Raw genomic sequence first — 55,695 nt, 5'->3', positions numbered from 1 at the left:
GCGCGTCGGCCGCGGGGCAGCACGAGTCGTTCCTCGCGGTCCAGGGTCCCGACGCCGTCGCGCACGCCGTGCGCACCTGCTGGGCCTCGCTGCACTCGCCGCGGGCGACCGCCTACCGCCGAGGCAGCGCGCAGGACGCGTCGGACGACGGCGCATCCATGGCAGTCCTGGTCCAGCGCCTCGTGGACGCCGACGCCTCCGGGGTCCTGTTCGCCCCCGCCGCGCCGGGCGGCACGACCGAGATCGAGGCCTCGTGGGGACTCGGGCCCAGCGTCGTCGAGGGCAGGGTCACCCCGGACTCCTACCGGGTCCGGGGTGACGGTGCCGTCGAGCTCACCGTCGGCCGCAAGGGGACCCGGCTCGACCGGAGGGGCCCGGGGGTCGTCGCGACCCCGGTGGGCGCGGACGACCGGGACCGCCCCGTGCTCGACGATGCGACCACCCGACGGCTAACCCACCTGGGGCAGCGCGTCGTCGAGGCGCTCGGCGGGGCCCAGGACGTCGAGTGGGCCCTGGCCGGGGAGACTCTCTGGATCCTGCAGGCCCGGCCCGTCACTGCGGACCTCCCTTCGTGGTCACCGGCGCCCGCTCCGCCGGATCAGGACCCGGGGAACGGGGTCCTGACCGGCATCCCGGGAAGTCGTGGCGCGGCGACCGGGCCCGCGCGGATCGTCCGCGACGCGTCCGACTTCTCGCGGGTGCGTCCGGGCGACGTCCTGGTCTGCCCGTTCACCGACCCCGCGTGGACTCCCCTGCTCCACGTCGCCGCGGGAGTCGTCACCGAGACCGGGGGCGTGCTGTCGCACGCGGCGATCGTGGCCCGCGAGCGCCGCATCCCCGCGGTCCTGGGCGTCCCCGGAGCGACCACGTCGATCCCCGACGGCGGCATCGTCACGGTCGACGGTTCGAGCGGCACGGTCACGACGGGGTCGAGCACGTCGACGTCTCCTGCACCTCCCGCGAACACCTGACCCCTGAGAGGACCGTCCGTGGGAGCACGACATCTCTACCTCGTCCGGCACGGCGCGGCCGACGCGTTCGGCGAGCTCACCGCCGTCGGTCGCCGGCAGTCGCGGCTGGTGGGCGAGCGCCTCGCCCGGGTGCCCGTGACGGCCGTCTGGCATTCCCCTCTCCCCCGCGCCGCCGCGAGCGCGCGCGAGCTGGCCAGGTATCTGCCGCAGGCGCGCACGAGCGAGGCGGCAGAGCTCGTCGACCACGTCCCCTACGTCCCGCCGCCCGACGAGATGCCCCGGTCCTGGGCCGGGTTCTTCGACGGCTGGGACGAGGCCGAGGCGAGCGCGGGGCGCCGGACCGCCGACGCGCTGGTCGCACGCTTCGCGTCGGCGCCCGACCCGGCGGTCCACGGCAGCGACGACGTCCACGAGGTGCTCGTCACGCACGACTACCCGATCGCGTGGCTCGTGCGGCACGCCCTGGACGCGCCGCCCGCGCGCTGGCTCGGCCTGAGCAGCGCCAACGCCGCGCTCACGCTCGTCGAGTACCGGGCCGGGCTGCCCCCCACCCTCGCGGTGCTCAACGACATGGCCCACCTGCCGACCGATCTGCGCTGGACGGGGTTCCCCGGCCCGGCGCGACCGTGACGGCACGGGGACAGGCCCGCCCGGTCAGCCCAGGTCCAGGCCGTCGAGCGACGAGCGGGGCGTCTGGTCCGGCAGGCGCAGCATGCGGAACGAGTTGGCCAGCCCCAGCAGCCCGGCGAGGAGCGGGACAAGCAGGGCCACCTGCAGCGACCGGTTGCGGGCGCGGTCGTTGATGGCCAGCACCTCGGCCTCGACCTCGGGGGGCTGCCCCGTGATCTGCTCGGCGAGCCGGGCCGTGCTCATGACCTCCGCGTCCTCCTCGAGCGTGGCGGCGATCTGCTGCTGCTCGGCGGCCGGGATGACCTCGCTGCTCTGCGTCATCTGCGTGAACCCCAGCGAGAGCGCGGCGAGCATGATGCCCCCGGCCATGGCGAGACCGAACGACAGACCGAACGACCCCGCGGCCGAGTTGACGCCTGCCGCCTCGCTGACACGCTCCTCCTCGACGGGCGCGAGCGTGTAATTGTTGAGCTGCGACACCAGCAGGCCCAGTCCGCAGCCGGTGATCGCGAGCGGGAGGACGAGGTACCACCCGCTGTCCACGCGGGGGACGAACGGGATGACGAGCCCGATCCCGATGCTCGCCAGGAGGAAGCCCGTGCGGATGATCGCCGCGGGACGACGAGCTCCCGAACGCCTGCCCGCCACGACCGCTGCCGCGAACATCGTCAGGGACAGGGGGGCGAGGGACAGTCCGGCCTGGAGCGCGTCGTACTCGAGGGTCATCTGGAAGAAGAGCGGAAGCGCGATCATCGCGCCGCCCAGCGTGATCTGCTGCAGCATCTGCCCCGTGACGCCCGTCGTGAAGTGCGGGTGGCGGAACAGGTCCGGGTCGAGGAGCGGGACCCGGTGCGCACGCTTGCGGCGTTGCAGCCATCGCGCGAGCAGCACGAGCGCGACGACCCCGACGGCCATGAGCACGCCCACGAGCTCGCCGCCCTCCTGCCAGACGAGGATCCCGAGCACCACACCACCCATGCCGATCACGGACAGCACCGCGCCCACGACGTCGACCTGTCGGGAGCCCGTGAACGGGACGTCCCGGACCAGGCCGATCTGGCTCAGGACGACCGCGATGATGACCACCTCGAGCGCGAACCCGACCCGCCACGACAGGTAGGTCGTGACGAACCCGCCGAGGAGCGGGCCGACCGCTGCGGCGATCGCGGCCGACGCCCCGACCAGCGCGTACGGCTTCTTCTGGTCCGTGCCCGAGAAGTTGCCGTGGATCAGCGACTGCATCGCGGGCAGCAGCAACGACGCGCCCAGCCCACCCACGATCGCCCAGAACACGACGATCGCCATGAGGCTCTGCGCGAGCGTCATGGCCAGCGCACCGGTCGCGTACGCGAGCAGGCCCAGGACGTAGGCCCGCTTGCGGCCGATCAGGTCGCCCACCTTGCTGTTGATGAGGATGAACGCCGCCGAGACCAGCGCCTCGAGGGCGATCGCGGACTGCACCCCGCTCGCGGTGGTGCCCAGGTCGTCGACGACCGCCGAGATCGACACGTTCATGAGCGACGTGTCGACGACCAGGACGAACATCGCCGCCGCGAGCAGCAGCATGAGCCGGCGGCTCCCCGTGGACTCGGGAGCGGCGCCCTCCGGTGTGGTGCTCATGTGCCCGCCTCGGTTCCGGGTGCCTCGCCCGCTCGAGCGGGCGGCGTCCGGGTGACGGTCGAGGGCGCCCTGGGCCCAGCCTAGGGACCCCGAGGAGGTCGTGCGCGGCGGGTCAGCCCGCGGTCGCTGCCAGGCGCGCGACCTGGGCGGCCAGGTGCCGCTGCTCGGGAAGGCTCGTCGCGCGGGCCGCCGCCCGACGGTAGTGCTCGAGCGCCGCCGTCGGGCGCCCGGCGCGTTCCAGGAGGTGCGCGCGGACGACGTCGACCCGGTGCGGGTCGCCCGGGACCGGGCCGAGCCCGTCGAGGACCACGAGCCCCGCGACCGGTCCCTCGACCATGGCGACCGCGACCGCGCGGTTGAGCGTGACCACGGGGCTGCCCGTCATGCGCTCGAGCAGCCCGTAGAGGCCGACGATCTGCGGCCAGTCGGTGTCCTCCGCCCGGTGCGCCCGGTCGTGCGCCGCGGCGATCGCGGCCTGGAGCTGGTACTCGCCGACGTCACCGCGCGCGAGCGCCCGGTCGAGCAGCGCCAGGCCCTCGGTGAGCAGGGTGGCGTCCCAGCGCGCGCGGTCCTGCTGGGCGAGCGGCACGACGTCGCCGACCGCGTCGGTCCGGGCCCGTCGTCGGGCATCCGTGAGGAGCATGAGGGCCAGCAGGCCGCTCACCTCGGGGTCCTCGGGGACCTCCTGGTGGAGCCGACGGGTCAGGCGGATCGCCTCGTCGGTCAGGTCCACGCGCTGGAGCGCGGGGCCGGCCGAGGCCGTGTGCCCCTCGGTGAAGACGACGTACAGCACGTGCAGGACCGACCGCAGACGCGCGGGCCGCTCCTCGGGCCCCGGCACGGTCAGCGGCTCGCCCGACGACGCCACCCTCTGCTTGGCCCGGCTGATGCGCTGGGCCATGGTCGCCTCGGGGACGCCGAAGGCCCGGGCGATCTCGAGCGTGGTGAGGCCACCGACCGCTCGCAGCGTGAGAGCGACGGCCGACGGCGGGGTGAGCGCCGGGTGGCAGCAGGCGAAGAGGAGCGCGAGCGAGTCGTCGCGCGCGGAGGGCTCGGCGCCCGGCACCTCGCTCGCCGCGAGCGCCCGCTCGCGCCGGCGGCGAGCGATCTCGCTGCGCTGGGCGTCGACCAGGCGCCGCGAGGCGACCTGCTGCAGCCACGCACGGGGGTGCTCCGGGAAGCCCTGCGCGGCCCAGCTCGTCACGGCCGCGAGGAGGGCCTCCTGGACGGCGTCCTCGGCCCCGGCGAAGTCGCCCGAGCGGCGTGCGAGCGTGCCGAGGACCTGCGGCGCGAGCTCGCGCAGCAGGTCCTCGACGGCAGGGTCGGACGTCAACGGGCTCCCTTCGCCGTGTCGAGGAACGCCGCCATCTCGGCAGCGTCCGACGGCGAGTCGTCCATGATCCGTCGCACCTGGATCGGCTGCTGCGTGGGCCGCCCCCCGCGCCCGGGCACGGCCGAGACCCGCGCGGCGATCTCGAGCGCCCGCGCCTCGGACTCCACGTCGACGATCTGGTAGCCGGCGAGCCACTCCTTGAACTCGGCGAACGGCCCGTCGGTGACGACCGGTGCCGAACCGTCCGACCGCACCACCTTCGCGAGGTCGGGGCCCGTGAGGACCACGGTCTCGACGAGCTCCCCGCTCGCGACGAGCTCGGCGTTGAGCGCCCCGTAGTACTCGAGGTGCGCCGTCACCTCCTCGGGCGTCCACTCGTCCATCGGCGTCTCGTCGCCCCCCGACCGGAAGTCCACGCCCACCAGGTATCTGGCCATCGGTCTCTCCTCACGTCAGTCGTGCCCAGCGTGGCACGCTCACCCCGTTGTCGGAACCGGTCGAGCGTTCTCGACATGCGGTCCCCTACGGGGGCGCGTCGTCCGCTCGTGCGCCCGGGCCGGTACCTGTCGTGCTGCAGGTATGCTCGCTGGCATGGATATCGAGGTCGACAGAATCTAGCCACCGGGCTGCCGGTGGCCGTCCCTGTCTTCGGGTGCGCATCGCACCCCGGCTGAACGACCCCTCCCTCCTCGCCGACGACGTCGGTCGAGGGGCGCTTCGCTGCTGAGCCCAGCCGAAGCCTTCCCGGCACGCTCGCGACGCCCCGGTCGCCGGCGCCCCGCGTGATCCCGGCCCTGCGCTGCCCCTACCCGTCCGTCCGGTCCGCTGGACGGACCGGACAGGTCCCCAGCGCGTCGTCGTCGGTCAGTTCGTGGTCGCGCCTCGTCCTCCCACGAGCCCGTGATCGGTCGCGTCCTTCGTCCCCGCCCGTCCGCTCCCCCTCTCCGAAGCCCCCTGGACCCGTCCTGCGGTCCGCCGCTTGCCCGCGCCCGCGCAGCGACGAGACCGCACCGGGGACGACGGGTCGGACATGGACGGCGCCGGCTCGTCCCCTCACGACTACCGCCCCCCTGGGGCCGAAGGAGCGTCTTCCATGGCCATCCGATCCGCCGTCACCCTCCACCAGCTCTCGTTCGAATGGCCCGACGGCACCCTCGCGCTGGACCGGCTCGACGGCACGTTCCCCACGGGGCGCACCGGCCTCGTGGGCCGCAACGGCACGGGGAAGTCCACCCTGCTGCGCCTGATCGCGGGGCGGCTCACGCCCACATCGGGCCGCGTCGACCTCGCCGGCGACGTCGGCTACCTTCCGCAGACCCTCACCCTCACGGGCACGACCACCGTGGCCCAGCTCCTCGGGATCGACGACGCACTCGCTGCTCTGCACGCGATCGAGTCGGGCGACGTCGACGAACGCCACTTCGAAGCGATCGGTGACGACTGGGACATCGAGTCCCGCGCGGACGAGGCCCTCCACGAGATCGGTTTCGGCGCAGCCGACCTCGATCGGCGCGTCGCCGAGGTCTCGGGCGGCGAGGCGATGCTCATCGCCATCACGGGGCTCCGCATCCGGCGCACCGCGATCACGCTGCTCGACGAACCGACCAACAACCTCGACCGCGCGACCCGAGCCACCCTCGCAGGGTTCGTCGACACCTGGCCCGGGACCCTCGTCGTCGTGAGCCACGACCTCGAGCTGCTCGAGCACATGGACCACACCGCCGAGCTCCACGCCGGTTCGCTCGGGATGTTCGGCGGCCCCTACAGCGCCTGGGCGGTCCACCAGGAGCAGGAGCAGACAGCTGCGCTGCAGGCGGCCCGCAACGCGCAGCAGACCCTCAAGGTCGAGAAGCGCCAGCGGGTCGAGGCCGAGACCAAGCTCGCCCGCCGCGAGCGTACGGCCAGGAAGACCCAGAAGGACGGTGGCATCCCGAAGATCCTCGCAGGCGCCCGCGCCAGCAAGGCCCAGGGGTCAGCCGGGGCGATGAGGTCGACGTCGGACGACAAGGTCCGGTCGGCGCAGGCCGCCGTGGACGCGGCAGACGCCCGCGTCCGTGAGGAGGAGCACATCCACCTCGTGCTGCCCGACCCTGACGTGCCCCGCGGCCGCCGCCTCGCCGAGCTGCACGGGCAGGGGCGCGACATCGTCATCCAGGGTCCGGAGCGGGTCGCCCTCGTCGGGCCGAACGGATCGGGGAAGACGACGCTCCTCCAGCAGCTCGTGAGCAGGAGCGAGCCCGTCGATGGTCGTGCGCACGGGACCCTCCTGACCGATCGGGTCGGCTACCTCCCGCAACGCCTCGACGGGCTCCTCGAGGACGCCGGTGCGGTCGACAACGTCAAGGCCGTGGCGCCGACCACGGACACCGGGACGATCCGCAACCAGCTCGCGCGGCTCCTCCTGCGCGGCGCGAGCGCCGACCGCCCCGTTTCCTCGCTCTCTGGCGGGGAGCGCTTTCGCGTCTCGCTCGCCACCCTGCTCCTGGCCGACCCGCCCGCACAGCTCCTCGTGCTCGACGAGCCCACGAACAACCTCGACATCACCAGCGTCGAACAGCTCGCGGAGGCACTCGACGGGTACCGGGGCGCACTGCTGGTCGTCAGCCACGACCACGTGTTCCTCGACCGTCTCGGGATCGACACGGTCGTCGAGCTCGACGCCTGCGGGACGGTCCGCGAGCGCGGTGACCTGTCGGGCTGAGGGAGGCCCGCGGTGCGGGGTCCGCCGGTCATGGCGGTCCCCCGCCCGACCGGAGGTCGGCGCAGCGCCCGCAACACCTCGCCGATCGTCCGTGCGGTCTCGGGGAAGCGCTCGGGGCCGGGCCCGCCTAGCTCGACCGGGCGGTGGGGCCCGAGGGCTCGGCGGTAGCTGCTCGACCCCCGGGGCGACCGGCGCGGGTCGCTGTCGATGGCCGGGTCGTGCGCCGGGTCGCCGTCGGCGAGAGGGCCGACATCGAGAAGCCGGCGGCGCGCTACTCGTTCGAGCGCGCGTCGGCCGGGGCCGGGCCGCCCGTGGAGACCCAGGCGCCGAAGGGTTCGTCAGGCATGTCCTCGTCGGTCTGCTCGGTCCCGCAGACCACCAGGCCCCGCGCCTGGTAGTTCGCCAGCGCGGCGGGACCGTCGAGCGTGCAGGTGTGGACCCAGACGCGGGCGGCCGGCGGGAGGTCGGCCCGCTCGGCGAGAGACCAGGCGGCCGCGATGCCGTGCTCGAGGAGCCGACCGCCTAGGCCGCGGCCGATCGCCCGCTCGGCCAGGCCGAAGTATCGGATCTCGACGTGCGTCCCGCTCGCATCCACGAGGGGCTGGAGATGGACGTAGCCCCAGGGACCGCCCTCGCCGTAGAGGACCCAGAACTCCGTCCCCGGCACCTCGAGCTCCTCGACCCACTGCTCACGCGTCCAACCGAGCCGCTCGGTCCAGAACCACGGTCCGCCCACCAGGCCGTAGAGGAAGCGGGCGTACTCGGGAGCGACGTCGACGGTCCGCTCGAGGCGTACCTCGTCGGGCAGGGCGCGCGGCGTGGCCACGGGCGGCTGGAGCATCTGGAGCGTCGTGATGGTGACCTTCACGGGACTCAAGGGTAGAGGCCCCGGCCGGGACGTCGTCTGCCGACCGTCCTCGGGCCGCGACGCACCGCGAAGGCCCGGCGACGCCGCGGCGGTCAGGCGACGCGAGCCGCGCGGTCTGGGCGGCGGCTGCTCCTGATCCTCAGGGTGGTGCGGGAGCGGAGCCTGTCGTCGGGCAGGACGGTCGCGGCGTCGGCGAGGAGGCGGTCCAGCCGGGCGGCGAGAGCGGGCAGGTCGGTCGCCGGGTCGACGGTGACGACCAGGCTCAGGACGAGCTCGGGCCCCTCGTCGTGCAAGGTGGCGGTCGCTCGGTGGACGGAAGGGATCTGCTGAGCCGCGTGGGCTGTCGCGTTCGCCACGGCGTCTCGGGAGATCCGCAGGCGCATGGTCCGGGTGGAGCCGGGCAGGTCCTGTTCGGGGACGGAACGGGCCGGCAGGTGGGCAAGCATCCACCACAGCGAGACGACCGCGAGGAGGACGGCGACCGCGCCGGTCGCGTAGGGCCACCACGGCTGAGTCACGGCATCCTGGGTGGCTGTCGTGTCGATCGCGTCAGGGACGCCGTCGAAGAGCTCGGCCAGGGTTCCCGTGGTCCACAGCAGGGCGGTGGCACCGACGACGACGAGCACGAGGCCGGCGAGGGCGAGCAGGGCGCGGTCGAGTCGCAGGACGGTGCGGTTCATGATCGTTGCCCTTCGCCGGGTCGCACGGTCAGGCGCGGCGGTTGCTCGAACGCCGAGAGCTGGTGGGAGACCTCGGCACGGACGTCGTCGAGGATGTCCGCGGACCCGGTCGAGCGGACCGTGACCCGCACCGCGGTGCGGGAGACCGACGTGCTGGTGCCCAGCACCCCGGGCACGTCGCGGGCTGTCGCGTTCACCCAGCGCGCGACGTCGGCGGAGCGCACGTGGATCCCGCTGGTGGCGGCGATCCGCCGGGTGGTCCGCGGACGGGGGCGGACGGCCTGCCACACCAACCAGAGGCCGAGCAGGGCGAGCACCACGCCGGCCGCTCCCACCCACGTCTCGGGCTGCAGGCCGTCCAGGGAGTCCGCGAGCGAGGCGATCCAGCTGGTGCCGGCGCCCCGCAACGCCACGAACGACGCCTGTCCGGCGAGCACCGCGACGGCCAGCAGGACGACCGCCAGGAAGAAGGCCCACGAGGTCAGCGCGAGCCCGGCCCGAGGCGACCTGGCCGGAGCGGGGACGTGCTGCGTGGATGGTGCCGTGGGTGTGCTCATCGGACTCGCTGCTCCTTGGGCGGACCGGCGACGTCGGACGGGTCGACGATGCGGGCCACGGTCGTACGGACCTCGTCGACCTGCACCCCGGCAAGGACGAGGAGCTGGTCGGTCACGGCTTCGCACACCTCGCGAGCGACGCGCGCGGCCGGGTAGGGCCAGACCAGGGCGATCTCGAGGAGGACGCGGGCACGGTCGCCGGCTCGTGAGCACACGACCTGGGGATAGCTCCTGCCCAGGGCTCTCCCCACCGTCCCGGCCGTGGCCGCAGCAGGCGCGACGCCCGCGACGCCGAGCACCGCCGCGCGGGTGACCTTGTCGACCACCCGGTCGGCGACCCGCAGCACTCCGCGGTCCGCGGCGTCGAGCGCCTCGGCGCGGACGTCGGGCCGCGGGTCGTCGAGGAGGACGTCGCCGCCCCGAGCCGGCTCAGACATGACGTCGGCTGCGGAAGGCTGCGCCGAGGTCGATGCGGCCCTCGATCTGGGCCGCGACGAGCCATCCGATGCCCCCGAGGGCGACGGCGAGGAGGAACCCCCAGAATCCCCCGAGGATCGCGGCGATGGCGAGCAGGAGGCCGGTGAGAAGACCGGTCGTGGACACGGACATGTGTACTCCTTGGACGGCGCCCGGTCAGGGCGGTGACGATCATGTCGGCGGGGGCTCGACGTCCTCGACGAAGACGTGGACCGGCTCCGAGACCAGGGCGCGCACGGCCTCGTGGACGTTGCCGGCGACCTCCGGGATGGGGCGCCCGGCGGAGACCACCAGGTGCACCTCGGCCTCGTCGGGCCGGAGCCTCACCCCGGTGACGGCACGACCCGGCAGGTAGGTGGCGACCTCCCCGAACGCCCCGGCGTGCAGACGCACGACTCCCGGCACGGCGAGCACCGCCGCCACCACCCGGTCCGCCAGGTCCTCCTGGTCGGCGACGTCCGCGTCGTCACCCGCAGAGGCACGAGGTGGACGAGGAGGAGAGGCGGCGAGAGGCCGCCCCACGGGCGAGGTGTCGAACGCTGCCGCGACGTCCAGGGGTGTCGGCGCGACGGGCTCGGCGTCCCGGCTGGACGTCGGAAGCCTGGAGGATCCCGGTGACGAGGTGGTCATCGCACTCGCCCGCCACCTTCCTCGCCCTCACCGCCGGCCGAGGACTGCTCCCGCGACGAGGACCGCCCCGAACTCGAGTCGGCGTCGTCGTCGGGCAGATGGACGTCGTTGACGTCGATGTTGACCTCGGTGACCTCGAGCCCGGTCATGCGTTCGATCGAGGTGATGACGCTCCGCCGGACCGCCTGCGCCAGGTCGGCGATCGAGACCCCGTAGTCCGCGACCAGGTCCAGGTCGACTGCGGCCTGTCGCTCGCCGACCTCGACGTGGACGCCGGAGGTGGTGTCGCTGCCGCTCCCGGGGATGTACTCGCGGAGGGCGCCGAACGCCCGGGCCGCTCCCCCGCCCACGGCATAGACGCCCTGGACGTTGCGGGTCGCGATGCCCGCGATCTTGGCGACGACCTGGTCCGCGATCGTCGTGGTGCCGTGCTCGGAGGCCAGAGCCGACACGTGCTCCGAGCTCTCGCGCGGCGCACGTGCCAGGCTGTTGTCCCGGGGTCGTGCTGAGGCCCCCGCAGCCGGGGTTCCCGTGGTGGGGGTGCTCTGCTCGCTCATCGTCGGCTCCTCGTGCTCAGGCTGACCCGCCCGGTCCGGGCGGTCTGGACGTTCCCCAGTGAGTGCTGACCTACGACCGATACGTCACGCGCTCGCGAGTGTGATCTGCGTCACACTCGCGCCGCGGCTGGCGAGTCCGCCGAGGATCGATATCGTCGGACGGATGGAACCCCTCGACGCGGGTGGCGGCTCGGGGACGGCCTCGGACCTGTTGCTCGCACGCCGGGCTGCGCTCCGTGACCGAGATGCGTTCACCCAGCTCGTCGACCGGCACGGCCCGGCGCTCTACCGATACGTCCTGCGGATGGTCCACGATCCCGAGGTCGCCGCCGACTGCCTCCAGGACACCCTGGTGGCCGCGTGGACCGGGTTCGCCGAGTTCCGCGGAGAGTCCACCCCGCGCACCTGGCTCTTCGGGATCGCCACCCGCCAGGCCTATCGGCACCGGAGCCGCGTCGCGCTGCAGCCCGGCCCCCTGCCCGACGACCTCGTCGAGACCGCGACGCACCGACCCGACCAGGACGCCGTGGACAGCGCGCTCGTCGAGGCCCTCGACATCGCCCTGCTCGGTCTGCCACCGTTGCAGAGGTCGTGCTGGCTGCTGCGCGAGATCGAAGGACTGCACTACGCCGAGATCGCGCTGATCCTCGGCACGAGCCACGACGCCGTACGCGGGCTCCTCCACCGGGCCCGCTCCACGCTGGCCGAGACGATGGAGGGATGGCGATGAGCGACGAAGCCGTCCTCGACCGCGCCACGCAGGCACTGCGGCGTCACACCGACCGAGGGTGGACCGTCGTGCGGGAGAACGCACTCCTCAGGGCGCTGTCCGCCTTCCGCCCCTCTGCCCCGGTCCGCGGTCGCACGGCCACCCCCGCCGGCGCTGCGGACTACTTCGTCGCGGCCGACGTCGTGGTCGCGGCGCTCCGCGAGAGCGTCGCCGCGGTGCCGAGCGCCGCGCCGCTCACGATCACCTGCTCGACCGACGACCACGACCGGCTCGTGGCCGTCACGATCGAGATCGTCGCCGCGTTCGACGATCCGCTCCTCCCGCTCGCCGCCGCCGTCCGTCGCGCCGCGACCTCCCGCCTGCGGATCGTGCTCGGTGACCTCGCCCCCCTGGCCGGCGCGGTCGCCGTCCACGTCGCCATCACCGACGTCACGGACGACCCGCGCGAGCTCTAGTGCACGCCAGGACCGGCGCCGTGGGTCTCGCCGCCGCCGGACGACCCGCGCTGTCCCGTTCCCGCGCGAGTCACCGTGAGCGTCGCTAGGTTTGCCCGATGACCACCGGCGAGATCCGCGGACGCAGCACAGCGTGGACCGCCGCGGGTGACCTCGTGCGGGTCCTCGCCGGGATCGCGGTCCCCGTGGGCGGCCTGCTCTACGGCCCGGTCGGGATCGCCCTGCTCTCGCTCGTGCTGCTCGGCACCGTGCTCCCCCGCGCGATCGGGCTCGACGGGCCCGTCGACCCTGCCATCGGCCTGACCCTGTCGGCCGCGGCCTGGATCAGCCTCCTGGACCTCTATGCCCTGGCCTCCTGGCTCGATCTCGTCGTGCACCTGGTGGCGACCGCCGTCCTCACGGTCCTCGCCTATGCACTCCTCGTGTTCCTGGGGGCCCTTCCCGTGCCCGGTGCGATGCTCGCCCGATCGACCGGGGCAGGCGCTCGCCACGACGGGTCCGGCCTCTCCCGCCCACGTCTCGGTGGTGTGGTGACGGCGACGGCGCTCGGTGTCCTCCTCTCGCTGCTGTGGGAGGTGGGCGAGTGGGCCGGCGCCACCTTCGTCGACGAGTCGATCAACGTCGGCTACCGGGACACGCTCGGCGACCTCGTCGCGGGCGGGGTCGGCGCCCTCCTCGCCGGGCTCTTCCTGGTGAGGCGTCCGTGAGCCCGGCGGCCTCGGGCTGCGCCATTCCGATGACGGTCGTCATCCCCGTCAAGGACGACGCCGTGCTCCTCGAGAGCTGCCTGTCCGCGCTCGCTCGACAGACCCGGCCCCCGCACGAGGTGATCGTGGTCGACAACGCCTCCTCGGACGACAGCGCGGCCGTGGCGCGCCGCGCGGGCGCGCGCGTGATCAGCGAGACTCGGCCCGGCATCGCTGCGGCTGCGTCCACCGGGTACGACGCCGTCCTGGCCGGCATCATCGTGCGCTGCGACGCCGACACCCTTCCTCCCGAGGACTGGCTCGAACGGGTGCACCGAGCCTTCTCCGACGACCCGGGGCTGACCGCCCTCACCGGTTCGGGCTTCTTCTACGACCTGCCCGCGGTCCGTGGTCGCCTCGCCCGGATCTTCTACCTGTGGGGCTACTACGGGGGGATGCGCGCCGCCATCGGCAACGTCCCCCTGTGGGGGTCCAACATGGCGATGCGCGTCGACGCCTGGCGCGGGGTCCGTCGCCACGTCCACCGGTACGACGCGCTCGTGCACGACGACACCGACCTCAGCTTCCAGCTCGGCAGCACCGCCCGTGTCCGCTACGACCCCCGGCTCGTCGTCGGCGTCTCAGGGCGCACCTTCGAGTCCGTGGCCGCCGTGCGCCGACGCTTCCGGCTCGCGTGGCACACGCTCGCCGTGAACTGGGCCGACAGCCCGCCCTGGGACAGGTGGTCGGCGCGGATCACGTCCAGGTGGCGCCGCCACCCACCCCCCGCCCAGGGTGCGGTTCGGCGACGGCCACGATCACGTCGGCCCCCACGAGGCTGAAGCCACCGTCACGGCCGCGCCGTGACCAGACCCGACTCGTAGGCGAGGATCACCAGATGAGCCCGGTCGCGCGCGTGCACCTTGGCCATGATCCGGTTGACGTGCGTCTTGGCGGTGTGCGCGGAGATCACGAGCTCGGCCGCGATCTCCTGGTTGGTCAGGCCGCGGGCCACGAGCAGGAACACCTCGCGCTCGCGCTCGGTGAGCCGGTCGAGCCCCTCGTCCTCCCACGCTCCCGCTCGAGGGCTCTGCCGGCGCACGAAACGCTGGACGAGCGCCCGCGTCGCGGCCGACGACAGCAGCGCCTCGCCCAGGTGGATCGTGTGGACCGCGCGCACGATGTCCTCGGGCTCGGCGCCCTTGCCGATGAACCCGCTCGCCCCCGCGCGCAGCGCCGCGACGACGTACTCGTCCTCCTCGAACGTCGTCAGGACGAGCACGCGCGTGGTGGCCCCCGTCGGACCGGCGCAGATCTGCTCGGTCGCGGCGATCCCGTCGAGCTCGGGCATCCGGATGTCCATGAGGACGACGTCGGGAGCCAGCTCCGCGGCGGCGCGGACGGCCTCGCGGCCGTTCGACGCGTCGCCGACGACCCGGATCCCTCCGCTGTCGGTGAGGATGTCGCGCACGGCCTGGCGCACCAAGGGTTGGTCGTCGACGACGAGGACCGTGATCATCACTGTCCTCTTCCCCCGGCGCTCTGCGCGCTCGTCTCGGCGGGCAGCGTGATCTCGAGCCGGAACTCGCCGTCCGTGTCCGACGTCGTCGCGCGCCCCCGCACGGACGCGACCCGCTCGCGCAGCCCGCGCAGGCCGTGACCGCTCGAGGGTGCGTCGGCGTCCTCGACGCGCAGCGGGCTCGTGATCGTCAGGGCGAGCGCACCGTCGCCGGCTCGGACGTCCACGACCGCCCGGTCGCCACCCCCGTGCTTGTGCGCGTTCGTGAGGCCCTCCTGGACGGCGAGGTAGGCGACGTGGTCGCAGGCCGGCGAGAGCGCGACGAGGACCGGTTCCCGCCGCAGCTCGACGTGCAGGCCCGCGTCGGCGAAGCGGCGGACGAGCGCGTCGAGCTGGTCCAGCCCCGCCTGCGGGCGGAGGTCGGGCCGTTCGCCGTCGTCGTCGGCGCGCAGGAGCGCCATGAGCCCGCCGATGTCCGCGAGGACCGTCCGTGACGCGCTCCGGATGGTGGTGAGGGCCTCGCGGGCCCGTTCGGGCCGGGACTCGAGCGACGACGACGCGACGCCCGCGCTCAGGCTGATCACCGAGATCTGGTGGGCGACGACGTCGTGCAGGTCGCGGGCGATACGAACCCGCTCCTCGACCACGCGCCGTCGTGCCTCGTCCTCGCGGCCCTGCTCGGCCCGTTCTGCCCGCTCCGTCACGGCCGCGATCGCCTCGCGCCGCGACCTCGTCGCGTCACCCAGGGCTCCCGCCAGGACGATGAACGTCACGAACTGGACCGCACGCGAGTCGAACAGCTCCCCGTCGAGCGGCACCGCGCTCACGAAGAACACCACGAGGGCCGCTGCGGCCACGCACACGAGCCCGAGGGACCGCCGCGTCCGGTCGGCGACCGAGAAGGCCGTGATCATGACGGCGACGAGCGCGCCCGGGGCCAGCGTGCCCGCGAGCGCTACCGCGACGGTGCACGCCAGAGACACCCCGAGGGCGACGAGCGGGAGCCGCCGACGCAGCGGGATCACCACGACGGGCACGAGCGCGACCACGAGCAGCAGCCCCCGGGCACGGAAGAGCTCGTCGGGGAACGGCAGGACGCCGAAGAGCACGACGGCGGCGACCGCGACGACGTCGCTCAGGGGTACTGCGGCAGCTCGAGAGGACGGCACTCCCCCAGTATCCCGGCCGAGCGGTCCGGACGGATCGCCCCCGAGGGTGACGTGCGCGTACCGCGAACGCGTTACCGAGGTGTCCACGCGGGGCTGACGCGCGCGGCGACCCGGCCGACGATGCTGGACCGGAGGGCGGAGCACATCAGGTGCTCCCCGGGGAGGGACGTGTGAAGAAGTCTGCGAAGAGAGCGCTCGTGACGGTGACGGCGATCGGCGCGGTGCTCGCGGTCGGCCTGGCCACGACGACCGTGGTGAACGCCGTCGCGACCGGTCGGGAGAGCGACCGGATCGAGTCGTACGGCCGGTCCGTGACCGTCGACGGGCGGCAGATGAACGTCGTCGTGACCGGGAGCGGTCCGGTCGACGTCGTGCTCCTGCCGGGGTTCGGGACGGCCTCCCCCGCACTCGACTTCGAGCCGCTCGTCACCGATCTCGCCCAGGACCACCGGGTCGTGGTCGTCGAGCCCTTCGGCTACGGCCTGAGCGACGGCACCGACAGGGCGCGTACGACCGAGAACATCGTCACCGAGGTCCACGCGGCGCTCCAGGAGCTCGACGTCGACCGCTACGTCCTCATGGGTCACTCGATCGCCGGGATCTACGGTCTCGAGCTCGCCACGCGGTACCCGGACGAGGTGGCGGCGTTCGTCGGGATCGACACGAGCGTGCCCGGCCAGCCGAACATGGACACGACGTTCCCCACGGGCCTCATGGCCGCAGCGAAGAACCTGGGCCTGGTCCGCGTCCTGGCCGCGGTCGGCGGGGACGGGCTCGACGGCTCGGTGTACTCCGACCACGCGCGCGAGCAGATGACGATGTTCACCCACCGGAACTCGATGCGCCCCACGTATCTCGACGAGATGGCGCACATCGGCCCGAACTTCGAGCGCGCGCTCGGGACGACGTTCCCTGCCGACCTGCCGCTCCTGCTGTTCACCGAGGCGGACAACGCGACCAACCCCGACTGGCTCGCGCTGCACGAGCGGCAGGCCGCGAGCGTCGAGGACGGCACCGTGGTGCCTGTTCCGGGCGACCACTACCTCCACCACACGCACGCACCGGAGATCGCTGACGGGTTCCGGCAGTGGGAGGCGGCTCGCGACCTGACGACGGGCTGAGGACAGGTGGGCACCGGGTCGTCCCGCCCTCGTCGGAGGGCGGGGCGACCCGATCGGACGCGCGATCGATCGATCAGCCGAGCCCGCTCCGCCGCCGTCGCAGACGGGGCCCCGCGCTGTGGGCCTCCTAGGACGCGGTGCGACGGTCTCGCCGCCGGACGGCATGGAGGATCAGGAGCGCTGCGAGGGCGGCGAGCACGTCGCCGGCGGCGAGCGCGATCCACGTACCGACAGCCCCGGTGGGTCCGAGGACGAGGACGAGGGGCACCTTGATCCCGACGAGCGTCCCGAGGGAGATCAGGTAGGACGGGCGTGCGCGTCCGAGCGCCTGGAAGTAGGCCGAGACGAGCGGGGCGATCCCGGAGACCGCCAGGCCGACGGCGAGGACCCGAAGCGCCGCCGCCCCGGTGCGGACGACGTCGGCCTCGTCGACGAAGAAGGACACGAGAGGCTCTGCCAGGGCCGCGAGCACGATCGCGGCGAGAGCGCCGTAGAGCGTCGTGGCCCGGAGCGCCAGGGTGCGCGCCCTGCCGACACGGTGCGCGAGGTGAGCCCCGGCGTTGTACCCGACGACGGGTTGAAGCCCTTGGCTGATGCCGGTCTGGGGCATGGTGGCGAAGGTCTGCAGGCGGGCGCAGACCGCGAAGGCGGCCAGGGCGGTCACGCCACCTGTTCGAACCAGCGAGAGGTTGACGAGCACGACGAGCAGCGTCGTGCCGAGTCCCGCGAGGAACGAGGGAGCCCCGACGCCGAGGATCGCACCGAGGGTCGGTCCGTGCGGACGCAGGTCGGACCAGGTGATGCGATAGGGACGTCGGCGCTGGAGGAAGAAGAACCACAGGCTCATCGCTGCCGAGACCGCCTGGCCGCCGACGGTGCCCAGAGCCGCGCCCCGCACACCGAGATCGAGCACGAAGATGAACAGGGGGTCGAGAGTGATCTGGACGGCGACCGGCACGAGCCAGAGCATCGTGGAGAAGAGCATGCGGCCCTCGGCGCGGACCAGGCTCGAGAAGCCCGTGGAGACGATCGCCCCCGCGAGGAGGATGACCGCGTAGTCCCGTGCGTAGTCGAGCGTCGGGCCCGTCGCACCCAGAGCGGACAGCAGCGGCTCGAGGAAGACCATGCCGACAGCCGTGGTGACGAGGGCCGCCGCCCAGAACATGACGAACGCGTTGCCGGCCGCACGCGCCGCGCGTGCAGGATCGGCGGCCCCGAGGCTCCGCGAGACGACGGAGGCCGCACCGACGCCGACCGTGGTGGAGACCGCGCCCAGGGCGAGCAGCAACGGGGCGACGAGATTCACGGCCGCCATGGCCGTGGGACCGACGCCCCGCGCGACGAACCAGGCGTTCGTCAGGGCATAGACGCCGTAGACGCCGACCGAGAGCGTGGTCTGCGAGCACGTGTGCCACAGGAGGCGCCCGACGGGCTTGGTCCCCAGGAGGTCGACCCGAGCAGGAGGTGTGCGCGCAGTCGCGGTCACCGTCACGTCGTCCGGCCGAGGAGCCCCATAGCGATGTCGAGCTGTTCGCACGCCCAGCGGTACTGCTGAGGACTCTGCTGCCGGTAGGTCGTCTCGACGAGCATGGTCACGGCGAGCCACAGCGTGTAGAGGTGACGCCTCGTCCGCTGCGAGTCGTCGAGCGCGGCGAGGCCGAACCCACGCATGAAGGGCGCAGGGTCGGGGAACGAGGGCAGGTCCAGTCCGGTCAGGCCCGCCTCCATGAGGGGGTCGCCGAACATCGCGCGCTCGTGGTCGATGATCGCGACGATGCGGCCGTCCCGCATCATCGAGTTCTTGGCCCACAGGTCGACCTCGACGAGGCGCGGCTCGATCACGTCGTCGAGCACGTCGGCGTGATCCTCGAAAGCCTTGAGCACGACGTCCGGATCCCACCCGAGGTCGACCGCCGCGCGCACCCCGTCGGCCAGGACGGTACGGAACATCGTCGTGGCGGCCTCGCGCCAGGTCCCGAACCCTGGGCCTCGAAGCTGGCCGAAGTGCGTCCCGACGATCGCGTTCAGGTCCCGGTTCAGAGAGCCGAGATGCTCGAACCCGGCCTCCACGACATGTGGCGGGAGCCGGCCCGCGTCGGCCGCGATGCCGAAGCACGTGGCGTCCACGAGCTCCATGAAGAAGTAGTCGGCGTCGCACACCTCGCGGGACAGGTCGACGTGGAACAGCTCGGGCACCGGGACGGAGGACTCGCGTCGGACCAGGTCCATCGCCGCGATCTCGTTGCGCATCATGTCGTGCTCATGGGTCAGTACCGGGACACCGGCCGGCGGCGCGATCTTCAGGACGACCTCCTTGCCGTCGGCCAGGCGGATCTGGTACAGGGCGTTGAAGAAGCCGTCGGTGAGCTCTGTCGCGAAGCCGTCGCCTTCCGGCACCTGCTGCGGTCCAAAACCTCGCTCGACCATCGTTCGCAAGCTCTCGAGGGACTGGCGGTTCTTGGTGACGCTCTCCATGGTTCAGCCTTCGTTCTCGATGGATGGGACAACCAGGTGATCGCCACAGCTCGCCCTCAGCTGGACGGTCACCGAGGACGTGGTGACCGTCGGGCGGCGCCGCGGCGCTCCGATCCGAGCCGTCAGGCGCTCGACCGCGAGACGCCCGAGCTCGGCCGTCGGTTGCTCGACCGTCGTGATCGGCGGTGCCGACGTCCTTGCCGCGTCGATGCCGTCGAAGCCCGTGACCACGACGTCCTCGGGCACCCGCACCCCCTGCGCGACGAGCACGTCGAGCAGGCCGAGCGCCGTCTCGTCGTTGCAGCACACCAGCGCTCGAGGGAGCGGCCTGGGGCGACCGAGGAGCTCGGCCCCCAGCTCGCGGGCGCGTCGGCGCGAGAAGTCGCCACGCATCGACGGCTCGGCAGGCGGGTCGATCCCCTGGATCATCAGAGCCTCGCGGAAGCCACGGAACCGCTCGACGTCGTCCGGGGTGCCGTCGCGCCCGGCCACGTAGGCGAGATCGCGGACTCCGTGGTCCACGACGAGGTGCTCCACGAGCCGGGTCATGCCCGCGGCGTTGTCGACCGTGACGTGGTCGTAGCGGTCGGTGATCAGGGGGCCTGCGAGGACGACGAGCGGGACGCGCCGGGCGACGTGATCGAGCAGGTCGTCCGGGAGTGTCTGGGCGACGACGACGAGGCCGTCGACACGACCGGCCATGGCCAGGACACGAGCCTCGAGGTCGGGCTCGCGCGCCGTCGCGACGGTGAGGGCCAACCCCGCTTCCCAGGCCGCGTACTCGGCCCCACGCAGCACCTCACCGAAGTACAGGCCGCCCCACGCGATCTCGCCGTTCGGCCGCGGGTCGAGGAGCACGCGCACCGAGGAGCCCTCGCACGCACGGTCGCCGAGGTCGTCCGGCCGTCCCGTGTCGGGCAGGCACAGCCCGATCATCCCGCTCTGTCGGGACGCGAGCCCTCGTGCGGCGGCCGACGGCACGTAGCCGAGGTCGTCGATCGCCTCGAGCACCGCGAGCCGCGCGCCGTCGCTCACGAATCCCTTGCGGTTGACGACCCTCGACACCGTCGTCGTCGACACCTCTGCGCTCCGTGCGACGTCCCGGATCGTCGCGACACGTGACCTCATGGTTCACCCCTCTCGTGCGGCCAGTGGATCATGGAAGCGCAACCACACCCCTCGCGTGCGGTCGGCTCACCACGACCGGAGGCGGCGCTGACTGCCCGACGGCGCCGGGCACCCTCGCGCGGTGCGCACAGCGGCCCGGCAGGCGGCAGGCGACGCGCGTCAGGCCCGGAGGGCTCGACGCGTATCGAGAACCTGCGAGGCCAGCACGACGACCAGCCCGGCCGCCGGGACCACCAGGAGGCCCGCCCGGAGCGACGAATGGTCGGCGACGAGACCGACGAGCGGCGGGGAGAGCAGGAAGCCGATCCGCATGAGCCAGCTCACGACGGCCAGCCCGGTCCCGGGGCGCAGGCCCGGCAGCTCGTCCGCGCCGTGCATCGCTGCGGGCACGAGGGTCGCGATGCCCAGTCCCGCCGCAGCGAACCCGGCGATCGTGCCGGGCACGGTCGGGAAGGCCAGGGCGAGTCCCATACCGACCGCGGTCAGGGCGCCGCCCGTGCGGGCCACGGCGCGCTGGCCGAACCTGTCGACCACCCGATCGCCGACGAGACGACCGACGAACTGCGCGCCGGTCAGCGCCACGAAGCCGAACGCCGCGAGCGAGAGCGACGCTCCCAGCGACTGCGAGAGGTAGACGGCGGCCCAGGTGCTGCCCGAGTCCTCCACCACGGCGCCGGCCGCGGCGATGAGGACCAGGGCCGCGAGCGTCCCGACGCGCACGAGCAGGCCCGGGACACGGGAACCATGCGTGGCACGGTCCGTGACGGGTGCCACGCTCGTGGACCCCGTGCCCGAGGCGGCCTCGCCCGCGCCGTCGTCGGCCGCGACGCGGTCCGCATCCTCGGGGCCGGGCAGCAGGAACCGGTAGCACGAGAGCGCGACGGCCGCGAAGACCAGGGCCGACAGGCCCAGGTGCAGCCCCCGCGACATGCCGATCGCGACCGCACCGGCGCCCATGAGCCCGCCCGTCACGGCACCGATGCTCCACACCGCGTGGAACGAGTTGAGGATCGACCGCCCGTAGCGTCGCTGGACCCGCAGGCCGTGCGCGTTCTGGGCGACGTCGGTGATCGCGTCCATGGCCCCTGCGAGCAGGAGCCCGACCGCGAGCATGGTCCACGTCGAGGACGACCCCGCGCCCAGGACCCCCAGGCCGGTCAGGATCGTTCCCACCACCGCGACGCGCGAGGAACGCAGACGCCGGATCAGGACGCCCGCGGCGAGGCCCGCGACGAGGGCTCCCGTGGGGAAGGCCGCGATCGCCAGACCGTACTGCGCGTTGCTCAGACCGAGCTCGGCCTTGATCGCCGGGTACTCGGGGAACAGGTTGGCGAAGATGGCGCCGTTGGTGAAGAACAGCGCCGCGACGGCGACGCGGGCCCGGCGCAGCTCACGCGGGACGGCTGCGCCCCGGGCGGGGCGGGGACGTGGGCGGGCCACGGTGGTGTCGGTCATGGGTGAGGTCTCTCAGGGTCGTGGGTGGGAGGCGTCCGCCGTGCGTCGCCCCGGTCGACAAGCCGGTCAGACGCCCAGGACGTCGACGCCGGCCTGACGAATCTGGGCGACCGCATCAGCGGGCGCGTCGGGGTCGGTCACGAGCACGTCGAAGTCGGTCACCTCGCACACGACCGCGAGCGCCGTGCGCGAGAACTTCGCGGCCTCCCCGACGAGGATCGTGCGCCGCGCGCTGGACATCGCGGCACGCTTGGTGGCGGCCTCGACGTCGTCGTACGCGGTGACGCCGTCGGTGGGCGACAGTCCGCAACAGCTGATGATCGCGGTGTCCACGCGCAGCGAGCGCAGCGAGGCCTCGGCCATGGGACCGACGAGCGAGCCCTCCCCGAACCGGGACGTGCCCCCGGGAACCTTGAGCGTGGTCGAGGCGCTCGCGGAGAGGACGTGAGCGGCGGGGATCGACAGGGGCACGACGGTCAGGCGCCGCCCGACGAGGGCGCGGGCGATCGCGAGACCCGTGGTCCCGCTGTCCACGATCACGGCCTCGCCGTCGCTGAGCAGCCCTGCGACCGTCTGTGCGATGCGTTCCTTGGCCGGGGTCGACTCGATCTCGCGCAGCGCGAACGGCAGCTCCTCCCCCCTCAGCAGCAGGCTGACCGCACCACCGTGGACACGGCGGAGCGCACCCGCGGACGCGAGAGCGTCGAGGTCACGGCGGACCGTGACCTCGGAGGTATCGAGCTCGAGGGCCAGGTCGGCAACCTCGAGTCGTTCGGTCTCGCGGAGGCGCTGGACGATCCGCTGCTGTCGGGTGGCACTGTCCATGACGTCAAACGTACACAGCGCAGTTCCGAATGTAAATGTCGTGCTTTCGTTTCGAGCCATCAGGCGCGCGCAACGCGGCGGTCGGCACCCCTGGTGCGAAGGCCAGGGGTAAGGGCGGCCGTCGATCGAGAACTCCGCCGCACGCCATCGCGACCTCGGCGCCTCGTCAGCGCCCACCTGGACCCAGGGCGCTCCGCGGCGCCCTCAACCCTCCTGGTGCGCGAAGCGCTGTCGCGAGAGCGGGCTGCTCGCCCACCTGGTGGTCTGACCGATGCTCTCCGACCCGCTCGACGCGGATGCACGACCAAGTGGTGCCGGGCCGATGGGAAGACTGGTCCCGAGCGGTCGTGAAAGCGGGCGGACGACGGCGGCACGCTGAGTCCGCCGAGGGCGCTCTTGCACGTGAACGAGCGACCCAGTACTGATCCGCCCAAACACAGTCTGCGGCGAGCGGTCATGGCGCACACACCTGGACCTGACGTCAGCGTCAGGAAGTCAAGGCAGTCACGGCCGGTGGCCTGCTAGAGCGCGGGAGGGACGACGGCTCCGGGCGTCGCGAGCGAGCCTCAGCCGCCCGTGAACATGGAGATGGTCAGCTCAGAATCGACCGCCAGGCAAGGCTCGTCGAGGGCGGAAAGGGCATCCCGCCAGGCGTCCGACCTGATGACGGTGGGTTCGGTCCTCGCCCAGAGCTCGACCGCGGGGACAGCCTCCTGCAGGTCGGCGACCCCTTGGCTGACGGCGCTGTCGCCGCTCGAGGGGATGCGGTGCAGCACATGTGTCGCGACCTCGTACCAGCCCTGCTGCTCCTGGACGGCCACGCGGCCCTCGCTCAGGGCGATGTCGGCGTTCTCCACGATCGACATGACGTCGGAGACAGCCGCGCACGCGGCAGCGTCCTGCGCCGCGTCGTCCACGGGTGCGTCAGCCTGGACCACCTCGCCCGTGGGCTCCGGAAGGGCGCTGCTCTCCCCGCTGCAGCCGGCCACCATCAGAGCCACCAGCACCAGAGCCGAAGCCCCGGCCACCTGCTTTCCTCGCATGAACGCACCCCCGTCGTGACCGTGTGTGCCCTGAGACTACAGATTCGCGCGGGGTGCGGAAGACCAGGCTCACCAGACCCACAGGGGCGGCGACGCCACCGCACACTGGATCGTCGAGAGACACCGCAGCTCAACTCGACAACCACCTCCGTGCGCGACGCACACGGAACGCTCGTGCGGCATGCGAGTGGGCAGACGCTGCGGATCTGCCCGGGTGCGGGGTACGCGGCCGAGAAGCGCCTCGACGTCGGGCCTTGTCGTCGGCCACGACGCCGGCCCGGGCCGGCGCGCGAGCTGCGGCACGCGGAGCAGTGCCCGTCACCCGACGATGTGTGCACCTCTGGGTGCGCCCCGACCGGCCCCAGGTACAACGAGAGGCTAGGAATCGTTCCGATTCCCTATCGCCTCTCACGGTCGGGCTGACAGGATGTGAACCTGCGACCCCTTGTAGCCCCTCCGAACGATCCGATTCCGCGGATTCGCTTGGCCTTCCTTCTGCGATCACTTGCTTTGCTCTCCGGTCCCGCGCCACCCTGTGCCGCCCCGGAGCACCCTGTGCTGGCGTCCGTCGGGGGTCTTGGGACACCTTGTGGGACAGGCTCTCGGGAGCCATTTACAGGTCTTTGCGAGAAGGATCAAGCGCGAATCAACTAGACACACGGCCCCTGCCAGTCCCGTGGTATCCGCTCGGACACCGTGTCACCTCCCGGACACGTCTCCTTCGCCTGCTCCCACCGATCGATCCACGTCAAGGTAGACGGCCCACCGGTGACCCCCGATCCTGCACAGCAACTGCCGTTGGGCGCAAGAGATCGATCCGTCCTTCCGTGGCTTCAATCTCTCGAAGCGCTCGATCAAACCGGAGGCGCAGGACAAAGCACGGCGAGAGCACTTCCTCTTCCCAGAACACATATGCACCGGTGGTCCCGGCGACCCGAAGGCTTGAGGTGCAGTCACGGCGCGGCCAGAGGTTCTAGAAAGGCAAGCATCTCGCGCGCGCCGTCCACCCTAACCTAGGTTAAGGTGGACGGGTGACGATCAAGATCTACGCCCTGAGTGTCCTGCGGAGCGGCCCGGCGCACGGCTACGAGCTGAAGAGCCGGATACGACGCCCGTCGATCGCGCCGGTCAACAACAACTCGCTCTACCCGGCCCTCAAGCAGCTGGAGCGCGACGGCGCGGTGACCAAGTCTGTTGAGCAGCAGGAAGGGCGTCCGGCGCGCAACGTCTACGCCATCACCGAGACCGGCCGCGGCATGCTGCACGACCTCGTGTCGACACTGCCGCGCGAGCTGGCGAGCGACGATGAGGAGTTCTTGCTCCGCGTCAGCTTCTTCGACGAGCTCCCGGTATCGTCGCGCCTCGGCGTCCTGGGGGTGCGACGTCAGATCGTCGAGCACGCGCTCGCTCAGGTACAGGGCCTCCTGGCCGAGGTCCCGCGGGACCCGGCCCTGCCATGGCGGCGCCGCGCACAGGAACAGCTGGTCGATCGCCTCACGCAGGAGCTGCGCTGGCTCGACGACCTGCGCAACGAGGCGGAACGGTCGTGACCGTCGACGGCGCGGACACACGCCCCGGTGCCACGAGGATCGGCCGAGCCGCACGGTATGGCCTGCTCATCGGCCCTTCCCTCAGCATGCTCGACTCAAGCATCGTCAACGTCGCGGTCCCGGACATCGCCCAAGACCTCCGCGCCGGGCTCGACACGGTCCACTGGGTCGTCTCCGGGTACCTGTTGTCCCTCGCCGTAGGGCTGGCACTGACCGCGTACGCCTCACGCCGCTTCGGCACGATGCGCATCTACCTGGTCAGCATGGCGCTGTTCGTCGCCACCTCTGCCGTGTGCGCCTTGGCCCCGAGCATCGAGCTGCTCGTCACCGCTCGGGTCGTGCAGGGCTTCGTCGGCGCTCCCCTGGTCCCGCTGGCGCTGAGCATCCTGATGGGCAAGGACGGCCTGAGCGGTGGCAAGGTCCCCGTCTCGGCCGCCGTGGTGCTGTTCCTCGCTCCCGCCCTCGGACCGTCACTCGGAGGCCTTCTGATCGGCGCCGGAGGGTGGCGGTGGGTCTTCCTGGTCAACGTACCGGTGGGCGCGGCCGGACTGCTGCTCGCGCTGCGCCTGCGCCGCCTCGGAACGCGGGCCAGGGCCGATTCCCGGTTCGACCCGATCGGGTTCCTCTTGCTGTCGGCCGGTCTCGTGACCACGCTTCTCGGGGCCACGCGCGGCTCCGCCAGCGGATGGGGCAACCCCGCACCGCTCGCGCTGGTCGTCGCAGGGATCGGGCTGCTCGCCGCGTACGTCAGAACCTCGTCCCGTCGAAAGGACCCTCCGGTACGCCTCGACGTCATCCGTAGCAGTCAGTCGCTCCTCGCGCTGATACTTCAGGTGCTCGCCTCGGTCATCGCCTTCGGGACCGTGTTCCTGATTCCGGTGTTCACCCAGCAGGTGCAAGGGCACACCGCTCTCGCCACGGGGCTAGCCCTGATCCCTCAGGGCGTCGTCATGGGCCTGGGAACTGCACTAGGTCAGCGCATCTCGACACACATCCCACTGCGAACCCTGGTGACGCTCGGGTTCGCCGCGCTCGCCGTGTCAAGCGGCGTGATGCTGCTGCTCACGAACGACACACCGCTGTGGGTCACTGCGATCATGCTGTGCGGACGCGCCCTCGCCGCGGGATTCGTCACGACGCCGCTGCTCGCCGCCTTCCTTGCACCACTCGGCGAGGACGAGCTTGCCGACGGCAACACCCTGTACAACATCACCCAGCGGCTCGGCGGTGCGGTCGGGGTAGGCATCCTCGGGTCGATGGTCGCGACCGGCGCAGACAGCGGTGCGGCACTCGCCGCGTTCCACCAAGTGGGCGCCGTGCTCGTCGCGCTCGCACTCGCAGCGGGGGTCCTGGCCCGGTCGCTGTCCCGCGCATGAGCTCGTCGAGGCAGACCAGCAGCCTGGAAGGCCGTCGCCTGGCGCGGACCCTACGCTTCTGCCCGCGATCAGATTGGCGGCATCGGTCGGGGCCACATCCTTCAGGACATCGCAGTCTCGCCGACTCCCCTGGCCTGCACCTGCACACCCGCACACGGATGTCGACCCGCTCGCCAAGTACCAGGAGTCGTGGCGGGGGTGGGTCCCCTTGAGAGGACTCCTTCCCGTGTCTATCGTTCTGGACGCCTCTGGACAGCCGCCTCCGCCAGGTTCGCATGGCGCCTGGATGCTCGGTTCTCGTCTCATGACTGCGGGTCGGTGACCTGATGGGCGGTGGTGCGTCCGTTTGCTGGGAGGGTGACGACGTGCTTGCCGGGGCGGTGGCCGGACTCGAGGTCGTGGTGCGCTTCGGCTACCTTCTCGAGCCCTTCGTAGACGCCGGCGATGACGATGTCCAGGGTGCCGGCCTCGATCGACCGGAGGTAGCGGCTCAGCGCGTCGACAGGGAGGTCATCCGCGTCCCCGGCATAGCTCGTGAGACCCACGCCTGTGGGGATGGTGAACGGCGAGAACTCGCTGATGGTCCACTGCCCGTCAAGTGCACCGACGAAGCAAACGTTCCCGCCGGGCTGGATGAGGGAGAGAGTGTCAGGAAGCGCGGATGCGCTGACGAACTCGAGGGCTCCGTCGAGGCCGCCTGGTGCGATCGCCCGGACCGCGTCCGCGAGGTTGTTGTCGTCAAGCACGGCGTGGTCGGCGCCCACCTGCCTGAGAAGGTCGAGCCGGGTGGGGTTGCGTGTGGTTGCGGTCACGGTAGCGCCAAGCTGGTGTGCGATCGCGATCGCGGTGAGGCCCACGGTGGACGTGCCGCCATGGATGAGTACGTGCTGGCCGGCCTGCAGCCGGAGTCCCCTGGTGAGCGAGCCGTGCGCGGTCTGCAGCATCTCCGGGAGCGCACCGACGACGTCCCAGCTCAGGTCGGTGTCGAAGGGGATCGCGTTCGCTGCGTCGACGACGGTGTACTGCGCGTAGCTGCCGTCGATGGAGCGGCCGAGGCCTCCCATCATCGTGGCGACCTTCTGCCCGGGGACCATGTCGACGCCATCGCCGACAGCGTCGACGACGCCGACGGCTTCGATGCCGAGGATCCGGGGAAAGCTGAAGTCGGGTCCGGACTCTCCCTTGCAGCTGGTGACCTCGGATTCGTTGACGCCGAACGCTCTCACGCGGATGCGCACGCGCCCTGGTTCGACGTCGGGGATCGGCACGTGCGAGACGGTGAGCTCGTCGAGCGCGACCGGCCCGGTGAGTCGGATCGCACGCATGGTGTCAGGCATGGTGGAGCTCCTGTCGAGGCGGGGCGACGATCGTAGGGAGGTCGAGGAGCGCCCGGTAGGCGCGGCGGACCATGTCTTCGTCGAGGGGCACGTCCTGGTGGAACGAGCGGTAGCTCCACCACCCCCACATCAGCGCGTCGACAGCTCGTGCCGCGTCGTCCGACAGGCGAGTGCGGAGCACCGTCAGCGACTCCTCTTGCAAGGCGCGGATGAGGTCGGCGGCGCGAGGACTACGGGCCGCGTAGTGGTACAGCTCGGTGTAGAGGCGCACGTCCGACGCGCTCGGGCTCGTGGCGCCGACGGTCGCCGACGCGAGTACGTCGACCACATCCTCGACCGTCGACGCGCGTCGTATCGGCGCCGCGTACCGGGGTTCCATCTCTCCTCGGAGCGTCTGGAACGCGGTGACGATCAGGCCCTCGAGGTCGGGGAAGTAGTACGTCATCGACCCGAGCCCGACACCCGCCTGCGCGGCGATGCGCCGGTAAGAGGCGGCATGCACCCCTTCCGCCCGGATCACCTCGAGCGCGGCTCGCAGGATGCGCGCACGTCGTTCTGGGTCATTGGGCCTGCCCTTGCGCACCGAGATCTCCCTCCGTCAGTCCGAGTACGTACCATGGTACGCACTTCACGTCGCGACTTCGATCTTGGAGGACACATGGACGACGACACGCTGCAGCAGTACGCCAGGGACCGAGTGGAAGAGCTTCCCGGTGCAGAGCTCGAACACCCCTTCGGCCCGGACTGGGACGTGTACAAGGTGCGGGACAAGGTGTTCATGCTGCTGACCGAGATCACCGGGGAACCGATGGTCATCGTCAAGGCCGCGCCGGAGGACGGAAAGGCTCTCCGGGAGCAGCACGAGGACATCACGCCTGGCTACCACATGAACAAGCAGCACTGGATCACCCTGCACCCCGGCGGAGACCTGCAGAAGCAGCTCGTGGAAGACCTGGTGACCGAGTCCTACCTGCTCGTCGTCGAGCACCTTCCCCGAGCCAAGCGGCCCGTCGATCCCGCGACGTTCGGGAAGAGCGAGCAATGACCCTCTCCGGAGCGCAGCTGCAGCAGACCGCCCGCGACACCGCGGCGTCGCTCGCGCACGTCAGTCACGGGCGCCCGTTCACGCCGCATCTGGACGTGTGGAAGGTGCACGACAAGGTGTTCCTCATCGTCACCGAGGACGACCCCCAGCTGCAGATCATCACCGTGAAGGTCGACCCCCACCACGGGGACGCGCTGCGCCGCGACCACGACTCGATCACGGCCGGGCACTACCTCGACAAGAACCACTGGATCTCCGTCGGTGCCGGCCCCGGAGTCACGAAACGGCTCGTCGAAGACCTCGTGCACGGCTCCTACGAACTCGCCCAAGGACATCAGGGGAAGTCGGGATCGTGAGCGAGATCTGGGTTGGCTATCGACTCTCCGTGTAGCCGCTGGATCCATGCACTGATCCGTGTGCGATCCTCGTCGTTGCCTTCGACGAACTGCCGCTCAACCTCGACCAGGAGTTGAGCCTTCATCCATTCGTCGAACTGGTCCTTGATCGGTTGCAGCTCAGGGCCCGGGATGGGGGCCAACGATGGAAGCATCGGCGCTCGAAAGAGACTGGGTCCGAAGAACACATCTGGGTTCACGGCGTTGAGGTATTTCTCCGTCAGATCGGTCTCCCACATCACGGTGATCGTGAGGACCCGGTGGATGGCGAACAAGCACAGCCGATACTGGATCTCACCCCCAGCGATGGAGTTCCAGCCGGGCGGAGGTGTTCGCAGTCAGGAATGTGAACGATCCCTCGGCGAGGGGCTTGGCGAGGTGCTCGAGCTTCGGCCTGACCGCAACCTCCAGCCTCGACATCCACCCGGTGTTGCACGACTCACAGATCCCGCTCTTCGCCTGCATGTCGAAGAACTTCGCCTCTTTGACGCTGTCATGCGTCCTGATCGTCCCGTCGGGGTCGCGGCTGAAGCCCCGGTGAAAGACCGGCCCGCGCTCGGGGCCGCGAAGCTGTCGCCAGTGCTTCGCGAGCACGTGCTCCGCCGAGTACTTCGCGTCCGACCCACAGAAGACGCACGGGGACTTCTCCTGTCTGGCTCCCTTGCCCATGAGTGGCAGTCTGGGGCGCGGGTCCCGCCCATGTCATGACCCCGCACGAGAATTCACCTCACCGTGGTCCCGCCCTCTTCGGAGAGCGGGGTCGTTCGTCGTTGTCAGACCCTGCGCGGACGCTGGCTGGGTGACGAAGTGGAGACAGACCCAGGGCGGGGGGCGCGCTTCCCATCACCACGGTGCCCGACGTGCAACCGGTTCTAGCCGTTCGCGGGCGAGGCGCGCCCGCGCGAGAAGCGCATGGAATGCTCGCGCACGCCGGGTGGGCACACCCTGTTGATCTACCCAGGGTGCGGACGTGGGCGGCGGAGGGCCGCCTCGACATCGGGCGCTGGTCGTCGGCGACGACCCCGGCTGGACTCGCTCGCGAGCTGCGGGCCCGGGTGGCCAGCGGAGCGAGATCGCGCTCACCGAGATCGCGCTCACCCGGTGGATGCGTGTACCTCTGTGCACCTCGACCGGCTCCGGATACGACGAGAGGCTAGGAATCGTTGCGATTCCTAGCCTCTCACTGTCGGGCTGACAGGATTTGAACCTGCGACCCCTTGACCCCCAGTCAAGTGCGCTACCAAGCTGCGCCACAGCCCGTGAGCCCCGGAGGGCTTCACCAGCCCTTCAGGGCCGAGAGAAACAATACCCCACTTTGGGCGCACTCCGTGCATCGTCGCTGGTGAGTGGCCTGGATCACGCGTTCTCGGCCCCCTCCCACCGTCCGTACAGCACGTCCCGAGCCGTCGCCCAGCGCGCCGACAGCAGGCTCTCAGCGACCGGTCGGTCCACTCCCAGCGCCGGGTTCCGCCCCGCGCGCCGGCCGCGACCGGTCCCCCTGCTCCCAAGGAGCATCTCTGATGCGCCCCGGAACGCCCAGGAGGGCCGTGCGCGCCTTCCGGCACGCACGGCCCTCCCGTGGATCTCTCGACGCCTCACGCGCCCGGCAGGAGCCCCGCCGGGGCCCCGCAGGTCGACGTCAGCGCTTGCGCTTCTCGCGCACGCGCACCGAGATCTCGATGGGCGTGCCGTCGAACCCGAAGGTCTCGCGCAGACGACGCTCGATGAAGCGGCGGTAGCCGGCCTCGAGGAAGCCCGTGGCGAAGATCACGAAGCGCGGCGGGCGCGTGGAGGCCTGGGTCGCGAACAGGATGCGCGGCTGCTTGCCGCCACGCAGCGGGTGCGGGTGGGCGGCGACGAGCTCGCCCAGGAACGCGTTGAGGCGTCCCGTGGGGATGCGCTTGTCCCAGGACTCGAGCGAGCGCTCGAGCGCGGGCACCAGGCGGTCGGTGTGCCAGCCGGTGCGGGCCGACACGTTGACGCGCGGTGCCCACTGGACCTGGACGAGGTCCTGCTCGATCTCGCGCTCGAGGAACGGACGACGGTCCTCGTCCATGAGGTCCCACTTGTTGTACGCGATGACGAGGGCGCGGCCCGCGTCGACGACCTGGGAGATGACGCGCGTGTCCTGCTCGGTGAGCGGCACCGACGCGTCCACGAGCACGACCGCGATCTCGGCCTTCTCGATCGCTGCCTGGGTGCGCAGCGAGGCGTAGAAGTCTGCGCCCTTGGTCTGGTGCACGCGGCGGCGGATCCCCGCGGTGTCGACGAACCACCACGGGATGCCCTTGAGGAGCACGAGCTCGTCGACCGGGTCGCGCGTGGTGCCGGCGACCGAGTCGACGACCACGCGGTCCGAGCCCGCGACCTTGTTCAGCAGCGAGGACTTGCCCACGTTGGGGCGCCCGACGAGCGCGACGCGGCGCGGGCCCGAGGGCAGGACGACCGCGTGCTCGGACACGAGCGGCAGGGCCTTCATGGCGGCGTCGAGCAGGTCGCCCGTGCCACGGCCGTGCAGGGCCGAGACGGGGTGGGGCTCGCCGAGCCCCAGGCTCCACAGCTCGGTCGCGTCGGACTCGCCGCGTGCGCCGTCGACCTTGTTGGCGCACAGCACCACGGGCTTGCCGGACTTGCGGAGCAGGCGCACGACGCGCTCGTCCGTGGCCGTGGGGCCCACGGTCGCATCGACGACGAACACGACGGCGTCCGAGAGCGCGATCGCGACCTCGGCCTGCTCGGCGACGCGCGCCTCGATGCCGGCGACGTCGACCTCCCAGCCGCCCGTGTCGACGAGCGTGAACTGGCGCCCGGCCCACTCGGCCGGGTAGGAGACGCGGTCGCGTGTGACGCCGGGCTTGTCCTCGGTCACGGCCTCGCGGCGGCCGAGGATGCGGTTGACGAGCGTGGACTTGCCCACGTTGGGGCGTCCGACGATCGCGAGGACGGGCAGGGGCGCCGGAGGGGCTTCGCCGTCCAGGTCCTCGCCGTCCGCGGACAGGAGCGCGAGGTCCTCGTCGGCGAGCTCGTAGTCCGCGAGGCCGGCGCGCAGCGAGCGCTCGCGGCTGTCGTCGTCCTGCTCGTCGTCCTCGGAGGGGACGTAGGGGTCGGTCGAGTCTTCAGGCTGCCCGACGACGTCGCTCGCCTGGTCGATCGTCTCACCGGGGGTCTGCGACACCTCGTCGAGGGATGCCTGGGCATCGGGCTGTGCGTGGTCGGGTGTGGTCATGGGGACCATTCTCCCAGCAACCGGGCAGTTCTCCGAACGAGGAGCCCGTGCGACACGCCCGGAGTGCACGACGTCACGCGGACGGGGCGTCTCAGCGTCCGGGGCGCTCGGGCCCGTCGACCGGCAGCGCGATGCCCGAGCGGTCCACGGCGGACGTCACGAGCGTCGCGAGAGCCGACCGGATCTGCTCGTTCGCGGCGTCCATGGCCGCCTTGCCGCGCACGCCGTCGGGCTTCTCGACGACGACCGGCGCACCGAACTCGACGTACAGGCGGCGGCGGAACCCCGGGATCCGGCTCAGCCGGTCTCCCGTGCGGCGCGTGCCCAGCACCGCGACGGGCACGACGGGCGCGTGGCCGTTGAGCGCGAGCCAGGCCACGCCCGCGCGCGCCGAGGTCGCGTCGCCGCGCCCGCGGTTGCCCTCGGGGAACACACCCACTCCCCCGTCGCGGCGCAGGACCGCGAGCGCCGTCACGAGGGCCGCGCGCCCGCCGGTCCGGTCGACGGGGATCTGTCCGGCCGCGCGCAGGATCCAGCCCACGGGCCCGACGAACATCTCCTCCTTGACCAGGACGTGCAGGGGCCGGGGCGCGACGCCCAGCACGAGCGGCCCGTCGACGAGGCCCGTGTGGTTGGCCGCGAGGAGCACGGGTCCGGTGGTCGGGACGCGGTCCGCCCCGACCACCCGGGTGTTCCAGATCACGCGCGCGAGGAAGCGCCCCACCCAGCGGGACCAGGCGGGCCCGGCGGGAGAGGGGACGTGCGGGGTGCTCACCGAGCGGGCCCCTCGCCCCCCGTGACGGCGTCGGGCCTCGTCGCAGCGGGAGCCATGACCTGCTCGACGACGTCGAGCACGGCCTGGATCGTCTGCTCGAAGTCGAGGTCGGACGAGTCGACCGTGACGACGCCGTCGGCGGCGACGTGGAACTGCGAGACGGTCGAGTCGTCGCGGTCGCGGCGCAGGACCTGGTCCCTGGTCGCCTCGACGGCGGCCGCGTCGGCGGCGCCGTGGACCTCGAGCGAGCGGCGCGCCAGGCGCGCCTCCTCGCTCGCGGTCAGGAGGATGCGGACGTCTGCGTCGGGGGCCACGACGGTCGTGATGTCGCGCCCCTCGGCCACGATGCCGCGCCCGCCCGAGAACGACGTGTCGGCCGCATCGGCCGAGGACGCCGACGACTCCGCGGCGATGAGCGCGCGCTGCAGGCGACGCAGCTCGGCGCGCACCGCGAGGTTGGTCGCGACCGCGCTCACGGCCGTCGAGATCTCGGTGGTCCGGATCGCCTCGCCCACGTCGGTCCCGTCGACGTGCACGCTCGGCGCGGCGGGGTCGATCCCCATGACGAGCGGCATGACGTCGACGGCCGCGGCCACGGCGGCCTGGTCGGCCAGGTCGACGCGTTCCTCGAGGCACCACCAGGTCGCCGCGCGGTACATCGCACCGGTGTCCAGGTAGGCGGTACCGAGGCGGCGAGCGACGGCGCGCGAGACGCTCGACTTGCCCGATCCCGAGGGGCCGTCGATCGCGACGACCAGCCCGCGGGCGGCGGCGGTGGCCTGCGGCTCCCCGCTCACTGCGCCAGGTCCTTGCGCAGCGACGTGGCCCCGTGCAGGTATACGTGCTGGACGTCGGCCCGGGGCACGTCGAGCTCGGCGTGAGCCATGAGGCGCACGACGCGGGGCAGCGCCCCGGGCACGCCGATCTCCACGGCGCACATGAGAGGCACGTCGCCGAGCCCCATCTCGCGCGCCGCCGCGGCCGGGAAGTCGGCCACGAGGTCCGGCGTGCAGGTGAAGAAGATCGAGATGAGCGACGCGGTGTCGACCTCGTTGGCGTCGAGGACGGCCTGGACGAGCTCGCGCGTGCGCTCGAAGAGGTGCTCACGCTCGTCGACGTCGAGCTGTGTGGCGCCCCGGATGGCCCGGACGGGCATGGGTACTCCTTCGTACGGGAGGGTCGGGTCGGGAGTCCGCCGTCCCGGGCTCGCGCGGTGACGCGGCGCCCGGGACGGCGGGGAGGCGTGCTAGAGGCCGACCTCGCTCATGAGGGTGCCGAGCTCGGTGCGGCCCAGGACGCGCGTCGCGCCGGGGCGCAGGTTGCCCAGGTGGATCGACCCGATGCGGGTGCGCACGAGCCGGGTCACGGGGTGACCGATCTCCTCGAACATGCGGCGCACGATGCGGTGACGCCCCTCGTGCAGGACGACCTCGACCATGCTGGCCTGCGGGGTCGTGTCGACCACGCGGTAGCGGTCGACCTTGGCCGGGCCGTCCTCGAGCTCGATGCCGTGGAGCAGCTTGTTCGCGACGTTGCCCGCGACGCGGCCCTCGACCGACACGAGGTAGGTCTTGGAGACCTCGTACTTGGGGTGCGAGAGCCGGTTGGCGAGCTCGCCGTCGTTCGTCAGGAGCAGCAGGCCCTCGCTGTCGGCGTCGAGACGCCCGACGTGGAAGAGGCGCTCGGGGCGCGTCGCGACGAACTGCGTGAGCGCGGGGCGCCCCTCGGGGTCGTGCATCGTGGAGACGACGCCCAGCGGCTTGTTGAGCGCGATCGTCACGAGCGACTGGTCGAGCTGGATGCGCATGCCGTCGACGTGGATGACCGCGGACTCGGGGTCGACGCGGACGCCGAGCTCGCGCACCAGGACGCCGTCGACCTCGACGCGGCCCGCGGCGATCAGGTCCTCGCACGCGCGGCGCGAGCCCAGGCCTGCGGTCGCGAGGACCTTCTGGAGGCGCACGCCGTCGGCGACGTGCACGTCGCGCTGGGGGCCCTTGGGCGCGACCGGGCGGCGCGGGGGCTTGCTCTTGCCCGCCTGCGCGTCACCGGCCCACCCACGGCCCGCCCCGGTGCGGGGGGCCGAGGACCGCTGACCTCCCGACCGCCCACCGCCCGGTCGACCGGTGCCCGAGGTGTTCTCGGACCGCTGTCCTCGGGCGGCCGGACGGCCACCCTCGCGTGCGCTGCTCATGATGTTCCTTCGTCGTTCGTGCTGGGTCGAGCGTCGTCGGGCAGGGCCGGCGACCGCGGCTGTGCGCGGTCGCTCCCACCCTCGGACGCTCCGAGTGTGCTGTCGGCGGCGTCGAGGATGGAGTCGACGTCCGGCAGGTGCGGCGCGAGGGCGGGGAGCTCGTCGAGGGACGAGAAGCCCATGCGCTCCATGAAGTATCCCGTGGTTCCGTACAGGACCGCACCCGTCGAGGGATCCTGACCGACCTCCGCGACGAGCCCGCGGGTCGTCAGCGTCCGTACGACGCCGTCCACGTTCACGCCGCGCACGGCCGAGATCTGGCCGCGCGTGACCGGTTGACGGTACGCGATGACGGCGAGGGTCTCCAAAGCGGCCTGCGTCAGGCGCGCGGTCTGGCCCTCGAGCAGGAAGCGCCCGACGACGTCGGCGAACACGGGCGCCGAGTAGACGCGCCACCCGCCGCCCGCCTGGCGCAGCTCGAACCCGCGGGGGCGACCGCCGAGCTCGCCGCGGTACTCGGCCGACAGCTCGGCGAGCAGGTCCTCGACCTCGCGCTGCGGGAGCCCGAGCGCCGTGGCGAGCTGCACCGCGGGGATCGGCTCGTCGGCGACCATCAGGACGGCCTCGAGGGCCGCGAGCGCCCCGCCCGGGACGTGGGCCAGGTCGAGCGTCGTCTCGTCCGCCTCGATGCCGGGGGCCGCGGGACTGCCCGTCGGGGAGCCGGGTCCCGCCTGGTCGTCGTCCCGGTCGCCCGAGGGGGCGGCCGAGCTGTCGACGGTGTCGTACGTCATGCTCTCCTCGCTCATGCTCCGGTCCGGTCCTGCCCTGGCTCGGCCCCGTCGTGGGGCGGCTGGGCATCATCACCGCTGTCGTGGGTCGGGCGAACGGCACCGACGGCGCCGTTCTCCCCGACAAGTTCGTCGAGCTCGTCGAACTCCCCGCCCACGTCGTCGAGCACGGCGTCGAGAGATCCGCTGCTGGCGCCGTCGTCGTCGCCCGTGGCGCCGGTCCACCGGACCGTGAGCTCGCCGAGCGCCTCGACCTGCTCGAACGCGACGAGCCCCTCGCGGAACAGCTCGAGCAGCGCGAGGAAGCGCGCGACGACGACGATGGTCTCGCCCGCGTCGGCGACGAGGGTCCGGAAGGACGCGGCGCCCTCACGCCGCAGGAGCCCGACGACGATCCCCGCCTGCTCGCGCACGCTCACCGCGGGCGCGTGCAGGTGGGTCAACGACACCCCGGGCGGGGGCGCCTTGGGCTCGAGCGCCCTGGCCGCGAGCGCCGCGAGCTGGTCGGGCCCGAGCTTCCACACGAGCTCGGGCAGCAGGGCCGCGAGGTGGGGCTCGAGCTGCACGACGCGCGGGAAGCGCCGCCACTCGGTCGCGAGCCGTTCGGCGATGACCGCCGAGACCTGCTTGTACGCGCGGTACTGCAGCAGCCGGGCGAACAGCAGGTCGCGGGCCTCGAGGAGCTCGAGGTCCTCGGCGCTCTCGACGTCCCCCGTGGGCAGCAGTCGCGCGGCCTTGAGGTCCAGGAGCGTCGCGGCCACGAGCAGGAACTCGCTCGCGGTGCCCAGGTCCCAGCCGGGGTGCCCGCCGCGCCCCCGCCGGCGGCGAGTCGAGGCGCCCGCGGGCGCGCCGTCGTCGGGCCCGCGGGGCTCCGAGGCCTGGGCGCGCTCCGCCGCCTCGGCCTCGCGCGCGAGGCGCTCGGCCGTGCGGATGTACGCGATGAACTCGTCGGTCACCTGCGCGAGCGCGATCTCGGTGATGTCGAGCTTGTGCTTGGCGATGAGCGAGAGGAGGAGGTCGAACGGGCCCGAGAAGTTCTCGAGGTGGACCTCGAAGGCCGGGTTGCCGTACCGGTCCGTGCTGGGCGGCGCGGGTGCCGGGGGCTCCTGCAGGTGAGCGACCGGGGCGGCCGCCTGCGCGGTGTCAGGCAGCGTCGCCACGGGCGACCAGCTCGCGGGCGAGCTGACGGTATGCCGTCGCCCCCGGGTGGGTCGGGGCGTACACCGTGATGGGCTCGGCAGCCACGGAGGCGTCCGGGAACTTCACGGTGCGCCCGATCACGGTGTGCAGCAGCTTGTCGCCGAAGGCCTCGTGGACGCGGGCCACGACCTCGCGCGAGTGCAGCGTGCGCGAGTCGAACATGGTCGCGAGGATGCCGTCGATCTCGAGGCGCGGGTTGAGCCGGTCGCGCACCTTCTCGATGGTCTCGACGAGCAGCGCCACGCCGCGCAGCGCGAAGAACTCGCACTCGAGCGGGATGAGCACGCCGTGCGCGGCCGTGAGCGCGTTGACCGTGAGCAGGCCCAGCGAGGGCTGGCAGTCCACGAGGATCACGTCGTAGTCGTCGAGCACGGGACGCAGGACCCGCGCCAGGACCGACTCGCGTGCGACCTCGCCCACGAGCTGGACCTCGGCCGCCGACAGGTCGATGTTCGCAGGGAGCACGTCCAGGTTCTCGACGTTCGTGGGGACGATGACCTCGCGGATGTCCGCGCCACGCTCCATGAGCAGGTTGTAGACCGTGCGGTCGAGCTCGTGCGGGTTCACGCCCAGGCCCACCGAGGCGGCGCCCTGCGGGTCGAAGTCCACCAGGAGGACCCGGCGGCCGTACTCGGCCAGCGCGGCCCCCAGGTTGATGGTCGTGGTCGTCTTGCCGACCCCGCCCTTCTGGTTGCACATCGCGATGATGCGGCCGGGGCCGTGCGTGGGGAGCACCTCCGGGACGGGGAAGTCGGGGACCGTGCGCCCCACGGGATCGACCCGCGGGAAGCTGTCGGGCGCGACGTCCGCACCGCCGTCGACGACCCCGGGTCCCGCACCGACGCGCGCGTCGAACGGTTCGGTGGCGTCCTGTGTCTCGCTCGGGGCCTGGCTGCTCACGTCGGCCACGCTACCCCAGCGTCCTCCCGAGGACGCGAGCACGCGCCGGAGTGGCGCGATCCGGCGCGACGTCAGCCGAGCGCGCGCGGGTGCGCCGAGGCGTACACCTCGCGCAGCGTGTCCCGGGTCACGAGCGTGTAGATCTGGGTCGTCGTGACCGAGGCGTGGCCCAGCAGCTCCTGGACCACGCGCACGTCGGCGCCGCCCGCGAGCAGGTGGGTCGCGAACGAGTGCCGCAGGGTGTGCGGCGAGATGCGCTCGGGGTGCTCGAGCCCGGCCCGCTCGGCCGCGGTCCGCAGGACGGCCCACGCGCTCTGGCGGCTCAGCCGGGCACCGCGCGTGTTGAGGAAGACCGCGGGCGTGCCGCGGCCCGTGGCGGCCAGCGCGGGACGTGACCGCACGAGGTAGGCGTCGAGCGCGCGCACCGCGTACGACCCCACGGGCACCACGCGCTCCTTGCCGCCCTTGCCGAACAGGCGCACCGCACCGGTCTCGAGGTCCAGGTCGTCGACGTCGAGGCTCACGGCCTCGGAGATGCGGGCCCCCGTGGAGTAGACGAGCTCGAGCAGCGCGCGGTCGCGCAGCGGCGCCGGCCCCTCTCCCGCCCCGGCGGCCTCGAGGATCGCCTCGACCTCGTCGGTCGAGATGGCCTTGGGCAGCCGCTTGCCCTGCGCGGGGGGACGCACCTCGGCCGACGGGTCGGTTCCCGTGTGCCCCTCGAGCGCGCAGAAGCGGTGCCACCCGCGCACCGCGGCCACCGACCGGGCCGTCGACGACGGCGAGAGGAGCGCGGCGCCGTCGGACCCCGTGCGGACCGTGGTGACGTACTCCGCGACGTCCGCCGCGCTCACCTCGGCCGGCTCGGTACGGCCGCGCGCCGCGAGGTACGCGGCGTAGCGGGCCAGGTCGCGCCGGTAGGCCGCGACCGTGTTCGGGGAGAGCCCGCGCTCGACCGTGAGGTGTGCGAGGTACTCGCGCACGGCGCGCTCGAGGGCGGCAGGCAGGGGCGGAGCGGGAGGCGTGGCCTCCGGGCCGGGGGGACCGTCCGAGGGCCCGACGGCGAGCGCGGGCTCACCGGCGGCGACGCGCGTCATCGCGCGCCGGCCGCTCGTCGGACGGTCATCCCGTGCGTCCCGGCCAGACCGTCAGAAGGGGAGGAAGACGTCGACCGCGACGGCGACGAACAGCAGGGTCAGGTACGTGATCGAGGCGTGGAACACCTTCATGGCCCCGAGCTTGCCCTTGGTCGGGTCGTTGGCCCGGCGCAGCATGGTGATGCACAGGGCCAGGAACCAGGCGCCGAGGCCGATCGCGACCACGCCGTAGACCCACGTCATGGGAGCGAGCCACCACAGCGCGAGCGACGAGGCGATCATCGCCACGGTGTAGCCGATCATCTCGCGCGCGACCTTGCGGTTGTCGGCGACGACCGGGAGCATCGGCACCCCGGCGTTCGCGTAGTCCTTCTTGAACTTGATCGACAGCGGCCAGTAGTGCGGCGGCGTCCAGAAGAAGATCACGAGGAACAGCGCGACCGCGGACCAGCTGAGCGAACCGGTGACGGCCGACCAGCCGATGAAGACCGGCATGCAGCCCGCGATGCCGCCCCACACGATGTTCTGGGGCGTGCGGCGCTTGAGGATCATGGTGTAGCCCACGACGTAGATCGCGATGGCCGCGAACGTGAGCCAGGCCGAGGGGGCGTTGACGAGCCACGCGAACCACACGAGCGCGATCACGCCGAGCGCGGTCGCGAAGACCAGCGCGGCGCGCGGGGTGATCTCCCCCGTGACGAGCGGTCGCCGCTTGGTGCGGTTCATGAGCTCGTCGATGTCACGGTCGATGTAGCAGTTGAAGACGTTGGCCGACGCGGCGGCCAGCGTGCCGCCCACGAGGGTCTTGACGACGAGCCACAGGTCCGGGAGCCCACCCTGGGCCAGGATCATGGTGGGCAGCGTCGTCACGAGCAGGAGCTCGATGATGCGCGGCTTCGTCAGGGCGACGTACGCGCCGATCGTGCTGCGGACCCCCGCGACGGCATGGCCGTCGGAGGAGACCCGGGCCTGCCCGGCGACCGAGGAGGTCGCGGCAGGGCGAGACGGGATACCCGTCTCGTCGATCGGTGCCTGGCTCGTGGTGTGCACGCGCTTCGGTGTTCCGTTCTGGCGAGGAATGCTGGGGGGCGTCGTCCGGCAGCCGGTGCGTGTCTGCTCCGACCCGCTGGACATCCGTCCCATGCTACGTCGCCCGCCCTCGCGCCGCTGCCCTGCTCGCCCGAACAAAAGTGTGAGATCCGACCGAAATCCACGAGATGGTCGCGCGACGTGCCCGCTCGGGGCGCACGTATAGGCTGGGCGGAGCAACCGACGGCCTGGTGCCCCGGTGCGACCCGAGGCGACCTGACCTCGCGGTGCGCGCCGTCGCGACCGGCCGGTCCGCCGCTCCGCCCTCGGTCCCCCTGTGAGTCACCGGGTGCGCGCGAAGGAATAGTTCAACGGTTGATCCGAGTTGAATCGACGAAGATCCGGGGCGCAGACTCCGGACGGGAAAGAGGTCCGGTGAACGCGTTCGTTCCTGCCAACCAGCCCCTCGAGTGGTCCCCCCTGGACGACCAGGCTGTCAAGACCATCAAGGCTCTCGCAGCCGACGCCGTCGAGAAGGTCGGCAACGGCCACCCCGGGACGGCGATCTCGCTGGCCCCCGCCGCGTACCTGCTCTTCCAGAAGGTCATGCGCCACGACCCGGCCGACTCGCACTGGGTCGGTCGCGACCGCTTCGTGCTCTCCGCGGGCCACTCGTCGCTGACGATCTACCTCCAGCTCTTCCTCGCCGGCTACGGCCTGGAGATCGAGGACATCGAGGCGCTGCGCACCTGGGGCTCCAAGACCCCCGGCCACCCCGAGTACAAGCACACCAACGGTGTGGAGATCACCACGGGCCCCCTCGGCCAGGGCCTCGCGTCCTCGGTCGGCATGGCCATGGCGGCCCGCCGCGAGCGCGGCCTGCTCGACCCGTCGACCGCGCCGGGCGAGAGCCCGTTCGACCACCACGTCTACGTCATCGCGTCGGACGGCGACCTGCAGGAGGGCGTGACCTCCGAGGCCTCGTCCCTCGCGGGCCACCAGCAGCTCGGCAACCTCATCGTGATCTGGGACGACAACAAGATCTCGATCGAGGACGACACCGACATCGCGTTCACCGAGGACGTCCTCGCGCGCTACGCGGCCTACGGCTGGCACACCCAGAAGGTCGACTGGACCCAGGGCGGCACGGGCTACGCCGAGAACGTCGACGAGCTCGCCGCGGCCGTCGCCGCGGCCCAGGCCGAGACCGGCAAGCCCTCGATCATCGCGCTGCGCACGATCATCGGCTGGCCCTCGCCCACCAAGCAGAACACCGGTGGCATCCACGGCTCGGCCATGGGCGCCGACGAGATCCGCGGCCTCAAGGTCGAGCTCGGCCTGGACCCGGAGAAGTCGTTCGACGTCTCCCCCGAGGTCCTCGCCTACACGCGCGCCGTCGGCGAGCGCGGTGCCGAGCTGCGCGAGCGCTGGGACACCGCGTTCGAGGCCTGGAAGATCGCGAACCCCGAGGGCGACGCCCTCCTCGAGCGCCTCACGGCCCGCGAGCTCCCGGCCGGCTGGACCGAGTCCCTCCCCACGTTCGAGGCCGGCAAGGACGTCGCGACGCGCGCGGCCTCGGGCAAGGTCCTCTCGGCCCTGGCCGACACCCTGCCCGAGCTCTGGGGCGGCTCGGCCGATCTCGCGGGCTCGAACAACACGACCATGGACGGCGAGCCCTCGTTCGTCCCGGCCGAGCACGCGACCAAGAAGTTCCCGGGCCACGAGTACGGCCGCACGCTGCACTTCGGCATCCGCGAGCACGCCATGGGCTCGATCCTCAACGGGATCGTGCTGCACGGCGGCACGCGTGCCTACGGCGGCACGTTCCTCACGTTCTCCGACTACATGCGCCCCGCGGTCCGTCTCGCGGCGCTCATGGAGATCCCGTCGACGTTCGTCTGGACGCACGACTCGATCGGCCTGGGCGAGGACGGCCCCACGCACCAGCCCATCGAGCACTTCGCCGCGCTGCGCGCGATCCCGGGTCTCGACGTCGTCCGCCCCGCGGACGCCAACGAGACCGCGTGGGCCTGGCGCACGATCCTCGAGCACGACGACCGCCCCGCGGGCCTCATCCTGACCCGTCAGAACGTCCCGACGTTCCCGCGCGGCACGGACGGCTTCGCGGACGCCTCGGGCACCGCGAAGGGCGGCTACGTGCTGCTCGACACCGAGGGCACGCCCGACGTGATCCTCATCGGCACGGGCTCCGAGGTCCAGCTCGCGGTCGAGGCGCGCGAGCAGCTCGCCGCGGACGGCATCGCGGCCCGCGTGGTCTCGCTGCCCAGCCGCGAGTGGTTCGACGCGCAGAGCCCCGAGTACCGCGAGAGCGTGCTCCCGGCAGCCGTCAAGGCCCGCGTCTCGGTCGAGGCGGGCATCGCCCAGGGCTGGCGCGACCTGGTCGGCGACGCCGGCCGTTCCGTGAGCCTCGAGCACTACGGCGCGTCCGCGGACTACAAGATCCTCTACCGCGAGTTCGGGATCACGTCCGAGGCCGTCGCCTCGGCCGCCAAGGAGTCCATCGAGGCGGCACGTACGGGTGCCGCACCGGGTGGCGAGGCCATCCCCTCGGTCGGCGGCACTGGCGACCAGCGCTGACCATCCGTAGATTCCAGGAGGGGGCGGCTCACGTCCGCCCCCTCCTGGGACGTCCGTGAGGACGGCCGCCAGACGACGAGAGGGAGAATCGTGTCCGTGCACCACAGCGCAGCACCAGCACCCGTCCGCGAGCTGTCGGAGGCAGGTGTCTCCATCTGGTTGGACGACCTCTCCCGAGAACGCCTGCGCAGCGGTGGCCTCGCCGACCTGATCGGCTCGCGCGCCGTCGTCGGCGTCACGACGAACCCCACGATCTTCGCGGGCGCGCTCTCGAAGGGCGACGCCTACGACGCGCAGCTCGCCGAGCTGGCCGCGGCCGGCACCGACGTCGAGGCCGCGGTCGAACGCATCACCACGGACGACGTGCGGGCCGCGGCGGACGTCCTGCGCCCCGTCTACGACGCGACCGACGGCGTCGACGGCCGGGTCTCGATCGAGGTCGACCCCCGCCTGGCGCGCGACGCCGACGCGACCGTCGCGACCGCCGTCCGGCTGTGGCAGACGGTCGACCGCCCCAACGTCCTCATCAAGATCCCCGCCACGGTCGAGGGCCTCGACGCGATCGAGCGCACCCTGGCCCAGGGCATCAGCGTCAACGTGACGCTCATCTTCTCGCTCGAGCGCTACCGCCGGGTCATGGACGCGTTCCTGTCCGGGATCGAGCAGGCGCGCGACGCCGGCCACGACGTGACGCGCATCGCGTCGGTCGCGTCGTTCTTCGTCTCGCGCGTCGACGCGGCGGTCGACACCGCGCTCACCGCGGTCGGCTCCCCCGAGGCGCTCGACCTGCGCGGACGCACCGCGGTCGCCAACGCGCGGCTCGCGTACGAGGCCTACGAGCAGGTCCTCCAGAGCGACCGCTGGCGCGCCCTCGCCGCGACCGGCGCCCACCCCCAGCGCCCCCTGTGGGCCTCGACGGGCGTCAAGAACCCCGAGTACCGCGACACCCTCTACGTCGACGAGCTCATCGCTCCCGACGTGGTCAACACCATGCCCCAGGCGACCCTCGACGCGTTCGCGGACCACGGCGTCGTCCTGGGGAACACCGTCGCGGGCACGTACACGGCCTCGCGCTCGGTCCTCGAGACCGTCGAGTCGTTCGGCGTCTCGCTCGCCGAGGTGACCGAGCGGCTCGAGGTCGAGGGCGTCGAGAAGTTCGAGACCAGCTGGACGGATCTCCTCCAGACCGTCGCGGACGGTCTCGCCCGGGCGGGCGGCGCACCCGCATGACGCGGGCACGCTCCCGGACCGCCGCGGGTGCTGGGGGTGCTGGCGCTGCTGTCGTCGCCCCTGCGGCACCGATCATGGACGCCCCGCGACCGCCCCTCGCGCACCACCTAGGCTTCACCTCGGTCCGCAGGACGGACCTTTCGACCATTCCAGCCCACGCCGACGAGAACGGTGACATCAGTTGAGACCGGCAAAGATCAGCGCAGAGCACAACCCGCTGCGCGACCCGCGTGACCTTCGACTCCCCCGCATCGCCGGGCCCAGCGGCCTGGTCATCTTCGGCGTCACGGGCGACCTCGCCCGCAAGAAGCTCATGCCCGCCGTGTACGACCTCGCCAACCGCGGTCTCCTGCCGCCCGGCTTCGCGCTCACGGGCTTCGCCCGCCGCGACTGGGAGGACCAGGACTTCGCCAAGGTCGTGCGCGACGCCGTCGAGCAGTACGCGCGCACCCCGTTCCGCGAGGCCACGTGGAAGCAGCTCGCCGAGGGCATCCGGTTCGTCCAGGGCGAGTTCGACGACGAGCAGGCCTTCGAGCGCCTGCGCACCACGGTCGAGGAGCTCGACAAGGAGCGCGGCACGGGCGGCAACCACGCGTTCTACCTCTCGGTCCCCCCGAGCGCGTTCCCCCTGGTCTGCGAGCAGCTCTCGCGCTCGGGGCTCTCCCGCTCGGGCGAGGACGCATGGCGCCGCGTGGTCATCGAGAAGCCGTTCGGCCACGACCTGACCAGCGCACGCGAGCTCAACGACGTCGTCTCCAAGGTCTTCTCGCCGGACTCGGTCTTCCGCATCGACCACTACCTGGGCAAGGAGACCGTCCAGAACATGCTGGCGCTGCGGTTCGCCAACCAGCTCTACGAGCCCATCTGGAACGCGAACTACGTCGACCACGTCCAGATCACCATGGCCGAGGACATCGGCATCGGTGGCCGCGCGGGGTACTACGACGGGATCGGCGCGGCGCGCGACGTCATCCAGAACCACCTCATCCAGCTCCTCGCGCTCACCGCGATGGAGGAGCCCGTCTCGTTCGACGCCGAGTCGCTGCGCGCCGAGAAGCTCAAGGTGCTCTCTGCCGTGCGTCTTCCGCGCGACCTGGGACGCCACACCTCGCGCGGCCAGTACTCGGCAGGGTGGCAGGGTGGCGAGGAGGTCGTCGGGTACCTCGAGGAGGACGGCATCTCGCCCGAGTCCACGACCGAGACGTTCGCCGCGATCCGCGTCGACATCGACAACCGCCGCTGGGCCGGGGTGCCGTTCTACCTGCGCACGGGCAAGCGCCTGGGCCGACGCGTGACGGAGATCGCGGTCGTCTTCAAGTCGGCGCCGCACCTGCCGTTCGAGTCCTCGGCGACGTCCGAGCTCGGCAAGAACGCGCTCGTGATCCGCGTCCAGCCCGACGAGGGCGTGACGATCCGCTTCGGCGCCAAGGTCCCCGGCACCGCGATGGAGGTCCGCGACGTCACCATGGACTTCGGCTACGGCCACGCCTTCACCGAGTCCTCCCCCGAGGCCTACGAGCGCCTCATCCTCGACGTCCTCCTGGGCGACCCGCCGCTCTTCCCGAGCCACGAGGAGGTCGAGCTGTCCTGGAAGATCCTCGACCCGATCACGGCGTTCTGGGAGTCCAAGGGCGCCCCGGAGCCGTACCGCTCCGGCACGTGGGGCCCGGCCTCGGCCGACGACATGATGGCTCGCGACGGACGCACGTGGCGGCGTCCGTGACCGCGACCGCACCGATCTCCCGCCTGCCCCGGATCCCTGCCCGGACCTCGAACTGGAGCACCACCTCATGATCATCGATCTCCCCGAGACGACGACCAATGCGGTCAACAAGCGCCTCGTGAAGCTGCGTGACGAGGGTGGCGCGGTCGCCCTCGGACGTGTCCTGACCCTCGTGGTCCTGGCCGAGGAGGCCGACGTCGAGGACGCGGTCGCCGCGGCCAACGGCGCCTCGCGCGAGCACCCCTGCCGTGTCGTGGTCGTCGCCCCGGCCAACAAGCGCTCGACGGCGCGCCTCGACGCCCAGATCCGTATCGGCGGCGACGCGGGGGCCAGCGAAGTCATCATCCTGCGTCCCTCGGGGCCGCTCGTCGCGCACACCGACACCCTCGTGATGCCGCTCCTGCTCCCCGACGCCCCGATCGTGGCCTGGTGGCCCCGTGAGACGCCCGACAACCCCTCGGCGGACCCGGTCGGCCAGATGGCCCACCGCCGCATCACCGACGCGGTCAACGCAGGCAAGTCGCTCCAGACGCTCCAGCACCTGAGCAAGAGCCACCACCCGGGCGACACCGACCTCGCGTGGACCCGCGTCACGCTGTGGCGCGGGCTCATCGCGGCAGCGCTCGACCAGCCGCCCTACGAGTCCGTGACGGCCGTCGAGGTCGAGGGCGAGGAGCACCACCCCTCGGTCGACATCCTCGCGGCGTGGTTGGCCCAGCAGCTCCGGTGCCCGGTCCGGCTCGTCCGCCGGCGCGGCGTCGAGGGGATCACGAAGGTGACCCTCGAACGCAAGGGCGGCGCCGTCGTGCTGTCCCGTCCCGACGGGCGCATCGTGACCCTGACGCAGCCCGGCCAGCCGGACCGTCGCATCTCGCTGCCGCTGCGCCAGCTCGAGGAGTGCCTCACCGAGGAGCTGCGCCGGCTGGACCCGGACGAGGTCTACGGCGAGGTCCTCACCAAGGGCCTGGCAAGGATCGGCGAATGACGACCGACGTGGAGACCGAGACCAGCGCGCACGGGGCGCGCCTCGTCGTCGTGCACCCCGACGCGGGCGTGCTCGCCGAGGCCGTCGCCTCGCGCCTGCTGACGCGCATCCTCGACATCCAGTCCGTGCGCACGCCCGTCCACGTCGTCCTCACGGGCGGCACGGTCGGGATCCGTTCGCTCGCGGCCGTCGCGGCGCACCCCGTGCGCGACGCGGTCGACTGGACCGGAGTGCACTTCTGGTGGGGCGACGAGCGCTTCCTGCCCGCCGGAGATCCCGAGCGCAACGAGACGCAGGCGCGCGAGGCGCTCCTCGACCACCTCCCGGCACTGCCCGCGCAGAACGTGCACGTCATGGCTGCGCCGGGCGAGGGCGTCGGGTCCCCCGAGGAGTCGGCGGCGCTCTACGCCGACGAGCTCTCGCGCTTCACGCCCGACGGCGCCACGCACCTCGCGTTCGACGTCCTCCTGCTGGGCATGGGTCCGGACGGGCACGTCGCGTCGCTCTTCCCGGGCAACGCCGGGCTCGCGGCCCAGGGGGCCACGACGGGAGTCCATGACTCCCCCAAGCCGCCGCCCGAGCGCGTGTCGCTGACGTTCTCCGCCATCCAGGCCGCGCAGGAGGTCTGGGTCGTCGCCGCGGGCGCCGAGAAGGCTCCTGCCGTGGCGTCCGCCCTGGCCGGGGATCCCGTCGAGACCACGCCCGCCGCGGGGGCGATCGGCACGCGGCGCACGCTGTGGCTGGTCGACCTGGCGGCGAGCAGCACCTCGTCCTGAGGTCCGGGACCGTCGGGCGCGGCCCGGCGGTCCCGGACCATCGGAAGGGGGCGACCCGATCGCCCACGCACAGCGGGGCCCGTCCGACGACCGGACGGGCCCCGCTGTGCTGTGCTGCTCATGACGACGTGCACGCCGGACGCCGGACGGGCACCTTCCGGTCACTGCCGGGGCGCGCCGCGCCCACCACCGGACCGGCAGGGCTAGCGGCGGCTACGACGGGCGCGCAGCGCGGCGAGCGCCTCGTCGAGGAGGGCCACGCCGTCCTCGTCGCTGCGGCGCTCCTTCACGTACGCGAGGTGCGTCTTGTAGGGCTCGTTGCGCAGCGCGCTCGGCGGGTTCGCCTGGTCCTGCCCCCCGGGCAGACCGCAGCGCGGGCAGTCCCAGGTCTCAGGAGTGACGATCTCCACCTCGGAGGAGAAGCTGGGGCGCGTCTCGTGCCCGTTGGCACACCAGTAGGAGACCCAGATGCGCGGGGCGACGTCGCCCCGTTCCGTCTCGCCGAGCGGGCCTGCCCCGACGCGAGACCCCTTGATAGCACTGCCACCAGCCACGACTTCACTCCCCCGACTTCCGACCGGACCGTGACCCGGACCGGTTCCACTCCCCTGCCGCCGGAGCGGCGAGGGTCAGCTGACCTTCTGGATGAGCCCCAGGAGGATGATCACGACGGTCCAGGTGATCGCGAACGTGATCGTGATGCGGTTCAGGTTGCGCTCGGCCACGCCGGAGCTGCCGGCGCTGCTCGAGATGCCGCCACCGAACATGTCCGAGAGGCCGCCGCCCTTGCCCTTGTGCATGAGCACGAGCAGGGTCAAGAAGCCGCTGGTGATGACCAGCAGGATCTGAAGAATGATGCGCAGCGCGTCCACGAGTACGTCCTTGGCTCTTTGGGTCCACGTCGAGAAGTCGAGAGGGACCGCACGGGTGTCCTGGACCGACCTGCGGGTGCAGGTGCGGCACAGAGGACAAGGGTAGGTGACGAGGGGCCGTTCCGACGAACCGTTCCGCACTGCGGGCCACGTCGCCCGGTCGTGCAGGGAACCGGCGCTCGTCCGCTCGGCTCCGACCACCGCACCAGCGGTGGCCGCGCTGCCGGGGCGCGCGTGCGGCGCGACCCGGCAGCGAGGGGAATCAGGCCCCGGTCTGGTGCGACTGGAAGCGCGCGATCTTCGCGAACTCCTCGGGGTCGAGGCTCGCGCCACCGACCAGTGCGCCGTCGACGTCCTGCTCCTTCATGAGCTCGGCGATCGACGAGGACTTGACCGAACCGCCGTACAGGACGCGCACGGCGTCGGCGACCTCGGCCGAGTAGAGCTCGGCGAGGCGGGCACGGATCGCGCCCGCGACCTCCTGAGCGTCCTGCGGGGTGGCGACCTCGCCCGTGCCGATGGCCCAGACGGGCTCGTACGCGATGACGACCTTGGCGGCGTCCTCGGCCGAGAGGCCCTCGAGAGCGCCGTCGACCTGCGCGAGCGTGTACGAGACCTGCTCACCGGCCTTGCGGATCTCGAGCGCCTCGCCGACGCAGATGATCGGGATCAGGCCGTGGGCCAGCGCGGCCTTCGACTTGGCGTTGACGAGCGCGTCGTCCTCGCCGTGGTACTGACGGCGCTCCGAGTGGCCGATCGCGACGTAGGTCACGCCCAGCTTGCTCAGGAACACGGGCGAGATCTCGCCCGTGTAGGCGCCCGAGACGTGCTGCGAGACGTCCTGCGCGCCGTAGGTCAGCTCGAGCTTGTCGGCGTCGACGAGCGTCTGCACGCTGCGGAGGTCCGTGAACGGTGCGAGCACCGTGACCTCGACGGCCGAGAAGTCGTGCTTGGCGTCCTTGAGGGCCCAGGCGAGCTTCTGGACCGTGTGGATGGCCTCCTGGTGGTCCAGGTTCATCTTCCAGTTGCCCGCGATGAGCGGGGTACGTGCATCAGTCATGGTGTGTCTACCTTCTGTGAGCCGTGAGGCTGCGGTGGTGGGGGTCAGGCCTCGAGGACTGCGAGCCCCGGGAGGGACTTGCCCTCGAGGAACTCCAGGCTCGCGCCGCCACCGGTCGAGATGTGGCTGAAGCCGGCCTCGTCGAAGCCGAGGATGCGCACGGCTGCGGCGGAGTCGCCGCCGCCGACGATCGTGAACGCACCGTTCGCGGTCGCGTCGACCAGGGCCTGCGCGACGGCACGCGTGCCGCCCGAGAACGCCTCGAACTCGAAGACGCCCGCGGGGCCGTTCCAGACGACCGTCTTGGCGTCGACGATCTTGCTCGCGAAGAGCTTGGCCGACTCGGGGCCGATGTCCAGGCCGATCTTGCCGTCGGGGATCGCGTCCGCGGGCACGACCTCGTAGGGCGAGTCTGCGGCGAACGAGTCCGCGGCGAGGATGTCGGTCGGCAGGACGATCTCGACGCCCGCCTTCTCGGCGTCCGCGAGGTAGCCCTTGACCGTCTCGATCTGGTCCGTCTCGAGGAGCGAGTTGCCCACCGAGTAGCCCTTGGCCGCGAGGAACGTGAAGACCATGCCGCCACCGATGAGCAGGCGGTCCGCCTTGGTCAGCAGGTTGGCGATGACACCGAGCTTGTCGGAGACCTTCGAGCCGCCGAGCACGACGACGTAGGGGCGCGCGGGGTCCTCGGTCGCCTTCTTCAGGGAGTCGACCTCCTTGAGGACGAGCTCGCCCACTGCGGACGGCAGCACCTTGGCGATGTCGTAGACCGAGGCCTGCTTGCGGTGCACGACGCCGAAGCCGTCGGAGACGTACGCGTCCGCGAGCTCTGCGAGGTCTGCGGCGAGAGCCTCGCGCTCGGCGTCGACCTTCGAGGTCTCGCGAGCGTCGAAGCGGATGTTCTCGAGCAGCGCGACCTCGCCGTCGCCGAGCGCGGCGACCGTGGCGCGGGCGGACTCGCCGACCGTGTCGGCCGCGAGCGTCACCGGGGCGCCGAGGAGCTCACCGAGGCGGGCCGCGACGGGGGCGAGCGAGTACTTGGCGTCCGGCTCACCCTTGGGGCGCCCGAGGTGCGCGGTCACGACGACCTTCGCACCGGCGTCGGTCAGACGCTTGAGCGTGGGGAGCGCGGCGCGGATGCGGCCGTCGTCCGTGATGGTCGTCCCGTCGAGGGGGACGTTGAAGTCCGAGCGGACGAGCACGCGCTTGCCGCGCAGGTCGCCGAGAGAGTCGATGGTCTTCATGAGCACACTCCTGGTCTGAACAGGTCGAAACAGGTCACGTCACACATGACTGCGTCCGCGTGCATGGGCGGCCAACCGGGCCGGCCACGCACGCGGACGCAGAATTCACCTCACGTCGAGAAGACGGAGATCAGAGACGAGCACCCACGTACTGCGTGAGGGAGACGAGCGAGCTCGAGTAGCCCCACTCGTTGTCGTACCAGGCGACGACCTTGACCAGGTCGCCGCTCACCTTGGTGAGCTTCGAGTCGAAGATCGAGGTGTGCGGGTCCGTGACGATGTCCGACGAGACGATGTCGTCGTCGACGTACTTGAGAACACCCTTGAGCGGGCCCTCGGCAGCAGCCTTGACCGCGGCGTTGACCTCCTCGATCGTGACCTCCTTCGAGGCGGTGAAGGTGAGGTCGGTGGCCGAGCCGGTGATGACGGGGACGCGCATCGCGAAGCCGTCGAGCTTGCCCTTGAGCTCGGGGAGCACGAGAGCGACGGCCTTGGCCGCACCGGTCGAGGTGGGGACGATGTTCTGCGCGGCCGCACGGGCGCGACGCAGGTCCTTGTGGGGGCCGTCCTGCAGGTTCTGGTCACCCGTGTACGCGTGGATCGTGGTCATGAGACCGCGCTCGATGCCGATCGCGTCGTTGAGGGCCTTGGCCATCGGGGCGAGGCAGTTCGTGGTGCACGACGCGTTGGAGATGATGTGCTGCGTCGCGGGGTCGTACTGCTCGTGGTTCACGCCGACGACGAACGTGCCGTCCTCGTTCTTCGCCGGAGCGGAGATGATGACCTTCTTGGCGCCGGCCTCGATGTGGGCCTTCGCCTTGGTGGCGTCGGTGAAGAAGCCGGTCGACTCGATGACGATGTCAGCACCGAGCTCGCCCCAGGGCAGGTTCGCCGGGTCGCGCTCTTCGAGGGCGCGGATGGCCTTGCCGTCGACGATGATGTTGTTCTCGTCGAAGTCGACGCTCAGCGGGAAACGACCCAGGACGGTGTCGTACTTCAGCAGGTGCGCGAGCGTCTTGTTGTCCGTGAGGTCGTTGACACCCACGATCTCGATGTCCGCCCCCGACGCAATGATGGCGCGGAAGAAGTTACGTCCGATACGACCGAAGCCGTTGATACCGACGCGGATGGTCACAATGCCCTCCTCAGGGCGCGCCGGTGTTCCCGACGCACACGGTTGATGCCGAACGATCACGTACTACGGCGTACGTAGGTGGTGAACGGCGAAGTACTCCCCCACTGAATGCCTGACGGCGTGATACCCGGGAACTCGGAGGGCCTCAGCGACAGCTGCGACTCAACGGGGTCCCGAAGACCTCAGTGAAGGAGCACGTCTTTGTCACCTGACATCCCCGAGCCTATACCCAAAGCGCCCCAACACGTGACCTGAGGCCTGATCTGAGACGACCTTGCACGAAGCGTGGGAACGTGATCAAGGTCCGAGACGGACGTCACACCTCCGCCGCGGCAGCGACCGGAGCGCACCCCCGGTCCGGCCCCCTCCCTCGTCGACCCCGCAGGCCGGGTGCTCAGACGTCGAGCAGGTCGGGGCTCAGACCCGCCTCGGTGTCGGGGATGCCCAGCTCCGCAGCGCGCTTGTCGGCCGTCGAGAGCAGGCGTCGGATACGGCCCGCCACGGCGTCCTTGGTCAGCGGCGGCACGGCGAGCTGGCCCAGCTCCTCGAGCGACGCCTGCTTGTGCGCGAGGCGCAGCTCGCCGGCCTCGCGCAGGTGGTCCGGCAGGTCGGGTCCGAGGATCTCGAAGGCTCGCTCGACACGGGCCCCGGCCGCGACGGCAGCGCGGGCCGAGCGTCGGAGGTTGGCGTCGTCGAAGTTCGCGAGCCGGTTGGCCGTGCCGCGCACCTCGCGCCGCTGGCGCCGCTCCTCCCAGACGACCACGGTCTCGTGGGCGCCCAGCCGCGTGAGCATCGCGCTGATGGCCTCGCCGTCGCGGATGACCACCCGGTCCACCCCGCGGACCTCGCGCGCCTTGGCGGAGATGCCCAGGCGTCGCGCCGCGCCGACCAGGGCGAGGGCGGCCTCGGGCCCAGGGCACGTGACCTCGAGCGCAGACGAACGACCGGGCTCGGTCAGCGAGCCGTGCGCGAGGAACGCGCCGCGCCACGCGGCCTCGGCCTCGCCGACCCCCGCGGACACCACCTGCGGCGGGAGCCCGCGCACGGGCCGGCCACGGTTGTCGAGCAGGCCCGTCTGACGGGCGAGCGACTCGCCGTCCTTGACGACCCGCACCACGTAGCGGCTCCCCCGACGCAGACCGCCGGCCGAGACCACGATCAGCTCGCTCGTGTGCCCGTACACGTCGCTGATCGTCTGCCGGAGGCGGCGCGCGGCGATCGCCGTGTCCAGCTCGGCCTCGATCACGATGCGACCGGAGATGATGTGCAATCCACCGGAGAATCGCAGCATGGCCGAGACCTCCGCCTTGCGGCAGGAGGTCTTGTCCACCTTGAGTCGCGCGAGCTCGTCCTTCACCTGTGCCGTCAACGCCATGGCGACATCCTCCCATCAACGGGCAACGATCGTGACCGCACTCCCCCACGAGGGTGGGCCGTCAGTGCGTCGTCGTCCCCACGTCGCCCAGGAACCCGTCGAAGACGTCCCGCAGGGCAGCGGCGAGGCGCAGCGCGTCGTGCCGCGGGGTCCCGTCGGAACGCCCGACCTGCCGGAGCAGGAGGCGCGCGCCCATGCGCGCCGACTCGTCGGCCAGCAGCCCGATGTCCTCGACCGCGCTCGGGTCGGCGACCACGGCGTCGATCCGCAGCCCGGGCGCGTGCTTGTGCAGAGCCTCCAGGTGGTCGGTCGCCGTGAGCCCGTAGGTCTCGCCCGCGTCGCTCGAGAGGTTGAGCACGACGCAGCGCCGGGCCGCGGTCTCGTGCAGCGCGTGCGCGAGGTCGGGGACGAGCAGATGAGGCATGACCGAGGAGTACCAGGAGCCGGGGCCGAGGATCACCCAGTCCGCGGACAGCACCGCCTCGACGGCCTCGGGGCACGCGGGCGGGTCCGGCGGGACCAGGCGCAGCTGCTCGATCCGCTCATGCGTCACGGCGACCTGGCTCTGGCCCACGATCGTCGAGAGCCCGTCCCCCGTGCGCACGTCCGCCTCGATGCCGAGCGGAACGGCGGCCATGGGCAGCACCCGGCCGCGGGCGCCGAGCAGCTTGCCGACCCAGTCGAGCCCGGCCACGGGGTCCTCCAGGAGCTCCCAGAGAGCCACGATGAGCAGGTTCCCGACCGCGTGCTGGTCCAGGTCGCCGCTCGAGGAGAACCGGTGCTGCAGGACTGCGCTCCAGGTCCGCCCCCACTCGGAGTCGTCGCACAGGGCCGCGAGCGCCATCCGGAGGTCTCCCGGGGGCAGCACGCCGAGCTCGGAGCGGAGCCTCCCGGAGGATCCGCCGTCGTCCGCGACGGTCACGACCGCGGTGATGCGGTCCGTCATGAGCCGCAGCGAGGACAGCGTCGCCGACAGCCCGTGCCCTCCACCGAGCGCCACGACCGCGGGGTTGATGAGGGACACGCCTACTCCTTGCCGAGGTCTCGGGCGGTCACGGTCACGCGCTGGCCCAGCGCCCGGAGCTTCTTGGCGAGCTCTTCCGAGACCGCGACCGAGCGGTGCTTGCCACCCGTGCAGCCGACGGCGATCGTCACGTAGCGCTTCTCCTCGGCGAGGTAGCCGGACAGGACGGGCTCGAGCGCGCTCACGTACCGGTCGATGAACTCGAGGGCCCCCGGGCGCGCCAGGACGTAGTCGCGGACGGGCTTGTCGCGGCCCGTCAGGTGGCGGAGCTCGGTGATCCAGTAGGGGTTCGCGAGGAACCGCATGTCGACGACGTGGTCCGCGTCGAGCGGGATCCCGTACTTGAAGCCGAACGAGACGATGTTGATCCGCAGCGCGTCCGGCGTGCCTTCGGCCACGGCTGCGCGGACCTCCCGCGCCAGGTCGTGGACGTTGAGGTCCGAGGTGTCGATGACGACGTCCGCACGTTCCTCGACGCTCGCGACGAGCCGTCGCTCCTCGGCGATCCCGTCGAGGATCCGGCCCCCGCCCTGGAGGGGGTGGGGACGACGGACCTGCTCGTACCGTCGGACGAGCACCTCGTCGGACGCGTCGAGGAACAGGATCCGGTAGAAGACGCCGGCGTCCCGCAGGTGCTTGAGGACGTCGAGCAGATCGGTGAAGAACCCGCCTCCGCGGACGTCGACGACCGCGGCGATGCGCTGCACGCTCGACCCCGCGCGCGTCATCATGTCGACGAGCGGCACGAGCATCTTGGGCGGCATGTTGTCCACGACGTACCAGTCGAGGTCCTCGAGGACCGCGGCAGCACGCGTGCGCCCTGCCCCGGACATACCGGTGATGACGAGGACCTCGGCGTCCGAGCGCTCGGGCGCGGGGGTGGTCGCCTCGATCGCGGGGATTCCCTGGGGGACGGTCGTCGGCGAGGGTTCGGTGCTCATGCTCCCAGCATGCCAGCCGGTCATGCGGGGACGGCCCCGCTCGTCGCGGGGGGCGCCCCGGGCGTGTCCGATCCGCTCCGTTCCTCGCGCCCGACGGCGTCGCTCGCCGTCCCGGACCGGCTCGCGGTCGTCGCGGTGGTCGGCTGCCCGACGGTCGGTGACCCACTCTCCCCTTCGGGGGCGGGCGGGGCCG

At 71.9% G+C, this 55,695-nt stretch carries 58 protein-coding genes and 1 tRNA gene (1 of these 59 only partly in view); 18 read left to right on the top strand and 41 right to left on the bottom strand.

Annotated elements, in window-relative coordinates:
- Together OERS_RS10240 and OERS_RS10235 are read left to right on the top strand one after the other, a co-directional pair.
- Positions 1 to 971 carry the 3' portion of a PEP/pyruvate-binding domain-containing protein gene (locus OERS_RS10240; protein WP_068625679.1) on the top strand. The gene continues 292 nt to the left of window position 1, outside the view, so 971 of the gene's 1,263 nt are visible here — the last part of the coding sequence; its start codon lies off the left edge, out of view; it ends in the stop codon at positions 969 to 971.
- 18 nt (positions 972 to 989) lie between these two features.
- A complete protein-coding gene (locus OERS_RS10235) occupies positions 990 to 1,601 on the top strand; it encodes a histidine phosphatase family protein (RefSeq protein ID WP_068625678.1) in 612 nt (203 codons plus the stop codon).
- A 24-nt stretch (positions 1,602 to 1,625) separates the two neighbouring features.
- Here the strand turns inward: OERS_RS10235 and OERS_RS10230 are convergent, their stop codons facing one another.
- The 3 genes from OERS_RS10230 to OERS_RS10220 form a co-directional block, all read right to left on the bottom strand.
- Positions 1,626 to 3,221 carry an MFS transporter gene (locus OERS_RS10230; protein ID WP_068625677.1) on the bottom strand — a complete coding sequence of 532 codons (1,596 nt, stop codon included), beginning with the start codon at positions 3,219 to 3,221 and terminating at the stop codon, positions 1,626 to 1,628.
- Positions 3,222 to 3,333: 112 nt separating this feature from the next.
- Entirely contained in the window at positions 3,334 to 4,554 is a 1,221-nt protein-coding gene (locus OERS_RS10225) for an RNA polymerase sigma factor (protein ID WP_068625676.1), read from the bottom strand.
- Positions 4,551 to 4,991, bottom strand: coding sequence for a YciI family protein (locus OERS_RS10220; protein ID WP_068625675.1), 441 nt, complete (start codon positions 4,989 to 4,991; stop codon positions 4,551 to 4,553). The genes OERS_RS10225 and OERS_RS10220 overlap by 4 nt, the downstream gene beginning before the upstream one ends.
- Positions 4,992 to 5,647: 656 nt before the next feature.
- On the opposite strand from OERS_RS10220, the gene OERS_RS10215 reads away from it, so the two are divergent.
- Positions 5,648 to 7,255 carry an ABC-F family ATP-binding cassette domain-containing protein gene (locus tag OERS_RS10215; protein WP_068625674.1) on the top strand — a complete coding sequence of 536 codons (1,608 nt, stop codon included), beginning with the start codon at positions 5,648 to 5,650 and terminating at the stop codon, positions 7,253 to 7,255.
- A 271-nt stretch (positions 7,256 to 7,526) separates the two neighbouring features.
- Here OERS_RS10215 and OERS_RS10210 read toward each other — a convergent pair whose 3' ends face one another.
- From OERS_RS10210 to OERS_RS10180, 7 genes are all read right to left on the bottom strand, one after another.
- Complete coding sequence (locus OERS_RS10210; RefSeq protein ID WP_211268464.1) at positions 7,527 to 8,123, bottom strand: GNAT family N-acetyltransferase; 597 nt, start codon at positions 8,121 to 8,123, stop codon at positions 7,527 to 7,529.
- A gap of 92 nt (positions 8,124 to 8,215) precedes the next feature.
- Positions 8,216 to 8,803 carry a hypothetical protein gene (locus OERS_RS10205; protein ID WP_068625673.1) on the bottom strand — a complete coding sequence of 196 codons (588 nt, stop codon included), beginning with the start codon at positions 8,801 to 8,803 and terminating at the stop codon, positions 8,216 to 8,218.
- Complete coding sequence (locus OERS_RS10200; RefSeq protein WP_056651741.1) at positions 8,800 to 9,360, bottom strand: DUF6286 domain-containing protein; 561 nt, start codon at positions 9,358 to 9,360, stop codon at positions 8,800 to 8,802. Before OERS_RS10200 ends, OERS_RS10205 begins: the two co-directional genes overlap by 4 nt.
- Positions 9,357 to 9,797: an Asp23/Gls24 family envelope stress response protein gene (locus OERS_RS10195; RefSeq protein ID WP_068625672.1), complete on the bottom strand. Its 441-nt coding sequence runs from the start codon at positions 9,795 to 9,797 to the stop codon at positions 9,357 to 9,359. Before OERS_RS10195 ends, OERS_RS10200 begins: the two co-directional genes overlap by 4 nt.
- Complete coding sequence (locus OERS_RS10190) at positions 9,790 to 9,969, bottom strand: DUF2273 domain-containing protein (RefSeq protein WP_068625671.1); 180 nt, start codon at positions 9,967 to 9,969, stop codon at positions 9,790 to 9,792. The genes OERS_RS10195 and OERS_RS10190 overlap by 8 nt, the downstream gene beginning before the upstream one ends.
- A gap of 39 nt (positions 9,970 to 10,008) precedes the next feature.
- The gene (locus OERS_RS21090) at positions 10,009 to 10,467 is read right to left on the bottom strand and encodes an Asp23/Gls24 family envelope stress response protein (RefSeq protein WP_139107776.1); all 459 of its coding nucleotides are present in this window, start codon (positions 10,465 to 10,467) and stop codon (positions 10,009 to 10,011) included.
- On the bottom strand, positions 10,464 to 11,024 hold the full coding sequence (locus OERS_RS10180; RefSeq protein ID WP_056651731.1) for an Asp23/Gls24 family envelope stress response protein: 561 nt from the start codon (positions 11,022 to 11,024) through the stop codon (positions 10,464 to 10,466). Before OERS_RS10180 ends, OERS_RS21090 begins: the two co-directional genes overlap by 4 nt.
- 163 nt (positions 11,025 to 11,187) lie before the next feature.
- Here OERS_RS10180 and OERS_RS10175 point away from each other — a divergent pair, with 163 nt between their 5' ends.
- The 4 genes from OERS_RS10175 to OERS_RS10160 all read left to right on the top strand — a co-directional run bounded on the left by OERS_RS10175 (position 11,188) and on the right by OERS_RS10160 (position 13,737).
- Entirely contained in the window at positions 11,188 to 11,754 is a 567-nt protein-coding gene (locus OERS_RS10175) for an RNA polymerase sigma factor (protein WP_056651728.1), read from the top strand.
- A complete protein-coding gene (locus OERS_RS21510) occupies positions 11,751 to 12,209 on the top strand; it encodes a hypothetical protein (RefSeq protein ID WP_157257642.1) in 459 nt (152 codons plus the stop codon). The genes OERS_RS10175 and OERS_RS21510 overlap by 4 nt, the downstream gene beginning before the upstream one ends.
- A 98-nt stretch (positions 12,210 to 12,307) precedes the next feature.
- The gene (locus OERS_RS10165; RefSeq protein WP_056763722.1) at positions 12,308 to 12,916 is read left to right on the top strand and encodes a hypothetical protein; all 609 of its coding nucleotides are present in this window, start codon (positions 12,308 to 12,310) and stop codon (positions 12,914 to 12,916) included.
- Positions 12,917 to 12,945: 29 nt separating this feature from the next.
- A complete protein-coding gene (locus tag OERS_RS10160) occupies positions 12,946 to 13,737 on the top strand; it encodes a glycosyltransferase family 2 protein (protein WP_083201361.1) in 792 nt (263 codons plus the stop codon).
- Positions 13,738 to 13,745: 8 nt separating this feature from the next.
- On the opposite strand, the gene OERS_RS10155 is transcribed toward OERS_RS10160, so the two are convergent.
- A complete protein-coding gene (locus OERS_RS10155; RefSeq protein ID WP_056763724.1) occupies positions 13,746 to 14,414 on the bottom strand; it encodes a response regulator in 669 nt (222 codons plus the stop codon).
- Positions 14,414 to 15,583 (bottom strand): sensor histidine kinase, encoded by a 1,170-nt coding sequence (locus OERS_RS10150; protein ID WP_068625670.1) that lies wholly within the window; start codon positions 15,581 to 15,583, stop codon positions 14,414 to 14,416. The genes OERS_RS10155 and OERS_RS10150 overlap by 1 nt, the downstream gene beginning before the upstream one ends.
- A gap of 170 nt (positions 15,584 to 15,753) precedes the next feature.
- On the opposite strand from OERS_RS10150, the gene OERS_RS10145 reads away from it, so the two are divergent.
- Entirely contained in the window at positions 15,754 to 16,704 is a 951-nt protein-coding gene (locus tag OERS_RS10145; protein WP_068625669.1) for an alpha/beta fold hydrolase, read from the top strand.
- A 127-nt stretch (positions 16,705 to 16,831) separates the two neighbouring features.
- On the opposite strand, the gene OERS_RS10140 is transcribed toward OERS_RS10145, so the two are convergent.
- From OERS_RS10140 to OERS_RS10115, 6 genes are all read right to left on the bottom strand, one after another.
- The gene (locus OERS_RS10140) at positions 16,832 to 18,190 is read right to left on the bottom strand and encodes an MATE family efflux transporter (RefSeq protein WP_083201359.1); all 1,359 of its coding nucleotides are present in this window, start codon (positions 18,188 to 18,190) and stop codon (positions 16,832 to 16,834) included.
- 2 nt (positions 18,191 to 18,192) lie between these two features.
- Entirely contained in the window at positions 18,193 to 19,179 is a 987-nt protein-coding gene (locus OERS_RS10135; protein WP_068625667.1) for a phosphotransferase family protein, read from the bottom strand.
- Between the two features lie 3 nt (positions 19,180 to 19,182).
- On the bottom strand, positions 19,183 to 20,307 hold the full coding sequence (locus tag OERS_RS10130) for a LacI family DNA-binding transcriptional regulator (RefSeq protein ID WP_068625666.1): 1,125 nt from the start codon (positions 20,305 to 20,307) through the stop codon (positions 19,183 to 19,185).
- Positions 20,308 to 20,466: 159 nt separating this feature from the next.
- A complete protein-coding gene (locus OERS_RS10125; RefSeq protein ID WP_083201358.1) occupies positions 20,467 to 21,762 on the bottom strand; it encodes an MFS transporter in 1,296 nt (431 codons plus the stop codon).
- Between the two features lie 66 nt (positions 21,763 to 21,828).
- A complete protein-coding gene (locus OERS_RS10120) occupies positions 21,829 to 22,587 on the bottom strand; it encodes a DeoR/GlpR family DNA-binding transcription regulator (RefSeq protein WP_068625665.1) in 759 nt (252 codons plus the stop codon).
- A gap of 566 nt (positions 22,588 to 23,153) precedes the next feature.
- Positions 23,154 to 23,504, bottom strand: a complete 351-nt coding sequence (locus OERS_RS10115) for a hypothetical protein (RefSeq protein WP_139107775.1) — start codon at positions 23,502 to 23,504, stop codon at positions 23,154 to 23,156.
- Between the two features lie 1,157 nt (positions 23,505 to 24,661).
- On the opposite strand from OERS_RS10115, the gene OERS_RS10110 reads away from it, so the two are divergent.
- A complete protein-coding gene (locus OERS_RS10110) occupies positions 24,662 to 25,180 on the top strand; it encodes a PadR family transcriptional regulator (protein ID WP_068625663.1) in 519 nt (172 codons plus the stop codon).
- A complete protein-coding gene (locus OERS_RS10105) occupies positions 25,087 to 26,556 on the top strand; it encodes a DHA2 family efflux MFS transporter permease subunit (RefSeq protein ID WP_082608946.1) in 1,470 nt (489 codons plus the stop codon). Before OERS_RS10110 ends, OERS_RS10105 begins: the two co-directional genes overlap by 94 nt.
- A gap of 302 nt (positions 26,557 to 26,858) precedes the next feature.
- Here the strand turns inward: OERS_RS10105 and OERS_RS10100 are convergent, their stop codons facing one another.
- Both OERS_RS10100 and OERS_RS10095 read right to left on the bottom strand, forming a co-directional pair.
- Positions 26,859 to 27,893: a zinc-binding dehydrogenase gene (locus OERS_RS10100; RefSeq protein ID WP_068625662.1), complete on the bottom strand. Its 1,035-nt coding sequence runs from the start codon at positions 27,891 to 27,893 to the stop codon at positions 26,859 to 26,861.
- Positions 27,886 to 28,476 carry a TetR/AcrR family transcriptional regulator gene (locus tag OERS_RS10095; RefSeq protein WP_269452538.1) on the bottom strand — a complete coding sequence of 197 codons (591 nt, stop codon included), beginning with the start codon at positions 28,474 to 28,476 and terminating at the stop codon, positions 27,886 to 27,888. Before OERS_RS10095 ends, OERS_RS10100 begins: the two co-directional genes overlap by 8 nt.
- A gap of 75 nt (positions 28,477 to 28,551) precedes the next feature.
- On the opposite strand from OERS_RS10095, the gene OERS_RS10090 reads away from it, so the two are divergent.
- Complete coding sequence (locus tag OERS_RS10090) at positions 28,552 to 28,938, top strand: MmcQ/YjbR family DNA-binding protein (protein ID WP_068625660.1); 387 nt, start codon at positions 28,552 to 28,554, stop codon at positions 28,936 to 28,938.
- Entirely contained in the window at positions 28,935 to 29,294 is a 360-nt protein-coding gene (locus OERS_RS10085; RefSeq protein WP_068625659.1) for an MmcQ/YjbR family DNA-binding protein, read from the top strand. Before OERS_RS10090 ends, OERS_RS10085 begins: the two co-directional genes overlap by 4 nt.
- On the opposite strand, the gene OERS_RS10080 is transcribed toward OERS_RS10085, so the two are convergent.
- The 13 genes from OERS_RS10080 to OERS_RS10020 all read right to left on the bottom strand — a co-directional run bounded on the left by OERS_RS10080 (position 29,273) and on the right by OERS_RS10020 (position 40,560).
- Positions 29,273 to 29,608 (bottom strand): hypothetical protein, encoded by a 336-nt coding sequence (locus OERS_RS10080; RefSeq protein WP_068708861.1) that lies wholly within the window; start codon positions 29,606 to 29,608, stop codon positions 29,273 to 29,275. The two genes, OERS_RS10085 and OERS_RS10080, sit on opposite strands and share 22 nt — an antisense overlap.
- A gap of 19 nt (positions 29,609 to 29,627) precedes the next feature.
- Positions 29,628 to 30,002: a hypothetical protein gene (locus OERS_RS10075; RefSeq protein ID WP_068625657.1), complete on the bottom strand. Its 375-nt coding sequence runs from the start codon at positions 30,000 to 30,002 to the stop codon at positions 29,628 to 29,630.
- Between the two features lie 517 nt (positions 30,003 to 30,519).
- A tRNA-Pro gene (locus OERS_RS10070) sits at positions 30,520 to 30,593 on the bottom strand.
- A gap of 379 nt (positions 30,594 to 30,972) precedes the next feature.
- Entirely contained in the window at positions 30,973 to 32,559 is a 1,587-nt protein-coding gene (der, locus tag OERS_RS10065) for a ribosome biogenesis GTPase Der (RefSeq protein WP_056651616.1), read from the bottom strand.
- Positions 32,560 to 32,650: 91 nt separating this feature from the next.
- Positions 32,651 to 33,334, bottom strand: a complete 684-nt coding sequence (locus OERS_RS10060) for a lysophospholipid acyltransferase family protein (protein ID WP_056761870.1) — start codon at positions 33,332 to 33,334, stop codon at positions 32,651 to 32,653.
- The gene (cmk, locus tag OERS_RS10055; RefSeq protein ID WP_068625656.1) at positions 33,331 to 34,131 is read right to left on the bottom strand and encodes a (d)CMP kinase; all 801 of its coding nucleotides are present in this window, start codon (positions 34,129 to 34,131) and stop codon (positions 33,331 to 33,333) included. The genes OERS_RS10060 and cmk overlap by 4 nt, the downstream gene beginning before the upstream one ends.
- Entirely contained in the window at positions 34,128 to 34,490 is a 363-nt protein-coding gene (aroH, locus tag OERS_RS10050) for a chorismate mutase (RefSeq protein WP_056651607.1), read from the bottom strand. Before aroH ends, cmk begins: the two co-directional genes overlap by 4 nt.
- Positions 34,491 to 34,580: 90 nt before the next feature.
- The gene (locus tag OERS_RS10045; RefSeq protein ID WP_082608944.1) at positions 34,581 to 35,528 is read right to left on the bottom strand and encodes a pseudouridine synthase; all 948 of its coding nucleotides are present in this window, start codon (positions 35,526 to 35,528) and stop codon (positions 34,581 to 34,583) included.
- Positions 35,525 to 36,334, bottom strand: a complete 810-nt coding sequence (gene scpB / locus OERS_RS10040; RefSeq protein ID WP_139107774.1) for an SMC-Scp complex subunit ScpB — start codon at positions 36,332 to 36,334, stop codon at positions 35,525 to 35,527. Before scpB ends, OERS_RS10045 begins: the two co-directional genes overlap by 4 nt.
- Entirely contained in the window at positions 36,331 to 37,428 is a 1,098-nt protein-coding gene (locus OERS_RS20685) for a segregation and condensation protein A (protein ID WP_083201363.1), read from the bottom strand. Before OERS_RS20685 ends, scpB begins: the two co-directional genes overlap by 4 nt.
- Positions 37,429 to 37,459: 31 nt before the next feature.
- A complete protein-coding gene (locus OERS_RS10030) occupies positions 37,460 to 38,287 on the bottom strand; it encodes a ParA family protein (RefSeq protein ID WP_056761924.1) in 828 nt (275 codons plus the stop codon).
- 200 nt (positions 38,288 to 38,487) lie between these two features.
- Positions 38,488 to 39,510, bottom strand: coding sequence for a site-specific tyrosine recombinase XerD (xerD, locus tag OERS_RS10025; RefSeq protein WP_083201357.1), 1,023 nt, complete (start codon positions 39,508 to 39,510; stop codon positions 38,488 to 38,490).
- A gap of 51 nt (positions 39,511 to 39,561) precedes the next feature.
- Positions 39,562 to 40,560 (bottom strand): heme o synthase, encoded by a 999-nt coding sequence (locus tag OERS_RS10020; protein ID WP_269452539.1) that lies wholly within the window; start codon positions 40,558 to 40,560, stop codon positions 39,562 to 39,564.
- A 414-nt stretch (positions 40,561 to 40,974) separates the two neighbouring features.
- Here OERS_RS10020 and tkt point away from each other — a divergent pair, with 414 nt between their 5' ends.
- The 5 genes from tkt (at position 40,975) to pgl (ending at position 47,851) form a co-directional block, all read left to right on the top strand.
- A complete protein-coding gene (gene tkt / locus OERS_RS10015) occupies positions 40,975 to 43,137 on the top strand; it encodes a transketolase (RefSeq protein ID WP_056651604.1) in 2,163 nt (720 codons plus the stop codon).
- A gap of 96 nt (positions 43,138 to 43,233) precedes the next feature.
- On the top strand, positions 43,234 to 44,367 hold the full coding sequence (tal, locus tag OERS_RS10010; protein ID WP_068625688.1) for a transaldolase: 1,134 nt from the start codon (positions 43,234 to 43,236) through the stop codon (positions 44,365 to 44,367).
- A gap of 181 nt (positions 44,368 to 44,548) precedes the next feature.
- On the top strand, positions 44,549 to 46,090 hold the full coding sequence (zwf, locus tag OERS_RS10005) for a glucose-6-phosphate dehydrogenase (RefSeq protein ID WP_056651600.1): 1,542 nt from the start codon (positions 44,549 to 44,551) through the stop codon (positions 46,088 to 46,090).
- A 67-nt stretch (positions 46,091 to 46,157) separates the two neighbouring features.
- On the top strand, positions 46,158 to 47,075 hold the full coding sequence (gene opcA, locus OERS_RS10000) for a glucose-6-phosphate dehydrogenase assembly protein OpcA (RefSeq protein WP_056651597.1): 918 nt from the start codon (positions 46,158 to 46,160) through the stop codon (positions 47,073 to 47,075).
- Positions 47,072 to 47,851, top strand: a complete 780-nt coding sequence (gene pgl, locus OERS_RS09995) for a 6-phosphogluconolactonase (protein WP_068625655.1) — start codon at positions 47,072 to 47,074, stop codon at positions 47,849 to 47,851. The genes opcA and pgl overlap by 4 nt, the downstream gene beginning before the upstream one ends.
- Before the next feature lie 203 nt (positions 47,852 to 48,054).
- Here pgl and OERS_RS09990 read toward each other — a convergent pair whose 3' ends face one another.
- The 8 genes from OERS_RS09990 to rapZ all read right to left on the bottom strand — a co-directional run bounded on the left by OERS_RS09990 (position 48,055) and on the right by rapZ (position 55,502).
- Positions 48,055 to 48,405: an RNA polymerase-binding protein RbpA gene (locus tag OERS_RS09990; RefSeq protein ID WP_056651591.1), complete on the bottom strand. Its 351-nt coding sequence runs from the start codon at positions 48,403 to 48,405 to the stop codon at positions 48,055 to 48,057.
- Between the two features lie 75 nt (positions 48,406 to 48,480).
- Entirely contained in the window at positions 48,481 to 48,723 is a 243-nt protein-coding gene (gene secG / locus OERS_RS09985; RefSeq protein ID WP_056651589.1) for a preprotein translocase subunit SecG, read from the bottom strand.
- A 262-nt stretch (positions 48,724 to 48,985) separates the two neighbouring features.
- Positions 48,986 to 49,783, bottom strand: coding sequence for a triose-phosphate isomerase (tpiA, locus tag OERS_RS09980; RefSeq protein WP_056651586.1), 798 nt, complete (start codon positions 49,781 to 49,783; stop codon positions 48,986 to 48,988).
- A 44-nt stretch (positions 49,784 to 49,827) separates the two neighbouring features.
- Positions 49,828 to 51,027, bottom strand: a complete 1,200-nt coding sequence (locus OERS_RS09975; protein WP_056651583.1) for a phosphoglycerate kinase — start codon at positions 51,025 to 51,027, stop codon at positions 49,828 to 49,830.
- A 130-nt stretch (positions 51,028 to 51,157) separates the two neighbouring features.
- On the bottom strand, positions 51,158 to 52,162 hold the full coding sequence (gene gap, locus OERS_RS09970; RefSeq protein ID WP_068625654.1) for a type I glyceraldehyde-3-phosphate dehydrogenase: 1,005 nt from the start codon (positions 52,160 to 52,162) through the stop codon (positions 51,158 to 51,160).
- 394 nt (positions 52,163 to 52,556) lie between these two features.
- Positions 52,557 to 53,537 (bottom strand): DNA-binding protein WhiA, encoded by a 981-nt coding sequence (gene whiA, locus OERS_RS09965; RefSeq protein WP_056651577.1) that lies wholly within the window; start codon positions 53,535 to 53,537, stop codon positions 52,557 to 52,559.
- 61 nt (positions 53,538 to 53,598) lie between these two features.
- A complete protein-coding gene (locus OERS_RS09960; RefSeq protein WP_139107778.1) occupies positions 53,599 to 54,552 on the bottom strand; it encodes a gluconeogenesis factor YvcK family protein in 954 nt (317 codons plus the stop codon).
- Between the two features lie 11 nt (positions 54,553 to 54,563).
- Positions 54,564 to 55,502 (bottom strand): RNase adapter RapZ, encoded by a 939-nt coding sequence (gene rapZ / locus OERS_RS09955; protein ID WP_056652225.1) that lies wholly within the window; start codon positions 55,500 to 55,502, stop codon positions 54,564 to 54,566.
- Positions 55,503 to 55,511: 9 nt separating this feature from the next.
- Here rapZ and OERS_RS21740 point away from each other — a divergent pair.
- A partial coding sequence (locus tag OERS_RS21740; RefSeq protein WP_211268462.1) for a hypothetical protein occupies positions 55,512 to 55,695 on the top strand: 184 nt, incomplete at its 3' end.

The organism is Oerskovia enterophila (assembly GCF_001692445.1).
Taxonomy (GTDB): domain Bacteria; phylum Actinomycetota; class Actinomycetes; order Actinomycetales; family Cellulomonadaceae; genus Oerskovia; species Oerskovia enterophila.
The sequence above is the reverse complement of the archived record's forward strand: the minus strand, read 5'-3'. Positions and strand labels throughout refer to the sequence as shown.

What these genes read in the sequence shown, in the direction of transcription:
- OERS_RS10230 (WP_068625677.1), bottom strand. Translation starts at nt 3,221, where the DNA reads ATGAGCACCACACCGGAGGGCGCCGCTCCCGAGTCCACGGGGAGCCGC.
- OERS_RS10220 (WP_068625675.1), bottom strand. Translation starts at nt 4,991, where the DNA reads ATGGCCAGATACCTGGTGGGCGTGGACTTCCGGTCGGGGGGCGACGAG.
- OERS_RS10215 (WP_068625674.1), top strand. Translation starts at nt 5,648, where the DNA reads ATGGCCATCCGATCCGCCGTCACCCTCCACCAGCTCTCGTTCGAATGG.
- OERS_RS10205 (WP_068625673.1), bottom strand. Translation starts at nt 8,803, where the DNA reads ATGAACCGCACCGTCCTGCGACTCGACCGCGCCCTGCTCGCCCTCGCC.
- OERS_RS10200 (WP_056651741.1), bottom strand. Translation starts at nt 9,360, where the DNA reads ATGAGCACACCCACGGCACCATCCACGCAGCACGTCCCCGCTCCGGCC.
- OERS_RS10195 (WP_068625672.1), bottom strand. Translation starts at nt 9,797, where the DNA reads ATGTCTGAGCCGGCTCGGGGCGGCGACGTCCTCCTCGACGACCCGCGG.
- OERS_RS10190 (WP_068625671.1), bottom strand. Translation starts at nt 9,969, where the DNA reads ATGTCCGTGTCCACGACCGGTCTTCTCACCGGCCTCCTGCTCGCCATC.
- OERS_RS21090 (WP_139107776.1), bottom strand. Translation starts at nt 10,467, where the DNA reads ATGACCACCTCGTCACCGGGATCCTCCAGGCTTCCGACGTCCAGCCGG.
- OERS_RS10180 (WP_056651731.1), bottom strand. Translation starts at nt 11,024, where the DNA reads ATGAGCGAGCAGAGCACCCCCACCACGGGAACCCCGGCTGCGGGGGCC.
- OERS_RS10175 (WP_056651728.1), top strand. Translation starts at nt 11,188, where the DNA reads ATGGAACCCCTCGACGCGGGTGGCGGCTCGGGGACGGCCTCGGACCTG.
- OERS_RS21510 (WP_157257642.1), top strand. Translation starts at nt 11,751, where the DNA reads ATGAGCGACGAAGCCGTCCTCGACCGCGCCACGCAGGCACTGCGGCGT.
- OERS_RS10165 (WP_056763722.1), top strand. Translation starts at nt 12,308, where the DNA reads ATGACCACCGGCGAGATCCGCGGACGCAGCACAGCGTGGACCGCCGCG.
- OERS_RS10160 (WP_083201361.1), top strand. Translation starts at nt 12,946, where the DNA reads ATGACGGTCGTCATCCCCGTCAAGGACGACGCCGTGCTCCTCGAGAGC.
- OERS_RS10155 (WP_056763724.1), bottom strand. Translation starts at nt 14,414, where the DNA reads ATGATCACGGTCCTCGTCGTCGACGACCAACCCTTGGTGCGCCAGGCC.
- OERS_RS10135 (WP_068625667.1), bottom strand. Translation starts at nt 19,179, where the DNA reads ATGGAGAGCGTCACCAAGAACCGCCAGTCCCTCGAGAGCTTGCGAACG.
- OERS_RS10130 (WP_068625666.1), bottom strand. Translation starts at nt 20,307, where the DNA reads ATGAGGTCACGTGTCGCGACGATCCGGGACGTCGCACGGAGCGCAGAG.
- OERS_RS10125 (WP_083201358.1), bottom strand. Translation starts at nt 21,762, where the DNA reads ATGACCGACACCACCGTGGCCCGCCCACGTCCCCGCCCCGCCCGGGGC.
- OERS_RS10120 (WP_068625665.1), bottom strand. Translation starts at nt 22,587, where the DNA reads ATGGACAGTGCCACCCGACAGCAGCGGATCGTCCAGCGCCTCCGCGAG.
- OERS_RS10105 (WP_082608946.1), top strand. Translation starts at nt 25,087, where the DNA reads ATGGCGGCGCCGCGCACAGGAACAGCTGGTCGATCGCCTCACGCAGGA.
- OERS_RS10100 (WP_068625662.1), bottom strand. Translation starts at nt 27,893, where the DNA reads ATGCCTGACACCATGCGTGCGATCCGACTCACCGGGCCGGTCGCGCTC.
- OERS_RS10090 (WP_068625660.1), top strand. Translation starts at nt 28,552, where the DNA reads ATGGACGACGACACGCTGCAGCAGTACGCCAGGGACCGAGTGGAAGAG.
- OERS_RS10085 (WP_068625659.1), top strand. Translation starts at nt 28,935, where the DNA reads ATGACCCTCTCCGGAGCGCAGCTGCAGCAGACCGCCCGCGACACCGCG.
- OERS_RS10075 (WP_068625657.1), bottom strand. Translation starts at nt 30,002, where the DNA reads ATGGGCAAGGGAGCCAGACAGGAGAAGTCCCCGTGCGTCTTCTGTGGG.
- der (WP_056651616.1), bottom strand. Translation starts at nt 32,559, where the DNA reads ATGACCACACCCGACCACGCACAGCCCGATGCCCAGGCATCCCTCGAC.
- aroH (WP_056651607.1), bottom strand. Translation starts at nt 34,490, where the DNA reads ATGCCCGTCCGGGCCATCCGGGGCGCCACACAGCTCGACGTCGACGAG.
- OERS_RS10045 (WP_082608944.1), bottom strand. Translation starts at nt 35,528, where the DNA reads ATGAGCAGCGCACGCGAGGGTGGCCGTCCGGCCGCCCGAGGACAGCGG.
- scpB (WP_139107774.1), bottom strand. Translation starts at nt 36,334, where the DNA reads ATGAGCGAGGAGAGCATGACGTACGACACCGTCGACAGCTCGGCCGCC.
- xerD (WP_083201357.1), bottom strand. Translation starts at nt 39,510, where the DNA reads ATGACGCGCGTCGCCGCCGGTGAGCCCGCGCTCGCCGTCGGGCCCTCG.
- opcA (WP_056651597.1), top strand. Translation starts at nt 46,158, where the DNA reads ATGATCATCGATCTCCCCGAGACGACGACCAATGCGGTCAACAAGCGC.
- pgl (WP_068625655.1), top strand. Translation starts at nt 47,072, where the DNA reads ATGACGACCGACGTGGAGACCGAGACCAGCGCGCACGGGGCGCGCCTC.
- tpiA (WP_056651586.1), bottom strand. Translation starts at nt 49,783, where the DNA reads ATGACTGATGCACGTACCCCGCTCATCGCGGGCAACTGGAAGATGAAC.
- OERS_RS09975 (WP_056651583.1), bottom strand. Translation starts at nt 51,027, where the DNA reads ATGAAGACCATCGACTCTCTCGGCGACCTGCGCGGCAAGCGCGTGCTC.
- whiA (WP_056651577.1), bottom strand. Translation starts at nt 53,537, where the DNA reads ATGGCGTTGACGGCACAGGTGAAGGACGAGCTCGCGCGACTCAAGGTG.
- rapZ (WP_056652225.1), bottom strand. Translation starts at nt 55,502, where the DNA reads ATGAGCACCGAACCCTCGCCGACGACCGTCCCCCAGGGAATCCCCGCG.